Origin of the sequence: Streptomyces sp. NPDC057137, assembly GCF_042670825.1 — a bacterium.
Lineage (GTDB): Bacteria > Actinomycetota > Actinomycetes > Streptomycetales > Streptomycetaceae > Streptomyces.
The window spans coordinates 1-56,071 of the sequence record NZ_JBHUUW010000019.1; the positions used below are offsets into that span (position 1 = coordinate 1).

The 56,071-nt window shown below is 70.1% G+C and carries 51 protein-coding genes and 1 pseudogene (1 of these 52 cut by a window edge); 23 read left to right on the top strand and 29 right to left on the bottom strand.

The window, feature by feature from the left end; translation table 11 throughout:
* Positions 1–61 precede the first annotated feature (61 nt).
* The 6 genes from ACFT9I_RS17610 (at position 62) to ACFT9I_RS17635 (ending at position 6,080) form a co-directional block, all read left to right on the top strand.
* Positions 62–1,009: a hypothetical protein gene (locus ACFT9I_RS17610; RefSeq protein ID WP_382565136.1), complete on the top strand. Its 948-nt coding sequence runs from the start codon at positions 62–64 to the stop codon at positions 1,007–1,009.
* Between the two features lie 22 nt (positions 1,010–1,031).
* Positions 1,032–1,613 carry a hypothetical protein gene (locus ACFT9I_RS17615; RefSeq protein WP_382565138.1) on the top strand — a complete coding sequence of 194 codons (582 nt, stop codon included), beginning with the start codon at positions 1,032–1,034 and terminating at the stop codon, positions 1,611–1,613.
* A 26-nt stretch (positions 1,614–1,639) separates the two neighbouring features.
* Entirely contained in the window at positions 1,640–3,013 is a 1,374-nt protein-coding gene (locus ACFT9I_RS17620) for a peptidoglycan-binding protein (RefSeq protein ID WP_382565140.1), read from the top strand.
* Entirely contained in the window at positions 3,010–3,708 is a 699-nt protein-coding gene (locus ACFT9I_RS17625; RefSeq protein ID WP_382565142.1) for an ABC transporter ATP-binding protein, read from the top strand. The genes ACFT9I_RS17620 and ACFT9I_RS17625 overlap by 4 nt, the downstream gene beginning before the upstream one ends.
* Positions 3,702–5,000 carry an ABC transporter permease gene (locus ACFT9I_RS17630; protein WP_382565144.1) on the top strand — a complete coding sequence of 433 codons (1,299 nt, stop codon included), beginning with the start codon at positions 3,702–3,704 and terminating at the stop codon, positions 4,998–5,000. Before ACFT9I_RS17625 ends, ACFT9I_RS17630 begins: the two co-directional genes overlap by 7 nt.
* Before the next feature lie 93 nt (positions 5,001–5,093).
* A complete protein-coding gene (locus ACFT9I_RS17635) occupies positions 5,094–6,080 on the top strand; it encodes a sigma-70 family RNA polymerase sigma factor (RefSeq protein ID WP_382565145.1) in 987 nt (328 codons plus the stop codon).
* Positions 6,081–6,166: 86 nt separating this feature from the next.
* On the opposite strand, the pseudogene ACFT9I_RS17640 reads toward ACFT9I_RS17635, so the two are convergent.
* From ACFT9I_RS17640 to ACFT9I_RS17675, 8 genes and pseudogenes are all read right to left on the bottom strand, one after another.
* Positions 6,167–6,427: pseudogene (locus ACFT9I_RS17640) on the bottom strand (STAS domain-containing protein); the annotation flags it as partial.
* An 81-nt stretch (positions 6,428–6,508) separates the two neighbouring features.
* Positions 6,509–7,786 carry a thymidine phosphorylase gene (locus ACFT9I_RS17645; RefSeq protein WP_382565147.1) on the bottom strand — a complete coding sequence of 426 codons (1,278 nt, stop codon included), beginning with the start codon at positions 7,784–7,786 and terminating at the stop codon, positions 6,509–6,511.
* A 50-nt stretch (positions 7,787–7,836) separates the two neighbouring features.
* Positions 7,837–8,247 (bottom strand): cytidine deaminase, encoded by a 411-nt coding sequence (locus ACFT9I_RS17650; RefSeq protein WP_382565149.1) that lies wholly within the window; start codon positions 8,245–8,247, stop codon positions 7,837–7,839.
* Positions 8,244–9,509 (bottom strand): ABC transporter permease, encoded by a 1,266-nt coding sequence (locus ACFT9I_RS17655; RefSeq protein ID WP_382565151.1) that lies wholly within the window; start codon positions 9,507–9,509, stop codon positions 8,244–8,246. The genes ACFT9I_RS17650 and ACFT9I_RS17655 overlap by 4 nt, the downstream gene beginning before the upstream one ends.
* A complete protein-coding gene (locus ACFT9I_RS17660) occupies positions 9,506–10,648 on the bottom strand; it encodes an ABC transporter permease (protein ID WP_382565153.1) in 1,143 nt (380 codons plus the stop codon). Before ACFT9I_RS17660 ends, ACFT9I_RS17655 begins: the two co-directional genes overlap by 4 nt.
* Complete coding sequence (locus ACFT9I_RS17665) at positions 10,645–12,174, bottom strand: ABC transporter ATP-binding protein (RefSeq protein WP_382565315.1); 1,530 nt, start codon at positions 12,172–12,174, stop codon at positions 10,645–10,647. The genes ACFT9I_RS17660 and ACFT9I_RS17665 overlap by 4 nt, the downstream gene beginning before the upstream one ends.
* A 226-nt stretch (positions 12,175–12,400) precedes the next feature.
* Positions 12,401–13,456, bottom strand: coding sequence for a BMP family protein (locus ACFT9I_RS17670; protein ID WP_382565155.1), 1,056 nt, complete (start codon positions 13,454–13,456; stop codon positions 12,401–12,403).
* 160 nt (positions 13,457–13,616) lie between these two features.
* Positions 13,617–14,858, bottom strand: coding sequence for an amidohydrolase (locus ACFT9I_RS17675; RefSeq protein ID WP_382565317.1), 1,242 nt, complete (start codon positions 14,856–14,858; stop codon positions 13,617–13,619).
* A gap of 450 nt (positions 14,859–15,308) precedes the next feature.
* Between ACFT9I_RS17675 and ACFT9I_RS17680 the strand changes: the two genes are divergently transcribed.
* The 4 genes from ACFT9I_RS17680 to ACFT9I_RS17695 all read left to right on the top strand — a co-directional run bounded on the left by ACFT9I_RS17680 (position 15,309) and on the right by ACFT9I_RS17695 (position 19,612).
* Positions 15,309–15,725 carry a hypothetical protein gene (locus ACFT9I_RS17680; RefSeq protein ID WP_382565157.1) on the top strand — a complete coding sequence of 139 codons (417 nt, stop codon included), beginning with the start codon at positions 15,309–15,311 and terminating at the stop codon, positions 15,723–15,725.
* Between the two features lie 41 nt (positions 15,726–15,766).
* Positions 15,767–18,085, top strand: a complete 2,319-nt coding sequence (locus ACFT9I_RS17685; RefSeq protein ID WP_382565159.1) for a hypothetical protein — start codon at positions 15,767–15,769, stop codon at positions 18,083–18,085.
* Positions 18,085–18,744 carry a hypothetical protein gene (locus ACFT9I_RS17690; RefSeq protein ID WP_382565161.1) on the top strand — a complete coding sequence of 220 codons (660 nt, stop codon included), beginning with the start codon at positions 18,085–18,087 and terminating at the stop codon, positions 18,742–18,744. Before ACFT9I_RS17685 ends, ACFT9I_RS17690 begins: the two co-directional genes overlap by 1 nt.
* Before the next feature lie 307 nt (positions 18,745–19,051).
* Positions 19,052–19,612, top strand: coding sequence for a hypothetical protein (locus ACFT9I_RS17695; protein ID WP_382565162.1), 561 nt, complete (start codon positions 19,052–19,054; stop codon positions 19,610–19,612).
* Between the two features lie 38 nt (positions 19,613–19,650).
* Here ACFT9I_RS17695 and ACFT9I_RS17700 read toward each other — a convergent pair whose 3' ends face one another.
* The 4 genes from ACFT9I_RS17700 to ACFT9I_RS17715 form a co-directional block, all read right to left on the bottom strand.
* Positions 19,651–20,730: a hypothetical protein gene (locus tag ACFT9I_RS17700; protein ID WP_382565164.1), complete on the bottom strand. Its 1,080-nt coding sequence runs from the start codon at positions 20,728–20,730 to the stop codon at positions 19,651–19,653.
* Positions 20,731–20,735: 5 nt separating this feature from the next.
* Positions 20,736–21,665 carry an N-acetylneuraminate synthase family protein gene (locus tag ACFT9I_RS17705; protein ID WP_382565165.1) on the bottom strand — a complete coding sequence of 310 codons (930 nt, stop codon included), beginning with the start codon at positions 21,663–21,665 and terminating at the stop codon, positions 20,736–20,738.
* 10 nt (positions 21,666–21,675) lie between these two features.
* Positions 21,676–22,896, bottom strand: coding sequence for a cytidylyltransferase domain-containing protein (locus ACFT9I_RS17710; RefSeq protein ID WP_382565319.1), 1,221 nt, complete (start codon positions 22,894–22,896; stop codon positions 21,676–21,678).
* Between the two features lie 350 nt (positions 22,897–23,246).
* Positions 23,247–24,572: a DUF6716 putative glycosyltransferase gene (locus ACFT9I_RS17715; RefSeq protein WP_382565166.1), complete on the bottom strand. Its 1,326-nt coding sequence runs from the start codon at positions 24,570–24,572 to the stop codon at positions 23,247–23,249.
* A 198-nt stretch (positions 24,573–24,770) separates the two neighbouring features.
* On the opposite strand from ACFT9I_RS17715, the gene ACFT9I_RS17720 reads away from it, so the two are divergent.
* The 3 genes from ACFT9I_RS17720 to ACFT9I_RS17730 all read left to right on the top strand — a co-directional run bounded on the left by ACFT9I_RS17720 (position 24,771) and on the right by ACFT9I_RS17730 (position 28,077).
* Positions 24,771–25,751: a glycosyltransferase family 2 protein gene (locus ACFT9I_RS17720; RefSeq protein ID WP_382565168.1), complete on the top strand. Its 981-nt coding sequence runs from the start codon at positions 24,771–24,773 to the stop codon at positions 25,749–25,751.
* Positions 25,751–27,124, top strand: a complete 1,374-nt coding sequence (locus tag ACFT9I_RS17725) for a polysialyltransferase family glycosyltransferase (protein ID WP_382565169.1) — start codon at positions 25,751–25,753, stop codon at positions 27,122–27,124. Before ACFT9I_RS17720 ends, ACFT9I_RS17725 begins: the two co-directional genes overlap by 1 nt.
* Before the next feature lie 170 nt (positions 27,125–27,294).
* Positions 27,295–28,077, top strand: a complete 783-nt coding sequence (locus tag ACFT9I_RS17730; RefSeq protein ID WP_382565171.1) for a hypothetical protein — start codon at positions 27,295–27,297, stop codon at positions 28,075–28,077.
* 28 nt (positions 28,078–28,105) lie between these two features.
* On the opposite strand, the gene ACFT9I_RS17735 is transcribed toward ACFT9I_RS17730, so the two are convergent.
* From ACFT9I_RS17735 to ACFT9I_RS17745, 3 genes are all read right to left on the bottom strand, one after another.
* On the bottom strand, positions 28,106–30,481 hold the full coding sequence (locus tag ACFT9I_RS17735; protein ID WP_382565173.1) for a glycosyltransferase: 2,376 nt from the start codon (positions 30,479–30,481) through the stop codon (positions 28,106–28,108).
* A complete protein-coding gene (locus ACFT9I_RS17740; RefSeq protein ID WP_382565174.1) occupies positions 30,478–31,887 on the bottom strand; it encodes a hypothetical protein in 1,410 nt (469 codons plus the stop codon). The genes ACFT9I_RS17735 and ACFT9I_RS17740 overlap by 4 nt, the downstream gene beginning before the upstream one ends.
* A 448-nt stretch (positions 31,888–32,335) precedes the next feature.
* Positions 32,336–34,606, bottom strand: coding sequence for an MMPL family transporter (locus ACFT9I_RS17745; RefSeq protein ID WP_382565176.1), 2,271 nt, complete (start codon positions 34,604–34,606; stop codon positions 32,336–32,338).
* A 291-nt stretch (positions 34,607–34,897) separates the two neighbouring features.
* On the opposite strand from ACFT9I_RS17745, the gene ACFT9I_RS17750 reads away from it, so the two are divergent.
* Positions 34,898–35,623, top strand: a complete 726-nt coding sequence (locus ACFT9I_RS17750) for a TetR/AcrR family transcriptional regulator (protein WP_382565178.1) — start codon at positions 34,898–34,900, stop codon at positions 35,621–35,623.
* Here the strand turns inward: ACFT9I_RS17750 and ACFT9I_RS17755 are convergent.
* Both ACFT9I_RS17755 and ACFT9I_RS17760 read right to left on the bottom strand, forming a co-directional pair.
* Positions 35,620–36,195 carry an O-methyltransferase gene (locus ACFT9I_RS17755; protein WP_382565180.1) on the bottom strand — a complete coding sequence of 192 codons (576 nt, stop codon included), beginning with the start codon at positions 36,193–36,195 and terminating at the stop codon, positions 35,620–35,622. The two genes, ACFT9I_RS17750 and ACFT9I_RS17755, sit on opposite strands and share 4 nt — an antisense overlap.
* A gap of 36 nt (positions 36,196–36,231) precedes the next feature.
* A complete protein-coding gene (locus ACFT9I_RS17760) occupies positions 36,232–36,459 on the bottom strand; it encodes a hypothetical protein (protein ID WP_382565182.1) in 228 nt (75 codons plus the stop codon).
* Positions 36,460–36,553: 94 nt separating this feature from the next.
* On the opposite strand from ACFT9I_RS17760, the gene ACFT9I_RS17765 reads away from it, so the two are divergent.
* Entirely contained in the window at positions 36,554–37,636 is a 1,083-nt protein-coding gene (locus ACFT9I_RS17765) for a LysR family transcriptional regulator (RefSeq protein ID WP_382565320.1), read from the top strand.
* Positions 37,637–37,710: 74 nt separating this feature from the next.
* Complete coding sequence (locus ACFT9I_RS17770) at positions 37,711–38,550, top strand: phosphotransferase enzyme family protein (protein WP_382565184.1); 840 nt, start codon at positions 37,711–37,713, stop codon at positions 38,548–38,550.
* Between the two features lie 65 nt (positions 38,551–38,615).
* Here the strand turns inward: ACFT9I_RS17770 and ACFT9I_RS17775 are convergent, their stop codons facing one another.
* Positions 38,616–39,086: a hypothetical protein gene (locus ACFT9I_RS17775; RefSeq protein ID WP_382565186.1), complete on the bottom strand. Its 471-nt coding sequence runs from the start codon at positions 39,084–39,086 to the stop codon at positions 38,616–38,618.
* Between the two features lie 303 nt (positions 39,087–39,389).
* Here ACFT9I_RS17775 and ACFT9I_RS17780 point away from each other — a divergent pair, with 303 nt between their 5' ends.
* The gene (locus tag ACFT9I_RS17780) at positions 39,390–40,190 is read left to right on the top strand and encodes a peptidoglycan-binding protein (RefSeq protein ID WP_382565188.1); all 801 of its coding nucleotides are present in this window, start codon (positions 39,390–39,392) and stop codon (positions 40,188–40,190) included.
* A complete protein-coding gene (locus ACFT9I_RS17785; RefSeq protein WP_382565190.1) occupies positions 40,187–41,062 on the top strand; it encodes a DUF2690 domain-containing protein in 876 nt (291 codons plus the stop codon). The genes ACFT9I_RS17780 and ACFT9I_RS17785 overlap by 4 nt, the downstream gene beginning before the upstream one ends.
* Here the strand turns inward: ACFT9I_RS17785 and ACFT9I_RS17790 are convergent.
* The 3 genes from ACFT9I_RS17790 to ACFT9I_RS17800 form a co-directional block, all read right to left on the bottom strand.
* The gene (locus ACFT9I_RS17790; protein ID WP_382565192.1) at positions 41,052–41,930 is read right to left on the bottom strand and encodes a hypothetical protein; all 879 of its coding nucleotides are present in this window, start codon (positions 41,928–41,930) and stop codon (positions 41,052–41,054) included. The two genes, ACFT9I_RS17785 and ACFT9I_RS17790, sit on opposite strands and share 11 nt — an antisense overlap.
* Before the next feature lie 397 nt (positions 41,931–42,327).
* Complete coding sequence (locus ACFT9I_RS17795) at positions 42,328–42,615, bottom strand: DUF397 domain-containing protein (protein WP_382565194.1); 288 nt, start codon at positions 42,613–42,615, stop codon at positions 42,328–42,330.
* Positions 42,602–43,426 carry a Scr1 family TA system antitoxin-like transcriptional regulator gene (locus ACFT9I_RS17800; RefSeq protein WP_382565195.1) on the bottom strand — a complete coding sequence of 275 codons (825 nt, stop codon included), beginning with the start codon at positions 43,424–43,426 and terminating at the stop codon, positions 42,602–42,604. The genes ACFT9I_RS17795 and ACFT9I_RS17800 overlap by 14 nt, the downstream gene beginning before the upstream one ends.
* A 118-nt stretch (positions 43,427–43,544) precedes the next feature.
* Between ACFT9I_RS17800 and ACFT9I_RS17805 the strand changes: the two genes are divergently transcribed.
* The gene (locus ACFT9I_RS17805; RefSeq protein ID WP_382565197.1) at positions 43,545–43,949 is read left to right on the top strand and encodes an ATP-binding protein; all 405 of its coding nucleotides are present in this window, start codon (positions 43,545–43,547) and stop codon (positions 43,947–43,949) included.
* On the opposite strand, the gene ACFT9I_RS17810 is transcribed toward ACFT9I_RS17805, so the two are convergent.
* Positions 43,935–44,600: a TetR/AcrR family transcriptional regulator C-terminal domain-containing protein gene (locus ACFT9I_RS17810; RefSeq protein ID WP_382565322.1), complete on the bottom strand. Its 666-nt coding sequence runs from the start codon at positions 44,598–44,600 to the stop codon at positions 43,935–43,937. The two genes, ACFT9I_RS17805 and ACFT9I_RS17810, sit on opposite strands and share 15 nt — an antisense overlap.
* A gap of 60 nt (positions 44,601–44,660) precedes the next feature.
* Here ACFT9I_RS17810 and ACFT9I_RS17815 point away from each other — a divergent pair, with 60 nt between their 5' ends.
* Positions 44,661–46,070, top strand: coding sequence for an FAD-dependent monooxygenase (locus ACFT9I_RS17815; RefSeq protein WP_382565199.1), 1,410 nt, complete (start codon positions 44,661–44,663; stop codon positions 46,068–46,070).
* 9 nt (positions 46,071–46,079) lie between these two features.
* Positions 46,080–46,994, top strand: coding sequence for a hypothetical protein (locus ACFT9I_RS17820; RefSeq protein ID WP_382565200.1), 915 nt, complete (start codon positions 46,080–46,082; stop codon positions 46,992–46,994).
* Positions 46,995–47,025: 31 nt separating this feature from the next.
* Here ACFT9I_RS17820 and ACFT9I_RS17825 read toward each other — a convergent pair whose 3' ends face one another.
* Positions 47,026–47,853: a MerR family transcriptional regulator gene (locus tag ACFT9I_RS17825; RefSeq protein WP_382565202.1), complete on the bottom strand. Its 828-nt coding sequence runs from the start codon at positions 47,851–47,853 to the stop codon at positions 47,026–47,028.
* Positions 47,846–48,394, bottom strand: coding sequence for a VOC family protein (locus ACFT9I_RS17830; RefSeq protein ID WP_382565204.1), 549 nt, complete (start codon positions 48,392–48,394; stop codon positions 47,846–47,848). The genes ACFT9I_RS17825 and ACFT9I_RS17830 overlap by 8 nt, the downstream gene beginning before the upstream one ends.
* 145 nt (positions 48,395–48,539) lie before the next feature.
* Between ACFT9I_RS17830 and ACFT9I_RS17835 the strand changes: the two genes are divergently transcribed.
* Complete coding sequence (locus ACFT9I_RS17835; protein WP_382565207.1) at positions 48,540–49,103, top strand: hypothetical protein; 564 nt, start codon at positions 48,540–48,542, stop codon at positions 49,101–49,103.
* Positions 49,104–49,125: 22 nt separating this feature from the next.
* Here the strand turns inward: ACFT9I_RS17835 and leuE are convergent, their stop codons facing one another.
* A complete protein-coding gene (gene leuE / locus ACFT9I_RS17840) occupies positions 49,126–49,791 on the bottom strand; it encodes a leucine efflux protein LeuE (protein ID WP_382565209.1) in 666 nt (221 codons plus the stop codon).
* Between the two features lie 87 nt (positions 49,792–49,878).
* Complete coding sequence (locus ACFT9I_RS17845; RefSeq protein ID WP_382565211.1) at positions 49,879–51,489, bottom strand: methylmalonyl-CoA mutase; 1,611 nt, start codon at positions 51,487–51,489, stop codon at positions 49,879–49,881.
* A 435-nt stretch (positions 51,490–51,924) separates the two neighbouring features.
* Here ACFT9I_RS17845 and ACFT9I_RS17850 point away from each other — a divergent pair, with 435 nt between their 5' ends.
* Positions 51,925–52,860, top strand: coding sequence for a L,D-transpeptidase family protein (locus ACFT9I_RS17850; protein WP_382565213.1), 936 nt, complete (start codon positions 51,925–51,927; stop codon positions 52,858–52,860).
* A 233-nt stretch (positions 52,861–53,093) separates the two neighbouring features.
* Here ACFT9I_RS17850 and ACFT9I_RS17855 read toward each other — a convergent pair whose 3' ends face one another.
* From ACFT9I_RS17855 to ACFT9I_RS17865, 3 genes are all read right to left on the bottom strand, one after another.
* The gene (locus tag ACFT9I_RS17855) at positions 53,094–54,371 is read right to left on the bottom strand and encodes a hypothetical protein (protein ID WP_382565214.1); all 1,278 of its coding nucleotides are present in this window, start codon (positions 54,369–54,371) and stop codon (positions 53,094–53,096) included.
* On the bottom strand, positions 54,371–55,093 hold the full coding sequence (locus ACFT9I_RS17860) for an RNA polymerase sigma factor (protein WP_382565216.1): 723 nt from the start codon (positions 55,091–55,093) through the stop codon (positions 54,371–54,373). Before ACFT9I_RS17860 ends, ACFT9I_RS17855 begins: the two co-directional genes overlap by 1 nt.
* Positions 55,094–55,474: 381 nt before the next feature.
* On the bottom strand, positions 55,475–56,071 hold the 3' portion of the coding sequence (locus ACFT9I_RS17865; protein WP_382565218.1) for a hypothetical protein. It continues 27 nt past the right edge of the window; only the last 597 of its 624 coding nucleotides appear in the window; its start codon lies off the right edge, out of view; the stop codon is at positions 55,475–55,477.

The window sequence follows — 56,071 nt, forward strand, 5'->3', positions numbered from 1 at the left end:
ATTCCTGGAATCGCGCGCCGGGGCCGATTCCGAACACCCTGGGAAAGGTCGGGTTCCGATCATGAAGTACAGCAAGTTCGTGCGTGTTTCCTCCGCCCTCGTCTGCGCGGTGCTGCTGGCCGGCTGCGGAGCGTCGGAGGACGACGGGGGCAACCCGCGTTCCGAAGAAGAGGCGTTGGCGGTTCCCGACCGGCTGACGGTGGCGGATCCGGCGGTGGTCGCGGCTTCCGACATTCCCGTGTTCCCGATAGAGAAGTACCTCCCGAAGGTGGGCGAGGACGCCCGGATCGTCGCCGCCTCGGGTGAGCTGATCAGGGAGTGCATGGCCGGGTTCGGATTCCGGTACGAGCCGCCCGCGCCCAGCCAGGAGACGCTGGACTCCGGGGAGAACGGGGCGAACAGGGCCCGCCGGTACGGGGTTTCCAGTGCTTCGTCCGCGGCTGTGAACGGCTTCCACCTGCCGCAGGACGGTGGCGGTGGCCCGCAGCCGCCCCCTGAGATTCCGCCGATGTCGGAGGCGGAGAACAAGGTCTTCATCGGCGATCAGGACCCCGCCACCGGTGTCCGGCCGGGTGACAAGGTGGCCGGCAAGGAGATACCGCCCGGCGGGTGTTCGGGGGAGGCTCAGCGCCGGCTGAAGATCGAGCCCCGCCAGCGGATGGCTGAGAAGATCAACAACGTCAGTTTCGCGCGTTCGCAGGAGAACGCTCAGGTGAGGAAGGCGCTCCAGGAGTGGTCCGCGTGCATGGGACGCGCCGGACACACCTACAAGACCCCGCTGGACGCACTCGACCGACTCACGGGCGAGGCCCCTTCACCCGCCGAACTGTCCGCCGCCAAGGCGGATGTGAAGTGCAAGGACTCGGTGAATCTCGTCGGGATCTGGTTCGCCGTCGAGTCCGAGATCCAGGAGACGCTCATCGCGCGTAACGAGGAAGTCCTGGCTCAGGACGGGACGTCGTTCGACGCACTCGTGCGCAGAGCCTCGGAAGAAATAGCGAAGTCGTAAGAGCGAAGTCGTAAGGGTAGGAATGGGTAAAGTCATCAAATTCGGTCAGCTCTCCCACCGGCGGACCGCGCCGGCGTGGATCGTCGCCGCGGCGCTCTGCCTCTCGCTCACCTCGGGCTGCACCGAGGCCGACGAGCCCGGCGACCGGCCCGCCGCCGGGGCCACGGACCGGACCCGGCCGAATACCGCGGCACCTTCACCCGCCGAGAGCCCGAACGACGGTCAGGTGGAGGCGGAGCGGGTGAAGGACCTCGTGAGCGAGCAGCTCGACGTCCATCTCGCCACGTACGGGGAGGGCACGACGTCGCCCTGCCGGCCGAACGCGGCCGAGTTGTTCACCGAGACCTGTCTCGACGCGGCGCGATCGATCGGTTCCGTCGCCCGGACGGCTCTCGACGAGATCGACGGCGACAAGGGGTTCGGAACCCTGCGCCGCGTCTCACAGGCGACCGCGGACGCGTCCCGTGGATATACGGAGTCGGGCTGTTCCGCGAATCCTCAGGAGGCCTCGGTCCGGCAGCAGTGCGTGAGCCGTGGGGCGTTGCTCTCGCAGGCACCGGCGGATCTGCGTGACGGACTGCGTCTGGGACTCGCGGGCCAGTGACGCCAACAGCCGGAACGGGTGGAGAAATGACGGAAACAGCCGCTGAACCGGCGCCCCGGGGAGCCGTGTTCATCCGCAGACGCAGATGGGTGATGGGTACGGCCGCGGCGGCGGCGCTGCTGACGGCGGCCGGAGTCCTGGCCGCCGGGACGATCCGCTCGCCCGCCCAGGCGGTGGCCGACGCGGCGCCGCCGCCGGCGAGTCTGCTGACCGCCCCGGTGGAGTACCGGGTCCTCAAGGACTCCGTGATCCTTCGCGGCACGGTCACGGCCGAGCAGTCGGTCGAGGTGTCGGCCGAAGGCGGGCCGGAGGGGACCGCGGTCGTCACCCGGCTCCCGGTGAAGGCGGGCCGGCCGGTCAAGGCCGGGCAGGTGCTGCTGGAGGTGTCGGGCCGTCCCGTCATCGCACTGGAGGGTTCACTCCCCATGTACCGGGACCTCAAGCCCGGCGGCAAGGGCGACGACGTGGCCCAACTCCAGTCCGCGCTCGCCTCCTTGGGCCACAGCACGGCCGGCGACGAGGCGGGGTACTTCGGCCCGCGCACCAAGACGGCGGTATCGGCGCTGTACGAATCCGTCGGCCACACACCCCTGGCGGCCCGGCCCGACAGCGGACTCACCGTGGAACAGGCGGGCGACGAGGTGACCGCGGCCCGCAGGGCGCTGGAGGACCTTCCGGACACGGCCCCTTCCGTACGACGCACACGTGCCACGGAGGATCTCGCCAAGGCCCAGGAGCGCCGCGACGAGATCGAGACCGCGTCCGGCCCCATGGTTCCCGCGTCCGAACTGGTCTTCCTCAAGAGCTTTCCGGGCCGGGTGGCCGGCGTGAACACGCGTGTCGGGGCCAAGGCCTCCGGGGCGGCGATGGTCCTGTCAGCGGGACGACTGGTCGTCAACGGCATGCTCCAGCCGCACCAGAAGGGCCTGGTCCAGACGGAGCAGCCGGTCGAGATCCTGTCCGAGTCCACCGGTGCGGTGGCGTCCGGGACGGTGACCTCGGTCGCGGACGTCATGGAGACGGAGAGCACGGAGGCCCCGGGTGACGGCGCCGCCGACGCGGCCACGGGTGAGCGCGGCTACCCGGTCGTCGTGAAGCCCGCCAAGGCCCTGCGCTCCGACTTCGCCGGACAGGACGTCCGGCTGACGATCGAGGCCGCGTCCACCGGAAGCAAGGCGCTGGTCGTGCCCGTGTCCGCCGTCTCGGCGGGGGCGGACGGCAGGACCACCGTCACCGTGGTCACGCCCGGCGAGGGTCAGCGACGCGTACGGGTGACCACCGGCACGTCGGGCGACGGTTACGTGGAGGTGCGCCCGGCGCCGGGACAGCGTCTCGCCGAGGGGTGGCGTGTCGTCGTCGGAGTCCGGGGCGCCGCCGACCCGGGGACGCGTGATCGATGAGTGAGCACCCGCCACCACCGGTGGTCGAACTGCGCGGCGTCGGCCTCACGTACCCCGGACCGCCCCCGGTCGAGGCCCTTCATCCCTGCGATCTCACCGTGCGCCGCGGCGACTTCGTGACGGTCACCGGTCCGTCGGGCGCCGGGAAGTCCACCTTCCTCAACCTGGTGGGTCTGCTGGACACGCGGACGTGCGGTACGTATCTGCTCGACGGACTGGACACGGGCGTCCTCGGTGACGTGGACCGTACGGCTCTTCGCGGGCGGCGCATCGGTTTCGTCTTCCAATCCTTCCACCTGCTGAACTACCGGACGGCGGTGGAGAACGTGGCGCTGGCGCTCGTCTACCGGAAGAAGAAGCGCGCGGAACGGGTGGCGAGCGCGCGGGAGGCACTCGCGCGCGTCGGCCTGGAACACCGGATGGACGCGCTGCCCACCACTCTGTCCGGCGGGGAGAAACAGCGCGTGGCCATAGCGCGCGCACTGGTCGGCGAGCCGTCCCTGCTGCTGTGCGACGAGCCGACCGGGAACCTGGACACCGCCACCGCTTCATCGATTCTCTCCCTCCTCGACGAGTTGAACGGGGCCGGTCTGACGCTGGTGGTCATCACGCACGACGCGGCGGTCGCGCGGCGGGGCGGTCGCACCCTGGAGATCCGGGACGGACGCATGACCGAGCAGGCGGTCACATGCTGAGGCGGACACGCGCGGCACGGCTGTCCTTCCGGCGCGCCGGGCTGTTCCGGCGCGCACGGCTGTTCCGGCGTGCCGACCGCGTGGTGGAGCCCTCGCGGTTGTCCTTCGTCGATGTGGTGGGCGAGAGCCTGGCCGGCATCACACAGCGCCCCGCCCGTTCCGTTCTCACCTCGGTGGGTACGGTCCTGGGAGTCGGCACGTTCGTGGCCGTGCTCGGCATCACCGCGACCGCGTCGTCCCAGATCGACAGCCGGTTCAACTCGCTGATGGCCACCGAGGTCTCGGTCGAGGACGTGTCCCGCGAGAGAACGGAGTTCGTGGAGCTCGCGTTTCCGCCGGACGCCGGCCGGCGCGTCGAAGGGCTGAACGGAGTCCGGGACGCGGGGGTGTACTGGACCGTCCAACTGCCCGCGCGGGACACCGTTCGTACGGCACCGGTCCACGCCGCGGACAACGGCGGACGGATCCAGGTGGTCGCCGCCTCACCGGGAGTCCTGGAGGCGGCCCGTCCCTCCGTCGCGGAGGGGCGCCTCTTCGACGACTGGCACGACTCGTCGGGCCAGCGGGTCGCGGTACTCGGGTCGGCGACGGCGGCACGGCTGGGCATCACCACGCTCGAAACACGGCCGGCGGTCTTCCTGGGCGACGAGGCGTTCAGCGTCGTGGGCATCATCGACGACGTACAGCGTGAGCCGGAGCTGCTGTTGTCGGTCGTGGTGCCCCCGAAGGCGTCCCTCGACATCTGGGGTCCGCCCAGAGGCAGCGCGAAGATGCTGGTCGCCACCGACCTCGGGGCCGCGAATCAGGTCGCGTCGGAGATCCCACTCGCTCTCGACCCGGCCCACCCCGACTACTTCGAGGCCGTACCGCCTCCGGACCCGAGATCGCTGCGCACCGAGGTGACGAACGACCTGGACGACCTCTTCCTGCTGCTCGCCGGTGTCTGTCTGGTGATCGGTGCCGTGGGGATCGCCAACACCACGCTGGTGTCGGTGATGGAGCGCACCGGGGAGATAGGGCTGCGCCGGACTCTCGGCGCGAGAGCGCGGCACATCAGCGTCCAGTTCCTCTGTGAGTCCTCGGTGTTGGGGACCCTGGGCGGGCTCGTCGGCTCGGCGCTCGGGGTGCTGGGCGTCGTCGTCGTCGCCGTTCTCCGGGACTGGACACCGGTCATCCACCCGGGCACCGTGACCTCCGCCCCCGGCGTGGGCCTCGCCACCGGGCTGCTGGCCGGTCTCTACCCGGCCTGGCGGGCGAGCCGTGTCCAGCCCGTCGCAGCGCTGCGTCGTTGACCAGGCAGTTTTCCCCGGAGCGCGCCGATTGTCAGTGGGCTGCGGTAGCTTCCGAAGGACTGGGTTCCAAGGGGGCTACTGGGGTGACCATCGATGAGTGATACAGCTACGACGCAGGATCTTGACTCCCGGCTGGAGAAACACCGGACGGAGCTGACCGGCTACTGCTACCGGATGCTGGGCTCCGCCTTCGAGGCCGAGGACGCCGTGCAGGACACGATGGTCCGTGCCTGGCGGAGCTTCGAGAAGTTCGAGGGCCGGTCGTCGCTGCGCTCGTGGCTCTACCGCATCGCGACGAACGTGTGCCTCGACATGCTGAACGCGGGCAATCGACGGGCCCGGCCGATGGATCTCACGGAGGCGACCCCGGTGTCCCAGGCGAAGCTGAACTCACGTCCGGAGGTCACCTGGCTGGAGCCGGTCCCCGACGGCCGCGTGCTGCCTTCGGTGGTCGACCCGGCGGAGACGGCGGTGGAGCGGGAGACGATCCGGCTCGCCTTCGTCGCCGCGCTCCAGCATCTGCCGCCGAAGCAGCGCGCGGTGCTGATCCTGCGCGAGGTGCTGGCGTGGAAGGCGAGCGAGGTCGCCGAGCTGCTGGAGACGACGGTCGCGTCGGTCAACAGCGCGCTCCAGCGGGCCCGCGCGACGATCGCCGAGTCGGAACCGGCTTCGACCGACGCGTCGGACCCGCTCGACGAGGAGCAGAAGGCGCTCCTGGAGCGGTATGTGGCCGCGTTCGAGGGCTATGACATGAAGGCGCTGACCGCGCTCCTCCATGAGGACGCGACGCTCTCCATGCCCCCGTACGACCTGTGGCTGCGCGGGCACGACGACATCGTGGGCTGGATGCTCGGTGTCGGCGAGGTCTGCCGCGGTTCCCGGCTGGTGCCGACGGTCGCCAACGGCACGCCCGCGTTCGCGCACTACCACCCGAGCCCGGACGGCGACGGGTATGTGCCGTGGGCGCTCATGGTCATCGAGATCGAGGAGGGCAAGGTCACGGGCATCACCTCGTTCCTCGACACGGAACGGTGGTTCCCGCTGTTCGACCTCCCGGCCCGCCTGGAGAAGGACGCGTAGGAAGGACGCCTGGGAGGATCGGGGCCCGTTTCGACCGGGCCGCCGCGGGCCTCGTCGGGCCGGACGATGTCCGTCAGGCCGACGAGGTCCAGCAGCAGAAGCAGCTCGGGCCCCGCGCCCCGCAGCCGGATCCGGCATCCGCGTCTGCGGGCGACGAGTTGCAGTCTGGCGAGGGCGTTCACGGTGGCCACGGTCGGCCGGCCGAGTGCGCCGACGTCGCAGATCGCGTCGGTGGCGTCGCTGGCCCTCAGCCGTGCGGCCAACTGGTCGCAGAGCTGAGGGACATCGGCCGCGGTGATCGGTCCGCGCAGGGCGAGGAGGATCGTCTTGGTGGCTTCCACACCCATTGAGACCGGCGCGCGCGCCGGAACTCATCGGGGTCCCCCGAACACGGTCCGTCGGTGACCGGTCGGTGGGCGACCGGTCCGTCAGCCGATGCGGTCCAGCACGATCGGGGGCGCCGTGAACGCCGTCCCGGCCGGAGCGATGTCGTACGCCGCCGTCAGCGGCTCCAGCGCGTAGTCGAACTTCTCCGGGGTGTCTGTGTGCAGCGTGAGCAGCGGCTGCCCCGCCGTCACGGTGTCCCCCGGCTTGGCGTGCAGTTCGACGCCCGCGCCCGCCTGCACCACGTCCTCCTTGCGGGCGCGGCCCGCGCCCAGGCGCCAGGCGGCGACGCCGATGTCGTACGCGTCGAGCCGGGTCAGCACCCCGGAGGACGGCGCGGTGATCACCTGGCGCTCGCGCGCCACCGGGAGCGCCGCGTCCGGGTCGCCGCCCTGCGCCGCGATCATCCGGCGCCAGACGTCCATGGCCGAGCCGTCGGCCAGCGCCTTGGCCGGGTCGGTGTCCGGCAGACCCGCCGCGTCGAGCATCTCGCGGGCCAGGGCCAGCGTCAGCTCGACCACGTCGGCCGGGCCGCCGCCCGCGAGGACCTCGACCGACTCGCGTACCTCCAGGGCGTTGCCCGCGGTGAGACCGAGCGGGGTGGCCATGTCGGTGAGCAGCGCCACGGTGCGTACACCGTGGTCGGTGCCGAGGCCGACCATCGTGGCGGCCAGTTCGCGCGCGTCCTCGACGGTCTTCATGAAGGCGCCGGAGCCGACCTTGACGTCCAGGACCAGTGAGCCGGTGCCCTCGGCGATCTTCTTGGACATGATCGAGGAGGCGATGAGCGGGATCGCCTCGACGGTGCCGGTGACGTCGCGGAGCGCGTACAGCTTCTTGTCGGCCGGAGCCAGCCCGTCACCGGCGGCGCAGATCACGGCGCCGGTGGACTCCAGGACGTCCAGCATCTCCGTGTTGGAGATCCGGGCCCGCCAGCCGGGGATGGACTCCAGCTTGTCGAGCGTGCCGCCGGTGTGGCCGAGGCCGCGCCCGCTGAGCTGCGGAACGGCCGCGCCGCACGCGGCGACCAGCGGGGCGAGCGGCAGTGTGATCTTGTCGCCGACGCCGCCCGTGGAGTGCTTGTCGGCGGTGGGGCGGGAGAGCGACGAGAAGTCCATGCGCTCGCCGGAGGCGATCATGGCGGCGGTCCAGCGGGCGATCTCCGTGCGGTTCATGCCGTTCAGCAGGATCGCCATGGCGAGGGCCGACATCTGCTCGTCGGCGACGTCACCGCGCGTGTAGGCGTCGATGACCCAGTCGATCTGCTCGGGGCTCAGCTCACCGCGGTCCCGCTTGGTGCGGATGACGGAGATGACGTCCATGGGGTTCCTCACAGCCGTGCGAGTGGGTGTTACGTGTGACGAGTTACGTGCTACGCGAGGTGCTGCGGGCCGAAGGCCTGGGGCAGCATCTCGGAGAGCGGGAGAACCCCCGCCGGGGTGTCGAGAAGCAGCCCGGGGCCGCCGAACTCGTACAGCAGCTGACGGCACCGGCCGCACGGCACCAGGAGCACGCCCGCGCCGTCCACGCAGGTGAAGTGCGTGAGCCGGCCGCCGCCCGTGGCGTGCAGCGTGGAGACGAGCCCGCACTCGGCGCACAGGCCGAGGCCGTACGAGGCGTTCTCCACGTTGCAGCCGGTGACGGTGCGGCCGTCGTCCGCCAGGGCGGCGGCGCCGACCGGGTACCCCGAATACGGCGCGTACGCACGGGACATGGCGTCCCGGGCCGCCGAGCGCAGGGTCTCCCAGTCGACGTCGCCGCCTCCGGCGTCGGGGTCCGTCATGTGCCCTGGCCTCTTCGATAGGTCATGCCGTTCGCCTTGGGCATCCGTAGCCGTTGCGCGGACAGTGCGAGGACGAGCAGCGTCGTCACGTACGGGGCGGCGTCCACGAACTGGCTGGGGACCTGGTCCGTCAGGGCGTACCAGGTGAACAGCAGCGCGGAGACGGCCGCCGAGATCGCGGCGGTGAGGTACTTGCGCTTGTAGAGCTGCCAGCCCACGACGAGCACCAGCAGGATCGCCAGCAGAAGCAGCATCGCGTGCACGTTCTCGGCGCCGCCGCGCAGCTTGAGGCTGTCGGTGAAGCCGAACAGACCGGCGCCCATCGCCATGCCGCCCGGCATCCAGTTGCCGAAGATCATCGCGGCGAGGCCGATGTAGCCGCGTCCGCCGGTCTGGTTCTCCTGGTAGATGCCGGTGGCGACGATCGCCAGGAAGGCGCCGCCGAGTCCCGCGAGTCCGCCGGAGACGGTGACGGCGATGTACTTGTACTTGTAGACGTTCACGCCGAGCGTCTCGGCGGCGATCGGGTTCTCGCCGCAGGAGCGCAGCCGCAGTCCGAAGGACGTACGCCACAGCACCCACCAGGTGCCCGGAATCAGCAGCAGGGCGACGATCGTCAGCAGGGACAGGCCCGTCACCAGACCGCCGAGCACTCCGGCGATGTCGGAGATCAGGAACCAGTGTTTCTGTTGGAGATCTGCCAGCCCGTCGGCGAGTCCTGGAATGGTGATCTCGGTGATCGAGTCGATGCGTGGGGACTGCTTGGAGGAGCCGCCCGGTTCGTTGGCGAAGGTGAAGTTGGAGAGGTAGCGGGTGACGCCGACGGCGAGGATGTTGATGGCCACACCGGAGACGATGTGGTTGACGCCGAAGGTGACGGTGACGATCGCGTGCAGCAGGCCGCCGAGCGCCCCGCCCAGTATGCCGAACAGCACACCGACCCAGGGGCCCCACTGGAATCCGGCCCAGGCGCCGAACCAGGTGCCGAGGACCATCATCCCTTCGAGCCCGATGTTGATGACACCCGCCCGTTCGGCCCACAGGCCGCCGAGTCCGGCGAGCCCGATGGGTACGGCGAGTTCGAGCGCGCCGGCCACCTGTCCCACGGAGGTGATGTCCTCGGCGCCGCTGATCAGCCGGACCAGCGAGATCAGGGCCAGTCCGCCGGCGATGATCAGCAGAATGACGGGCAGGGTGAGCTTGCGCCGGCCGCCGCCCTTCTTGGGAGCCGCACTCGCTGCGGTAACGGTGCTGGTACTCACAGGGCAGCCCCCTTGTCACTCGTGGAATCGGCATCGGCGTCGGTCTGGATCGCGCCGCCGGCCGCGAGTTCTTCGCCGACCTTGCGCTGTTGGCGGCGGAGCCCGTAGCGGCGGACCAGTTCGTAACTGACCACGACCGAGATCACGATCAGGCCCTGCATGATCGTCGCGATCTCCTTCTCGTACCCGAACTGGTCGAGGGAGGCGGACGACTTGTCGAGGAAGGCGATCAGCAGCGCGCTGAACGCGATGCCGAGCGGATGGTTGCGGCCCAGCAGCGCGATCGTGATACCGGTGAAGCCGAGGCCGGTCGGGAAGTCGAGGCTGTAGGTGTGGCTGTCGCCCAGCAGGGTCGGCATACCGACCAGGCCCGCGACCGCGCCGGAGATCAGCATCGAGGTGAGGATCATCTTCTTGGCGTCGACGCCGGACGCCTGCGCGGCGCTCTCGCTGGCGCCGGTGGCGCGCAGGTCGAAGCCGAAGCGGGTGCGGCCGAGGACGAACCAGTAGATGACACCGCAGAGCGCGGCGACGAAGGTGAAGCCGTAGATCTCACCGGCCTCGGCGCCCATGGACAGTCCGGGGAACCAGCCGGACTCCGGGATCTCGCCGGTCGTCAGGTTGTTGGAGCCGGGGGGCTGCTCACCGAAGTTCTTCGGCAGGATCAGCCAGGCGACGAGGCTGGTGGCGATCGAGTTGAGCATGATCGTGGAGACGACCTCGCTCACCCCGCGTGTGGTCTTGAGGATGCCCGCGATGCCGGACCAGAGGGCGCCGACGAGCATCGCCGTGATGACGATGAGGGCGATCTGGAACGGTCCGGGCAGATTCACGCTGGCACCGACGAGCGCCGCCATCATCGCGGCGAGGCGGTACTGGCCGTCGACCCCGATGTTGAAGAGGTTCATCCGGAAGCCGACGGCGACGGCGAGTGCGGCGAGATAGTACGTACCGGCCTGGTTGACGATCAGGACCTGAACGTCGACGTAGCTCGCCGACTCGAACATGATCCGGTACGGCTCCCACGGGTTGGTGCCCGAGGCGAGCAGCACCACCGTGGTGAGGACGATGGCGACGACCAGGGCGAGCACCGGGCCGGCCAGGCCCAGGATCAGCCGGTCCTTGTCGAACTTCTTCATCGGTCCTCGTCCTCCGGGGCTGCCTCAAGATGGCCGGTCGCGGCGCCGGTCATGGCGGTGCCCAGCTCCTCCGGGGTGATGGTGGCGGGATCCGCGTCGGCGACGAGCCTGCCGCGGTACATCACGCGCAGGGTGTCGGAGAGCCCGATCAGCTCGTCCAGGTCGGCGGAGATCAGCAGCACCGCGAGCCCGTCGCTGCGCGCGGCCTTGATCTGGTCCCAGATCTGGGCCTGCGCGCCGACGTCGACGCCGCGTGTGGGGTGGGCGGCGATCAGCAGCTTCGGGAGGTGGCTCATCTCGCGGCCGACGATCAGCTTCTGCTGGTTGCCGCCGGAGAGGGACGAGGCCGTGACGTCGATGCCGGGCGTACGGACGTCGTACTCGACCACGATGCGCCGGGTGTCGGCGCGGGCGGCCTTGGGGTCGAGGAGTCCGCGCCGGCTGTTGGGGCGCTCGGTGACATGGCCGAGGATGCGGTTCTCCCACAGCGGCGACTCCAGCAGCAGTCCGTGCCGGTGCCGGTCCTCGGGGATGTAGCCGATGCCGCTCTCGCGGCGCTCACGGGTGGGCGCGTGCGAGATGTCGGCGGTGTCGAGGGTGACCACGCCGCCGTCCGGGTCGCGCAGACCCATCAGCGTCTCGATCAGCTCGGTCTGGCCGTTGCCCTCGACGCCCGCGATGCCCAGGACCTCGCCGCGGTGGATGGTGAAGCCGATCTCGGACAGGACCTCGCGTACGACACCGTCGGAGTCGGTGGCGGTCAGCCGCAGGTCCGCGACGTCAAGAACCGGCACGTCGGTGACGGTCGACTCGCGGGTCTGGGGCGAGGGGAGTTCGCTGCCGACCATCAGCTCGGCGAGCTGTTTGGTGCTGGTGTCGGCGGGGTCGGCCGTGCCCACGGTCGTACCGCGCCGGATGACGGTGATGTCGTCGGCGACGGACAGCACCTCACCCAGCTTGTGCGAGATGAAGATGACGGTGAGGCCCTCGGCCTTGAGCTCACGCAGGTTGTCGAAGAGCGCGTCGACCTCCTGCGGGACGAGGACCGCGGTGGGCTCGTCGAGGATGAGGATGCGGGCGCCCCGGTAGAGGACCTTGAGGATCTCCACGCGCTGGCGGTCGGCGACACCGAGGTCTTCGACGTAGGCGTCGGGGCGGACTCCGAGGCCGTACGCCTCCGAGATCTCGTTGATCTTGTTACGCGCCCCCTGCCCGATCCCGTACAGCTTCTCGCCCCCGAGGACGACGTTCTCCAGGACGGTCAGATTGTCGGCCAGCATGAAGTGCTGGTGCACCATGCCGATGCCGCGCGCGATGGCGTCGGCCGGGCTGTTGAAGGTGACCTGGTGGCCGTCGATGGTGATGGTCCCCTCGTCCGGCTTCTGCATGCCGTAAAGGATCTTCATCAGGGTCGACTTGCCGGCACCGTTCTCGCCGACGAGGGCGTGCACGGTGCCCTTGGTGATGGTGATGCCGATGTCGTGGTTGGCGACGACGCCGGGGAACCGCTTGGTGATGCCGTGCAGTTCTACGGCGGGCGGACTGCTGGACGCGTTGATGACGCACTCTCCTTGGCCGGAAAGGACCGGAGGCGGGGCGGAGGGCAGGGCGGGGGTGAAGCTATCGCGCCGGAGGGGCGTCTACACGCGTAGCGCTGCCGAATCGTGAGCGTAGATCTTGGGGAGAAGGGGGCCGGTTCCGGTGACCGGAGCCCGGAGCGGCGGCTCGCGCCGTCGCTCCGGGCCCTCGGTGCTACGGAGCGGTCTTGACGGTGATCTTGCCGTCGATGATGTCCTGCCGGGCCTTGTCCACGGCGGCGGTCACGTCGGTCATCTTGACGTAGGCCGGGTTGGTGTCGGTGAGGCCGACACCTTCCTTGTCCAGGCCGTACCGGATCTCACCGTTCTGCGGCTTGCCGTCGGCGACCGACTTGATCAGGTTGTACACCGCGTCGGAGACATCCTTGGTGGCCGAGGTCAGGATGCTGTCCTTGTACTGGGCGAGACCGGCCTGCTGGTACTGGTCGGAGTCGACGCCGATGCTCCACTTTCCGGCGCCCGCGGCCGAGACCGCCTCGATCGAGCCGGAGCCGGCCAGACCGGCCGCCGCGTAGATCACGTCGGCCTTCTTGTCGAGCTGGCCCTGGGCGGCGGCCTTGCCCAGGTCGGGCTTGGAGAAGCCTTCGAAGTTCGGCGGCTGGGTCAGATACTGCGAGAGCACCTTCACCGACGGGTCGGTGTCCTTGACGCCCTGCGCGTAGCCCGCCTCGAACTTCTTGATCAGCGGGGTCTCGACGCCACCGATGAAACCGACGGTCTTGGACTTGGTGGTCTTGGCCGCGGCGACACCGGCGAGGTAGGAGCCCTGCTCCTCGTTGAAGACCATGTTGGCGATGTTCTTACCGGTCACCGACGAGTCGTCGATGATGCCGAAGGTCGTCTTCGGGAACTTCGGGGCGACCTTCTTGATGGCCGGCGCGTAGGCGAAGCCCACACCGATCACCGGGTTGTTGCCCGAGCGGGCCAGCTCGGTCAGACGCTGGATCTTGTCCGCGTCGGCCTCGCCGTCGGACGGCTCGGCGTCGTTGCCCTTGACCTTGAGGTCCTTCTCGGCCTTCACCAGACCCGCGTACGCGGCGTCGTTGAAGGACTGGTCACCGCGGCCACCGATGTCGTACGCGATGGCGACGCTCTTCTCCTTCGAGTCGGACGCGGCGTCCGATGAGGAGGTGTTGCCACACGCGGTGGCGGTGAGCGCAAGCGCCGCGGATGCGACGCCTACGGTTGCGATCCTGGTGATCCGGCGCAAGGGAGGCTCCTTCAAAAGCGACCTAGGGCGCCTCTTCCGGCGCTGGTTTCGCGGCGATCGTAACGCGCGTAGATGTCAGTTAAAGACCCGTACGGAAGCTGTTATCGGATCGTCGCGAACAGGACCCGCCACGTCCGATTACGAGAAGGGGCACGGCCGGTTACGAACGGTCGCCGTCGATCAGCGCGGCGGCGGTGAAAAGCTCCACACCGACCTGAATCGCCCGTTCGTCCGCGTCGAAGTCTCCCCGGTGCAGATCACGCCGGGAGGTGTCCCCCGGAGTCCGTACGCCCAGCCGCGCCATCGCGCCGGGGACCTGCTCCAGATACCAGGAGAAGTCCTCGCCGCCGAGGCTCTGCTCGGTGTCCTCGATCGACTGGGCGCCGCGGCGCGCGGTCTGCGCGTCGCGCAGCAGCTCGGCCGTCACCAGGTCGTTGACGACCGGCGGCACCCCGCGCACATAGTTGATCTGCGACTTGGCGTGGTAGAGCGCGGAGATCTCGTCGATCGCGGCGTGCACCAGGTCCGGTGCCTCGCGCCAGGACTTCAGGTCCAGGCAGCGGACGGTGCCGGACAGTTCGGCATGCTGCGGGATGACGTTGCAGGCGTGGCCGGCGGCGATACGGCCCCAGGTGAGCGCGAGCCCGGACCGGGCGTCGACGCGGCGGGCCAGGAGCGCGGGCACCTCGGTGGCGACCTTCGCGGCGGCGGTGACCAGGTCGGTGGTCAGGTGCGGGCGGGCGGTGTGGCCGCCGGGGCCGTCGAGGGAGACCTCCAGCCGGTCGCAGGCGGAGGTGATCGGGCCGGTGCGCAGGCCGATGGTGCCGACGTCCACGCGCGGGTCGCAGTGCACCGCGATGATCCGGCCGACGCCCTCCAGGACACCGGACTCGATCGCGTCGAGCGCGCCGCCGGGCAGCACCTCCTCGGCGGGCTGGAAGATCAGCCGGACCGGGTTGGGCAGCAGCCCCTCGCGGGCGAGTTCGGCCAGGACCAGGCCGGCGCCGAGGACGGCGGTGGTGTGCACGTCGTGGCCGCAGGCGTGCGCGCGGTCGGGCACGGTGGAGCGGTAGGCCACACCGGCCTTGGTGTCCGGGATGGGCAGGGCGTCGATGTCCGCGCGCAGGGCGAGCATGGGCCGGGCGGGCGCGGCCCCCTCGGAAACGCCGATGTCGCAGAAGAGTCCGGTGCCGGTGTTGAGTACCTGCGGCGCGAGGCCGGCCGCCTCCAGGCGGTGCTTGAGCGCGGCGGTGGTACGGAACTCCTGGTTGCCCAGCTCCGGGTGCATGTGCATGTCTCTGCGGAAGGCGATCAGCTCGGTACGCAGCGTTTCGGGCAGCGTGCCGGGCAGCGCGGCCGCGCTGGGCTCACCGGAGAGGTCGGCTTCGGACTCGCGGGACATCAACTGGTTCACCTGTTGAAGGGTAGGCCCCCGGAGGGGGCAACTGCCCGACGATCAACAAATCTTCAGCCCGAAAGGCGTAAGAAAGTGGGCCGGTAGGCGAGTGACGCAACGCCGTGGCGGGTAAGCTCGCCCATCCGTCGCGGGATGGTGACGGAGAGTGTTGAATCCGTCCAGAATCCGGACACCTCTCGCCTGGCGGGCGTACGCCTCTGTGTGGCCGGTCCGCGCCGCGTACGGGCCTGGCTCCCCCGAGGTCGTACGGAGCGGGCTCCCCCCTCCGGTGTGCACCCCGGCCCCCCACACACGGAGCACCGCGCACCCGCCGACCGGGCGCCGATGCCAACTGCCGCCCAACCCAAGGCACTTGTCGGTGACGGGGCCGATACACTGTGTGGGCGCGTGGCCGGTCCGGTTCGAGGGGCGGTCGATACGGGAACGGGGGATTTCATGTCGTTCGACGAGGAATGGGCCCAGCTCCGTGACGCGGCGGCCCAGCGTCACTCGATGCAGCTCAACAGCCTTCCGGCCGAGGGAGGCGGCGGAAATATCGTCGTCAACCGGGATGATCTCGGCCGTATCGGGAACGACGCGTACGAGCTGCGAGTCCGGCTCTCCAAGGACGGCGACCACGCGCGTCCCGCCACTCACGACGCGGCGATCGCGCTGACCAACGGGCAGTTCACCAGTGGTTCCGCGCTGCTCAAGGTGAACGACCGGTGGCAGACCCACCTCAAGACACTGTTGGACGCCTGCGCGCGGATCTCGAACCATCTGGACTTCACCAAGGCGCAGCATGCCAAGGACGAGGTGACGATCGAGGGTGACATCGCCCCCATCTCGGCACTGACGGACTACATGAAGTAACACACCACACGCGAGGAACGACGGGGGGGGGGACGTTCGGCATGCTGACGTACGAGGACATCATCAACGCCCCGGTAGCGAAGCTGAAGGCCGCCGCCGACGGTTGGACGAAGATGACGGCCAGGCTGGACCGGCTGGCGCCGGACGCCTGGGACGGCATGAGGGCCAGGGCGGACAAGGCCGCGTGGGAGGGCGTGAACGCGGGCGTCACCAAAGAGTTCATCGCCAAGACGGCCAAGGAGTTCAAGGACGCGGCGGCCGAGGCCAGGGGCGTGATGCAGATCCTTGACGACGGATACGCGGCCATCAAGAAGGCCAGGGACGACCTGCTGAGCATCCGCGATCACGAAGGGCCGGCGGCCGGTATCCACGTGGACGCCAAGGGCAAGGTCACCGCCCGGAACTCGATCCAGGAGCTCACGCCGTATCAGCGCGCCCATGACCCGGGCTACCAGGAGACTCTCCAGCGGGAGAAGCAGAACATCGCCGCCTGGCAGGCGAAGATCGACCGCATTGTCGACAACTGCGACGACACCGACGTGGCGTTCAAGAACGCCCTTGAGGCCAACGTCACCGACCGCAAGGACTTCAGCGGGCCGACGTACAGGAAGCTGGACCAGGAAGAGGCCGCGCGGGCCGCCGCCCTGGCCGGCAAGGGCCGTGACCTCACCCACACCGAACTCCAGGCTCTCAACGAACTGCTGGCGGACAACAGCAGGTCCGTGGAGTTCTCGAAGAACTTCTACGAAAAGCTCGGCCCGGAGAAGTCCCTCTCGTTCTTCGGCCAGCTCTCCACGGACACCTACCGCTCCGGCCGGGTCGACAAGGGTCGGCTCAAGGACATCCAGGAACTCCAGAAGAACCTGGGGCTCAACCTGGCCACCGCCTCCCACGACAAGGCTTTCACCGCGGAGTGGGGCCCGGAGCTCCGCAAGATGGGTACGGAACGCATTCCGCTGGCCAAGTACGACAACAGCGGGCCGTACGGCTACCAACTGCTCGGCGGGATCATGCGGTACGGGAACTACGACCCCAAGTTCCTCAACCCCATCGCCGAGCACGTGATCCAGCTGCGGCAGAAGGACCACGGCTTCTTCTACGGGTCGAAGGGGCTGCCCGGCGGGCCCGAGAATCCGCTGAACCCCTCGGGTGTCAACGGTTCGGGCTACGACCCGGTGATCAGCATGATGGAGGCCCTGGGGCACAGCCCGGAGGCCGCGAAGGAGTTCTTCTCCGCCGATCCCACCGCCTACAACGAGGACGGCACCCCGAAGGGTGGCACCGCCGACCTGGGCAAGAACAAGGACGGGGAGACGATCACCAACTACCTGGACTTCTTCCAGAATGAGGACTACGACCCGTTCTTCGACATCGTGGGTCATGACCGCGATGACCAGGAGAGGTCCATGAAGTACATGCCTGACGCGCTCGGGAAGGCCCTGGAGGCAGCGACCACCGGACATGCCTGGGACGATCCCTCGCCCACCCTGAAGCGGGACGAGGTCACGGCGGGCATCATGAAGGAGGTCATCGACAGCTACGGCGGGGACTCCGAACTGCGTGACCGGCACGAGCCGATGAAGGACAGCCTCGCGCGCATGGGCGCCGCCTACATCGACGACCTGAACTACTCGACTTACAACTTCGGCGGTTACGGAGACGAAGCGGGGCGTGACGGTCTGTTCGCGACGAGCAGTGACGGATCCGCAAGGACCGATTTCGGAGGGGATGCGGCACTCAGGTTCATGGCCTCGGTCGCCGCGGACGACGAGGGCTACCGGACGCTGAGCTCCGCTCAGCAGATGTACGAGGCCAGCGGACTCCGGTCGTTCGGGGACAACAAGGACGATGCGCTGACGTTCGGTGGAAACGCGACCAAGGTGCACGGCATCCTCGACGAGTCGCGCAGCATCGGAATCGCTGAGGAGTTCAAAGGCGACGCGGACGCGAAGAACCTGGAGATGGAGAAGAGCGGGGAATGGCGTAAGTACGGGGTCAGCGGCGCCGTGGCGGGCGTGGTGGGAGTCGGATCGGCGGTTGTGCTCGGGCCTGCCGCGGGTATCGTCGCCGCGACCGCGGTGCCGCTGGTGATGGAGACGGTGGGCGGCGCCGTGAGCACGCAGTACGGCACCGACACGCTGCAGTACCTCAAGGACGCCGAGTACAACAACAACGACGAAGCACTCGCCAGCATTGATGCGAACGGCTCGCAGGGCAAGGTCAGTGCCACCGGCGCCATGTTCCACTACGCCGACTCCGTGGGAATGACGCAGCAGGAGAAGCGCTATCTCTTGGCCGATACCGAGACGTACTACAACAACGGTGTAGCAGCGGCACGCCAGCCGATGAAGGTCAAATGATGACGAAGCGCGTACTCCCGGCGTCCATGATGTCCGGCGTCGTTCTGGGTGCCCTGGTGCTGGCCGGGTGCTCGGACGGTTCCGGGACCGAGAAGGAGGCGCCTGTTTCCAAGAGCCTCCAGGTGTGTGAGCAGTTCCTGGGCGCGGAGAACGTCCGCAAGGCGGTCGACTCCGTGGGCGGAGGTGAGGAGGCCGCCCTCGCACGGCACGCCCCCGGGGACCTGGCGGCGGCACTGAGCCGTGAGGCCGAGGAGTGGTCCGAGGGCGATCTGCTGCACAACGCAAACAGTGCCTGCCGCATCGACATCCCGGCCGAGGGCGATGGCGCGTTTGTGATCGAGGCGTCGGTCGCGTGGTCCGTACTCACGGACGATTTGATGAGCGAGCCGAAGTACGCCAAGACTTGGCGACGGTTGAACGACCACGTCTTCGTCGAGTCGGGGACGGGACAGCCGATCATGAGGCTCCTCGTCGCGTGCGGTGTGCCCGGCGCTCCGTCAGGGCAGCAGGCGGGGCTGCCCCTCCAGATGACGGTGATCGATTCCGGGCTGCCGGTCGAGCAGCGCGAGGCCTTGCTGTCCACGTTCGCGCGCACCCTGGTGGACGAACTGGCCTGCACCGACAACCCGACTGTGCCCGCACAACTCCTCAGCGGATAAGGCTGCAGGCGAGGGAGACAACGACGTCGTGGAGTTCGGTGCGGCGTTCCCGGCGGACGGCGGGGCGTTTGAAGTGGTGGAGCGGGGCGAAGGTCTGCTCCACCACTTACCGGGGCTTGCCCATGCCCTTGGTTGGGTGGTCGGGGCGATTTTGTTGCCTGGGCATGGCGGGGCCCCGGACCCCGAAACGTCCTGAGACTGTCCCCCGACCGAATCGACACAGAAGGAACCTGATGGTGATCACCCGCACGAGGACGCACAGGCTCCTGTGCGCGGCAGTGGCCGGCTCTATGACGCTGACGTCTCCGTGACGGCCGACAAACTGTGCGCCGTGGGAGCCGTGAACAAGGCCGCGGTCGGAGCACTCGACGTCATCACCGGTGCGGCCTTGTTCGCTCCCACCGGCGGGGAATCCGCCGTCGCCGCCGCAGCCGGGGAGTTGACCGGAGTGGCCGCACCCATGGGCTCCGGAACCGGAGAGGTTTGCAGCATTTTTCCGCGTCCCGAATCCAGTGGCCCGGCCGCTGAGATTCGCATCGTCTGGAGACTGAGCAGCACCCCTCCGAAGGAAGACACCGCCCGGAAGTTCACCAGGCTTCCCATGAGCGAGAAAGCCGGTGCGGCTCACGACTCCGCGTTCGTCACGTTCCCTTGCTCGCCGAAGGACAAGCCTCTCGCATCGCCCGACCGTGTCAGTGTCTGGGCGCAATCATGGGCACTGCCCACGGAGGCCGAGGGGGATGTGCGACCGCTCAAGAACGCCTACGCCACCCTCGCCCACTCCTTCGCCCTGGCTATGGCAAAGCAGCTCGACTGCGACAACAACGCCGGACTGAAACCCAAGCCGTCGCTCATCCCGGCGTCATAGCCACAGCGGGCGGCCCGCAGGGCCGCCCGCCCGTCTCGTCACGCGGGGGCGGACAGCCTCGGCAGCCTGTGGACGTCCCTGGCCGTACCCGTGACACCGGACAGGAAGCCGTGCGCGCGCGGCGAGGCGTTGTCCTTCAGCCACTCCGGGGCGATGTCCCACACGGCCACCCGCACGCCCGTACCGGCGAGCGCGAGCGGCAGGGTGTGCACGACCGTCGACGGGAAGCTGAGGACGGTCGACCCGATCGGGCCGCGCCGGGCGATCAGCTCCAGCGGGAGATCGGGCCGTACGATCTCCAGACCCGTCTCCGTGGCGAGCCGGTGCAGCTTCTCCACGCTCTCCCTGCGGTGCGCGAAGTACCGCGTCGCGCCGTGGCTGCGGGCGAGCGAGCCGACCGCCGTCACGTACTGCTCCAGGTCGACCACGCCCGTCTCGACGAGCGAGGTGCCCACCATGTCGGCGCCCTTGGAGATCCGGGGCGGCCCGAAGGTGGCCTTGGTCCACTCGAACGTGTTGGCCGTGACCGTGATGCCCGGCGGCGCCTCCACGGGCATCGAGGTGAAGACCTCGACGCTGCGGGTGCGCGAGGGCGTGAGCCGGCGCCGCGCGACGGCGGAGACCGGCGCGAGCACCAGCTCGCGCGGCCCGCGCCTGCCGCCGCGCCGGTGCCAGCGCACCAGCGGTTCACCGTGCACGAGTTGCGCGATGAACTCCATCGTCGCCGTCCCGTCGTCCACGACGGTCAGCTCCTTGCTGCTGACGAGGGTCAGCAACAGCTGTACGTAGCGGGAGAACGGGTCGCCGATGACGATCCGCTCCGCCTTGCGCAGCAGCGGAGCCAGCTCCCGTATCGTCCGCAGCGGCGCGCTCGCGCCGCCGCGGGCCTCCTGCCAGCGCACGGTGAAGCCCGCGTCGCGGGCCAGCTCGGCCATCCGCCGGAGCTGGCCGCGTGACATGGGATCGGTGGGCGACAGGACGACGACGGTGAGTTCCTCACCGGTCACGCTCGCCCGCGCCCACTCCAGCACGTTCAGGAGTTGGACCGGGCTCTCCACGAACGCGATGGCACGAGGCGACCCGGCTGCTGGGCCGCGCACTCCGGAGGGACGGCTCATGGCTGTCAGACCGCCACGGGCTGTGCGCCGTCCGCGGCCTCGGCGACGACACCGGTGACACGGCGGAGCTTCTTCATCGGGCCCAGCTCCGACTCGTACACCTTCTTGACGCCGTCACCGAGGGAGGCCTCGATGGTGCGGATGTCGCGGACGAGGCGGGTGAGGCCCTGCGGCTCGACGGAGGCGGCCTGGTCGGAGCCCCACATGGCGCGGTCGAGGGTGATGTGACGCTCGACGAAGGCGGCGCCGAGGGCGACGGCGGCGAGGGTGGTCTGGAGACCGGTCTCGTGGCCGCTGTAGCCGATCGGCACGTTCGGGAACTCGGCCTGGAGGGTGTTGATGACCCGCAGGTTCAGCTCCTCGGCCTTGGCCGGGTACGTCGAAGTGGCGTGGCAGAGAAGGATGTTCTCGCTGCCCAGCACCTCGACCGCGTGGCGGATCTGCTTCGGCGTCGACATGCCCGTGGAGAGGATGACGGTACGGCCGGTGGCGCGCAGGGAGCGCAGCAGCTCGTCGTCGGTGAGGGACGCGGAGGCCACCTTGTGGGCGGGCACGTCGAACTTCTCCAGGAACGCGACGGCCTCGGTGTCCCACGGGGAGGCGAACCAGTCGATGCCGCGCTTCTTGCAGTGCGCGTCGATCGTGGCGTACTCGGCCTCGCCGAACTCCACGCGGTGGCGGTAGTCGATGTACGTCATGCGGCCCCAGGGGGTGTCCCGCTCGATGTCCCACTGGTCGCGCGGGGTGCAGATCTCCGGGGTGCGCTTCTGGAACTTGACGGCGTCGCAGCCGGCCTCGGCGGCGGCGTCGATCAGCGCGAGCGCGTTGTCGATGTCGCCGTTGTGGTTGATGCCGATCTCACCGGTCACGTAGACGGGGCGGCCGGGTCCGGCGGTACGGGTACCGAGCGTGCGCAGACGGGAGTTGGTGCTCATCAGGAGGTCCTTAGCTGGTCGAGATATCAGTGGGGGCGCTGTCGTGGGGATTCGCGGGGGTGTTGACGTCCAGACCTGGACCGAGGAGCCAGGTGGCGATCTCGCGGATCGCGCCGGCGCCGCCGGGGGTCGTCGTGACGGCGCGCGCCGCCGCGCGCACCGCGTCGTGTGCGCTCGCGACGGCCACCGGCCAGCCCGCGAGCGCGAAGCACGGAAGGTCGTTGACGTCGTTGCCGACGTACAGCACCCGCTCGGGTGTGACTCCGTGCTCGTCGCACCACTGCTTCAGTGCGAGGTCCTTGCGGTCGATGCCGTGGAGCACCGGCACGCGCAGCTTGCGGGCGCGTGCGGCGACGACCGGGTTCTGCTCGGTGGAGAGGATGAGCAGTTCCAGGCCGGCGCGGCGGAGGGCGGCGATACCGAGGCCGTCACCGCGGTGTACGGCGACGGTCTCGCGGCCCTCCGAGTCGACGAGCACCCGGTCGTCGGTCTGGGTGCCGTCGAAGTCCAGGACGACCGCGTCGATGTCGGCGCGGCCGGGGAGCGCGGGGGTGTCCAGGAGCGGCGCGAGGGCGCGGGCCCGCTCCAGGTCGTGCGGGTCGTCGATCTCCAGCACGCGCTCGGGGTCGGTGCTCACCAGTTCGGTGCGCCCGAAGAATCGGTGTCCGGCCTCGCGGAAGCCGTCGGCGCGCATCGCGTAGGCGGCGCCGGTCTCCAGGAACTCCTGGGGGCGGTCCTGCCTGCGGGGCCGGTTCGACTTGTCGTGGTTGACGCCGAAGCCGTCGTTCTCGGAGCGCCAGATGAAGCCGTGGGTCGGCGCGACGGTCAGCGCGCTGTCGGCGCCGCCCTCGGTGACGGCGGACACGACGCCGTCGAGGTCGCCGGGGGTGATGAAGGGGCTGGTGCACTGCACGAGCAGGACCACGTCGGTGCGGTGCGCGGTGCCGCGCATCGCGCCGTAGGCGTCCATCGCGTGCAGGACGGCGGCCTCGCTGGTCGCGGTGTCGCCCGCGATGGCGGCCGGGCGCAGGACGACCTCGGCGCCGGCGGCGCGGGCGGCGTCGGCGATGGCCGAGTCGTCCGTGGAGACGACGACGTCGGTCACCTGCCGGGCGGCCCGGCAGGCGAGCACGGCGCGTACGACGAGCGGGACACCGCCGACCTGGGCGAGGTTCTTGGCGGGGACGCCCTTGGATCCACCGCGGGCGGGGATCACGGCGAGGACGGTCATGGACGGGTCTCCTTGGTTCACTGCGTGCTGTTGCTGCGCCGGGTGACCGGCCGCCGCGCCGGGCGGCGTGTGCTCGGCCCAGCCGGACCAGCCGTAACCGGCGAGTACGTCGGCCGGGAGGGGCCGACGGCGTACGCGAGGGCCGGGGTTGGGTACGGAGGTCGCGCGGTCGGCGGACACCGACCTGTCGGCCGCCGACGAGGGCTCGCCGCTCGCGGCAGTCCCGGCTGCCTGCGCGTCGTGCGGCCCGGGCGCGGAGCCCGCAGGCACGCCGCCCGCTGCCGCCGCAGCGGCGGAGACGCCGGTCGCCGACTCGCCGCTCGCCGCGCTCGTGCCCGGCGGGGGCGGCGTCACAGGTCGCCCATCCGGCGGATCACCGGGGCCACGCGCTGGACGCCGTGGCGGTAGGCGCCGCGGGCCGCCGCGCGGACGGTGTCGCGGACCACGCGGCGGACGCCGGTCGCGCCGGCCGCCGTGGTGCGGCTGGACGCCGTCAGCGGGTGGCCGTCGGGCGCCAGGTGGTAGCGGGCGAGGAGGCCCGGCAGATAGCCGGGCGCGGTGGTCGCCGTGTAGTACGGGGTGATCGGCGGCAGTTGGCCGTCGGCGAGCAGCTTCGCGACACGCTCGCGGGCCGAGTCGAACGCGGAGGCGTAGCTGCCGTCGGCGGCGACGCCCTGCCGGTCCGCCCAGACGGCGTCGGCCTTCGGCCGCTGCCCGCCGTCGAGTTGGTCCCAGGAGGCGAGGCAGCCGGAGCCGATGAAGTGGTGGTTGCCGAGCGGTTCGCGGATCCCGAGGTCGGTGAGGATCGCGGTGGGGATCCGCCGGTGCAGGGACTCCAGCGCGGCGGTGGAGGAGACGGTGACGAGCAGGTCGGTGCCGTCCAGGACCTCGCCCATGTTCCCGTACACCAGGCGGAAGTTGGGCGGCAGGCCGCCGGGTACCTTCTCGGCGAGGCGCTGGTACGGGAACTCCTCGACGTGCGTGGTCTGCTCCCCCACGCGGCTGCGCAGCTTGAGCAGGACCTCGCGGCGCGGGTGCAGTCTCGCGTGCTCGATCAGCCGCCGCAGCAGGTACGCGCGGTCGGCGCGGGTCAGCGGGACGGACGGCTGGGCCGCGAAGACGACCGTGTCCCTGCCCTCTTCGGGGGTGTAGCGCGCACCGCCGAGGAAGGGCAGCGCGGCCTCGGTCACGGAGTCGGACCCGGCGCCCACGCCCTCGTACACCGCGCGGAAACGCTGGGCGTCGTGGCGGGAGTTGGCGAGGACGATGTCCGCGCCGTGGCGCAGCAGGAGTCCGTCGGACAGCTTCTCGTAGACGACGCCGACGTAGCCGGTGACGAGGGCCGGCCGGTCGGGCAGGTCCAGCGCGGATATCCCGTGCAGCATCGCCTGGACGGCGCCGCCGACCAGGGCGAGGACGACGACGTCGTACGTCTCCTCGCGCAGGACGTCCAGGAACTCCGTCCCGGTCATCTCGCGCAGCGCGTCGGCCTCGGCTCCCACCTCCTCCAGCTGACGGGCGGTGGGCGTCGCTCGTCCGCGCAGCAGGAAGCCGCTGAGCTCGATGTCGCGGTCGTCGGGTGCGATGCGGCGCGCGGTCAGCGCGCCCCACTTCCACCGTGTGTCGGAGTCGGCGAGCACGGCGACCCGGACCGCTTTGCTGGTACGTGATGGCACGTGTTGGACGTTAGGAAGGCATTCCGATTGGCGGCCCAACGCAACAGCAATAAAGGGTTAACAGAGGGTCGACAGCGAGCGAAATGGCCCAGGAACGGCCCGGGAACGGCCCTGGTTAACCATTCCGCCATCCGTCGTTCACCTCGCATCCTCGCGGATGTCGGAACGAATGCCGGGCCGCCGCCTAGCGTCACCGGGGTGGTCAAGCTCTCTGTTGTCGTGCCGTTCTACAACGTGCAGACATACGTCCCCGAAACCCTTCGAAGCCTCGCCGCGAACACCAGGGAGGATTTCGAGTTCCTGCTCGTCGACGACTGTTCGACCGACGGGACCCTGGAACTTCTGCGGCGGGCGGAGCGCGAGCTGCCCGGCGCGGTCCTGCTGAGACACCAGAAGAACGGCGGACTGGCCACCGCGCGCAACACCGGTCTCGACGCCGCACGCGGTGAATACATCACCTATCTCGACGGCGACGACTGGGCGGTGCCGGGCTACTACGAGCAGCTGCTGGCCACCGTCGAGGCGCTGGGCTGCGACTTCGTCCGTACCGACCATGTCCAGTTCACGGGCCGGGCCCGCACGGTGCACCGTGTCCCGGTGGGCCCCCGCGGCGTGGTCCTGAAGCCGCGCGAGACGATCCTGCCGGCCGACAAGACCACGTCGGTGGATTACGCGTACGCCTGGGCCGGCATCTACCACCGGCGGCTCGCCGACCGGGGCCTGCTGCACTTCACGGACGGGCTGCGGACCGCCGAGGACCGGCCGTGGATCTGGCGGCTGCACCGCGAGGCGGAGTCCTTCGCGGCCGTGGGGCTGCTCGGGATCTTCTACCGGCGCGGCGTCGCCTCGTCGCTCACGCAGATCGGCGACGTACGCCAGCTGGACTTCATCCGCGCATTCGACCAGGTGATCGAGGAAACAGCGGCGGACCCCGAGGGCGAGCGTTTTCTCCTGAAGGCCGTACGAACATATCTGGCCATCATTTCGCACCACTTGGGGGCGAAGGAACGGTTCGAACCGGCCGTGGCACGGAAATTGCGCACGATGAGCGCCGCCGCCATGAAACGGCTGCCGCAGGACGTACTGAGAGAAGCGCTGAACTCGATGGACCTGGACCGTTCGACCCAATTGCGCAGGCTGCGCAGGCGCCAGGGCACGACCGGGAAGGCGGCGGCCTGATGAGCACCCTCTCCCCCGCTCGTACGACGCGTGTCTTCTACGCCTCCACCCTGTACGGCGCCGCCACCCTGGCCGCCGCGCTCGACGCCGGGCTGTTTCCGGCCGTCGACCGGACCGTCCTGGTCGTGAGCAACAACGCCGGTACGCCCGAACTGACCCCGGCCGTGCATGAGATGCCCGGATTCGAGGGGCTGCGCCACCGCTTCGACGACGTGCTGTCGTGGAACGAGACCATCGCGCCGTTCCATCCCGGCGGCTGGGTGCCCCGGGAGGACGACCTGCCGATCTGGGAGCGCCATCTGCGCCTCGCCTGGGGCCTGGGCGACGACGCGGTCGAGCTGGTCCTCGAATCGATCCAGGTCAGCCCGGCGCTCACGCTCGCGGAGATCTTCACGGCCGCCCGGATCGAGGTGTACGCGGACGGGCTGATGAGCTACGGCCCCACCCGCAACCGGCTCGACCTCCAGGTCGGCGCGCGCATACGCAGGCTGCTGCACCTCGATCTCGTACCGGGTCTGGTGCCGCTGCTGCTCACCGAGTTCGGGGTCCCGTCCGAGACGGTGCCGACCGCGGACTTCCTGCGGGTACTCGACCAACTCGCCCACAGCGCCGACAGCTCCGACAGCGACAGCGACGGGGACTTCTGGACTCCCGACGTACCGCCCGCCCTGCTGCTCGGACAGTACCTGTCCACGCTCGGCCTCATCACCGAGCGCGAGGAGGAGGAGCTGCACATCCGGATGCTGCGGGGTGTGGTCGAACTCGGCCATACGCAGGTGGTGTTCAAGCCGCACCCCACCGCTCCGGCCGTCTGGTCGCGGCGGCTGGAGGAGGAGGCGGCGAAGCTCGGCGCCCGGTTGACCGTGCTGGACAGCCCGGTACTCGCCGAGGTGCTGTACCGGCGGCTGAAGCCGGCCCTGGTCGTCGGCTGCTTCTCGACGGCGCTGTTCACAGCGTCGGCGTTCTTCGGCATCCCGGTGGCTCGCACCGGCACGGACATGCTGCTCGACCGGCTCACCCCGTACCAGAACAGCAACCGCGTACCGGTCACGCTCGTGGACGCGCTCGTCCCGCCGCTGGACGACGACGGTACGTACCGGCCCGAGCCGCACCCCGCCGAGCTGGTCGCGGCCGTCGGTTTCGTGATGCAGCCGCAGCTGCACCCGGGGCTGCGGGCGGCGACGGAGACCTTCCTGGCCGGGCGCCTGGACCCGCACACGCTGCGGTACTTCAAGCGGCGCCGGCTGACCACGCTCGGGCTGCCGGGCGCGGTCGGCCCGCAGCTCGTCCGTATCCCGCAGAACGCGGCGGCGCAGCGCGTGGTGCGCCGCGCGAGGCGGCTGCGCCGGGCGGTACTACGGCTGCGCGCGTAGTCAAGGCCCTGAGACGGCGCGCGTAGTCAAGACCTTGCGACGGCGCGCCTAGGTGCAGCAGCCCGATATCACGCCCATCACCCTTTTGGACGATAGTGAACTTTTGATCCATTTGGTGGTACTTCGCAGAAAGTTGCGTTCTCAACCGCTTCTGCCGCGTTGATAGCCACGTGGAACCACGTGAACTCTGGGATCGGAACAGCGTCCTCGCCGAGGCCTTCTGCGCCAGCGACGAGCAGGTGCGGCAGGCCCAGGCCGTACTGGACGAGGCGCAGGCGGAGCGGAGCCGTACGCTCGCCGCTTTCGCGGTCACCGTCGGCAACGACGGGGCCGTCGCGGATCTGATGGGTCTGCACGAGCGCGAGGTGCGGATCGCGCGGCGCACGGTGGGCAAGAGCGACGCGCGCAGCGTCGCCGAGGAGCTGCTGGACCGCTACCCGCAGGCCCACACGCAGCCGATTCCGCAGGCGCAGGCGCCTGCGGCCGCCGCGACGCCGCCCGTACAGCAGCCGTCGGAGGAACCTTTCTCCGAGCAGGCGTACCAGCAGCAGGTCCCCCGGGGCACTCCGGCGGAGGTGCACCTGCCGCACCCCCGTACCGAGAGCGGCGGCCCGCTCCAGGAGATGGCCCAGCACCAGGACTTCGCCTCCCCCGTGCTCCACGCGTCCGAGGCCGAGACCAACCCGGTCGTCTGGTCGGCCAGCATGGACTCGGTGCTGCTCTGGAGCTGGCAGTCCGGCCTCGACCTCCAGACGGTGGCGGGCGAACTAGGCCTGGACATCCGGGCGTTGCTGCTGCGCGTCCAGGCACTGGCCGACAACGGGATGCTGACGCCGTCGGCCACCCAGACCGCCGAGGCGAACCGGGCGGGCCGACACCGCAGACACCACGAGGAGGCGTACGCGGCGCTGTTCAGCCCCACCGCCACGTTCCCCACCCCGGTGCACTACTGACGGGGCGTCAGCCCGGCCCGGAGGGGGGTCAGTACCCCAGGATCCCCCGCAGGTCCGCCGCGTTGGACTGCGTCACCTTCCACAGCTCCTGCTGCCTGCCGTGCACATCGGCCACCGACCCCGCGTGGTCGTCCAGCAGCCCCAGGGCCCGCTCCGTGAGCAGCGCCCCGAGGTTCTTGTCATGGACCGAGACACCCCACTCGGGACGGTCGATGTCGGCCAGGAAGTACGCCATCTTCGGGTGCGAGATCAGCGAGATGATCGGCGTGCCGCAGCCGAACGGGATCATCCCCGCGTGGCCGCGCATCCCGATGACCAGCTTCGTACGGGCGTAGGTGTCCCTGATCGCGTCGTTGTCGAAGTCGTACATCGGGATGACCGGCAGCGAGACGTTGTGCTCGCGCCGCAGGTCGAACGCGATCTTCTCGTCGTCCAGCGAGTGCGCCACGCACTGGACCTCGGTGTGCGCGCCCAGCGCCCGTACCGCCTTCGCCATCTCGGCGAGGAAGTGGTCGTAGTCGTGGCCGAAGCGCAGCCCCGCCCGGTCGTACGCGGCGTTGATCATGACGGTGTTCTCGCGCTGCCCGGGGGCGGGGTCGGTCCAGCCGTCGATCAGCTGCCGGGTGACCGTGGTCGGGCAGGGCTGGAAGCGCACCTTGTCGTGGAGCGAGGTGGGCAGCAGGGAGCGGACCTTCTCGATCGAGCCGTGGTTGCGGAGCGCGAAGAAGGCGCTGCGCTCGACGAGTTGGCGCAGGGAGGAGTTGAAGCGCCCGGCGCGGTAGGACTGGCCGTCGAAGGCGTTGAAGCCGACCGCGTACACGACGATCGGTACGTCGATGCCGTTCAGGTGCTCGTCGGGGACGTTCCACTGCCAGGCGCTGTTGCCGTTCGGCGCGGTGTCCGGGATGAAGAGTCCGCCGCCGCCGATGACCAGGCCGCGCCGCTCGTTGACGCGCTTCAGCGCGGCCTTGTCGAAGAGACGGTGGGCGTGGATCGAGTGCCAGCGGGCCGGCCCCGTCTCGGTGTCGGCGCCGCCGTTCGCGCCGGTGCTGGTGCCGACCGAGAGGCGTACGGACTCGGGCAGCAGCTTGTCGCCCGCGTTGCCCTGCTGCGGCATGTAGAAGGCCACATGGGCGAGTTGGTCCTCGGGCGCGCCCTCACGCGGGGCCGGCAGGTCGTGGCCCTGGGTCCGCAGCCGCATCAGCCGGTTGGACCGGTGCGTGGGGTCGACGGCCAGGCCCCGCATCGCGTACTCGTGCGCCGCCGTGTCGTCGCCGTGGATCCAGGCGATCTGCGCGAGCCGCCCGAAGGACGTCGCGGCGCGGACGGGCGAGCCCGCCGCGAGGTGCAGCTGGACCTTGGCCTCCTCGTACCGGGAGACGCTCATCAGGGCGTGTCCCAGCACCTCGTGCGGCCAGGTGTCGTCTACCGGGATGTGCACGCTGCCGAGGATGTCGGCGGCCTCCTGGAACCCGCCCGCGTTGATGTGCGCGTGGGCGACCTTGCGGGCGCTCTCGACGTCCCCGGTGAGCGCGACGTGCTCGGTGCCGTACTTGACGACGAGATCGTGGTGCATGGTGCCGGACACGGCCATGTACGCGGCGTAGAACTCCGCGTCCGTCAGGTCGAATTCGCGCCAGCGGTCCTCCGCCTGCGTGTATCCGGCCTCGCCGCCCTGCCACGGCTTGTGGCGGCCGGTGAAGTGCAGGATCGCGGTGTCGTCGGGGACGGGCTTGTCGCCGGAGAGCCGCCGCTTGACGAAGTTGTAGCGCGAGTCGAGCTGGACGAAGTCGCCGTCGAGCACGGAGTTGAGGATGCCCTGGTCGTGCTTGTCCAGCTCGTAGTCGCCGCTGCGTCCCGTGGCGTCGATCCGCGCGCAGAACTCGTCGCTCAGGTACTCGCGCTGGATGACCAGCAGTCCGCTGTTGAGCTTGTGCTGCCCGTAGAAGAACTGCGGTACGGCGGCGAGTCCCTCGCGCAGCTGGAGCAGCTCGCCGAGGTCACCGAGGACCACCATGTCGGTGTCGAGGGTGATGATGGTGTCGTAGTCGCGCAGCCGGAAGACGTCGAGGATGAAGTACGCCTTGCGGACCAGGTAGTTCTCCTGGTCGCCCTTCTCGTAGCCGTCGTAGCGCGCGGCGTCGACGCGGTGGAAGCGCACCCGCGGGTGCAGCGCCCGGATCGAGGCGACCGACTGGGGCCGCAGGTCGTCGTGGAGGACGATGAAGTCCTCGCACACACCGGGGTTGGACAGCGCGAGGCTGCGCAGCAGCGCCAGGAAGCCGTCCAGATAGTTCTCGTCGACGAAGGACGCGAAGGCCAGACGTCGTTTGCCGGTGAGGGCGTTGGCGGACAGCGGCGCGCTCACGGCGGGCCCGGCCGGGGCGTGGGGGGTGGCGGTCATCGCAGGGAGATCCTCGTGTCGGTCACGCTCTGGGCGCGTTCCATGACCCACGCCTTTTCGCTGGTGTACTCGTGCACGGACGTGATGGGCATCCGCATCGCTTCCTTGAGGCGGTAGGCGCCGCTCTCGTAGAAGTCGAAGCCGATCAGGTCGAGCTTCGGGCTGGCGTCCAGGAAGTCCAGCAGCCAGAGCATGTTGAAGCCGCTGGTCGGGATGGCGGGCCACGCGTCGTTGCCGACGCGGCCGATGTTGCGCAGCGGCCAGCGCAGCGACTCGTCGTTGACGTAGGTCTGGGCGCCGGGCACGAGGCGGTTGCGCAGCGAGTTCTTCCAGTCGCCGCTGAGGCCGCCGAAGACCAGCCGGGTGGTGACCTTCTGGTCCCAGTTGAAGCCGTGCTTGTGGATCGAGGCGTGGATGTCGGTCCGCCTGCCGGTGGCCGGCGCGTCGATCTTGTACGAGTTGAAGCGGACCACCAGGTCGTACGCGTCGATCTCGGCCCCGAGCGAACCGCGCCCGACGCTCTGCGAGTTGGCGATCAGGCAGATGGACTTGCCCGCGATCTGGTTGCGGAACTCGCCCAGGGTGAGCCACTGGACGTCGCCGAAGGTCGGGTCGGGGACCGGGCCGCGCTGCCGGTTGCGGCGCATCTCGCCGTAGAGGGCGGCGAGTTGGCGGGTCTCCTCGATGGGCCCGCCGTGGGCGAGGCGCAGGTCGAGGTACTGCCCGATGGACACCTGAAGGTCCGTCACCGGGCTGCCGTCGCCGCGCATCGCGAGCAGCGCGCCGATCAGCCGCGCCTCGGCGCCGGCGCGGTCGCCCGCGTCGTGCAGCGCGACGCCGTCGGCCCAGATGTCGGTGGCGGGGCCGTCCGCGTACACCGACGCCTGCGGGCAGCCGCGTTCGAGCAGCCGCAGCAGCTCGTCCTGCTGCTCACCGGCGCTGTGCAGACCGGCGATCCGGGGAGCGACGCCGAAGCCGTCCTCCTCGGTCAGGGCGAGATAGCGCTCGTACGCGGCGATGGTCGCGGGCTCGTCGCCCATGGCCTCCAGCGTGCGGGCGCGCAGCCGCCAGCCGGCCCGCGAGTTCTTGCGCTGGGTCAGCACGGCGTCGCTGATCAGCAGCGACAGCTTCAGCTCGTCGCCGTACCCGCACTCCAGGGCCTTGTTGCCGACGGCCAGCAGCGCGTCCAGCAGCTCACCGCTCAGCGACCCGGTCGGCCCTGCGACCACTTTCTTGGCCGCACGCCGGATGAGCGGCGTGGTGGCGGGCGCGGCCTGGGCGCTCTCGGCGGAACCGGAGGCGTGGGCGGCGAGCACGAGGCGCAGCTTCTCGGCGAGTTCACCGCGCTTGCGGTCGAGGCTGCCGACCATCTTCCCGCTGTGCACGGCGCAGGCGCGCAGACACACGTCAAGCTCTGTCGGCGTGATCCGGTCCCCCCGACCCGGGACTTGCCCGGCTCCGTCGGGCGGCCCGGCAGGGCTGTCCCCGTCGCGCGGCCTGAGCCATCGGTTGCGGACCTTCGTCATGGTGCTCCCAGCGTCTGTCTGCCCGCGATCAGGTTGCGGGTCGGCGACAGGCTAGGAAACCCGCGCGACGGGAAGGTGAACTGACTGCGTCGGCAGGAGGAACGAGTGGAGCCTGAAAAATGGGCGCGCGGGATTGGACGGGATTGCGCGGGATATGAACCGCTGGGTACGGGTTCGGGCCCACCGCGCGGCGCGGGGCGAGGTCCGGCTGGGGCCGGAGTCGTACCTCGCGATTCCGGCACCGGCAGCGGGGTAGCCGTAGCGCGACCGTGCCCGCCTCTTCGGAGGGAGAGGCGGGCACGGTGCGGTGCGGCGGTCGTACCGCGGGCTAGCTCTTCACGTACGGCGACTCCGACTCCGCCGCGGGCTGCTCGGGCTCGGGCTCGGCTCCGGCCGCGGCGGCGGGCGCCGGCGCGGGGCCGCCCTCGCTGAGGCCGTACCGCCCGTGGAACTTCCGCAGCAGGGGCGGCGCGTACCAGGCCGAGCGGCCGAGCAGGCGCATAGCAGCGGGGACGAGCACACCGCGTACGGCGACGGCGTCGATGAGGATCGCCAGTCCGCTGCCCAGGCCGAACATCTGCATGAAGCTGACCTTGGCCGTGCCGAAGGCGAAGAAGCTCACCGCGAGCAGGCACGCCGCCGCGGTGACGATACGTCCCGTGTGGCCCAGGCCGTTGGTCACGGCGGACTCGTTGTCCTCGCCCTCGTCGTGGAGTTCCTTGATCCGGCTGGTGACGAACACCTCGTAGTCCATCGAGAGGCCGAAGGCGATGACGAACATCAGCACCGTCATCGACGCTTCCATCGGCTGCGGTGTGACGCCGAGCAGGGAGGCGAGGTTGCCGTCCTGGAAGATCCACGTCATGGCGCCGAGGGTCGCGCCGAGGCTGATCACGTTGAGGACCAGTGCGCGCAGCGGCTGCACGACGCTGCCGGTGAAGAGGAAGAGCAGGATGAAGGTGGTGACGGCGACCAGGGCCAGGGCGATCGGGATCTGGCCGCTGATGGAGTCCTTGGAGTCGACCAGTTCGGCGTCGGTACCGCCCACCAGGGGCTCCGCACCGGCGGGGGCCTCGACCGTCCGCACGTCCTTGACCAGGCTCTGGGCGTCGTCGGACTTGGGTTCCAGGTCGCTCACCACGTTGAGCCGCTGCGCGTCGGGACGGCTGAGGGCGGCGTTGCCGGGGGCGGCGCCGGGGCCGGGCGCCGCGGGCTTTCCGTCGACGTAGGTCCCGGTACCGGCCTCGACGCGTACGACACCGTCCAGCCCGGACAGTTCCGCGGCGTACGACTCCAGCGGGGCCTTGGCCACGGCCTTGTCGAGCACGACATGGATGGCCGCGTCGTCGTTGCCGTTGAACTTCTCCCGCAGCACCGACGAGACCTGGCGGCTCTCGGCGTCCTCGGGCAGCACCCGTTCGTCCGGTGTGCCGAGGGTGATGCCCAGCAGCGGGCTCGCCGCCAGCAGCAGCACCGCGAGCACGGGCAGCGCGGTGATCGCGGGGCGCCGCATGACGGTGCGGGCCAGCCGTCCCCACAGGGGTGTACGGGTGTCGACGCGCGCCTTCTTGGCCCACGGCAGCCGCCCGTTGTTGACCTTGTGGCCGAGGACGACGAACAGCGCCGGCATCACGAACAGGGTGCTGACGGCCGCGATGGCGACGACACCGACCCCGGCGTAGCCGAACGAGCGGAGGAAGTACTGCGGGAACACCAGGAGCGCGGCGAGCGCGACCGCCACCGTGGCGGCGGAGAACGCGACGGTACGGCCCGCGGTGCGCACCGTGTGCCGTACGGCGTCGTCGACGCTCGACCCCGTCGCGAGCTGCTCCCGGAACCGGCTGATCATCAACAGGGCGTAGTCGATGCCCAGTCCGAGGCCCAGCGCGGTGGTCAGGTTGGTCGCGGAGTTGGAGACGTCGGTGGCGCTGCCGAGGAGGGCGAGTTCGGCGAACGTACCCGCGATGGCGATCGTGCCGATGACCAGCGGCAGCAGGGCCGCGACGACGCTGCCGAAGACGACGAGAAGCAGGATGAGCGTCAGCGGGACGGCGATGGCCTCGGCCAGCAGGAGGTCCTTGGGCACCTGCGTCGACATGTCGGCGCCGACCGCGGTGCCGCCGCCGGCCTGGATGGTGAGCCCGCCCTCGTACTCGCCCTTGTACTTGTCGATGATGGTCTTGGCGCGCTTCTCCTGCTCGGTGGTGTCGCCCTTCACATGGGCGAGCACCATGGCCTCGCGGCCGTCCTCGGAGCGGAGGTCGGGGCTGTCCGTCTCCCAGTAGGAGATGAGGTTGTCGAGATCCTTCTCCGCCTTGAGGTCGGCCATGAGTGCCTGGCCGCTCTTGTCGGCGGCCGGACTGTCGACACGGCCTTCCCCGGCGCGGACCAGCAGGATCAGGTTGGTCTCCCCGCCGAACTTCTCCTCGATGACCTTCCCGGCTCGGCTGGACTGGGAGGCCGGGTCGTCGTAGCCGCCCCCCTTCAGCACACTGAACGCGCCGGCGCCGACGGCGCCCATGAGGGCCACGGCCACGGCGGCGACGACGAGTACAAGCCGGGCCCGGCGAATGGCCAGTTCGGCTATGCGTTCAAACACGCGCACGTTCTCCTTCTGGATGTTCACGATGAAAAGGGGTGAAAACGGCATGGCGCAGCCGAGGTTGGGATGGGGGTGACCGGCGCGCCGCTCCAGCGGGGCTCTTGGCCCCGGTGAGGAGGTGGGTGCGATGTCGGTGCCGGTGTCGGTGTCGGTGTCGGTGTCGGTGTCGCACTCTTCGTCGCCGCGGGAGACGTTAGCGAGGCGAGGAAAGATTTGGCAGTGTTAGATTTTCCTCACACCTGGCGACTTCTTGGTGCCCTGCGAGGGCCGGCGTCGTACGGTCGCCGTATGCCCACAGACGAACCCGCGCCGACACTTTCCCTGCGCGAGCGGCGCAGGGCCGCCGCCACCCAGGAGATCCTGGACGCCGCCGAGTCCCAGATCACCGAACACGGCCCCACGGCCCTGTCCCTGCGCGCGGTCGCCCGTAGCCTCGGCATGACCGTGCAGGCGCTCTACCACTACTTCCCGAGCCGGGACGCGCTGATCACCGCGCTCATCACCAAGGCGTACGACGACCTGGCCGACGCCGTCCAGGCCGCCGTCGACACCGCGCCGGACGGCTCGGACACGCCGCGCCTGGTGACCGCGGCCGAGGGTTACCGCCGCTGGGCCATCGACCACCCCGAGCTGTTCCAGCTCCTCTACGGAACACCGCTGCGGCACTACGAGGCGCCCCTCGACGGCCCGACCACCCTGGCCATGGTCCGGATGGGCACGATCTTCGAGCGCGAGCTGTTCGCCGGCTTCACGGAGCCCCAACTCGCAGCGGCGGACGCCGCCACGTCCCACCCCGACGGCCTCCCCCCGGCCGGCACGGGAGCCTTGCCGCCCCCCGCGACGGCGCTGCTCATGAGCGCGTGGGGCCACATGCACGGCCTGGTCATCCTGGAGGTGTTCGGCCACACCGCCTTCCTCGGCGCCCACCAGGCCGGGATCTTCCACATGGCGATGCGCAACCTGCTCCAGGACGTCCACGGCCGGATCCCGGCGGTGGGGGACGTTCCCGACTAGGTCGCGTCGGGGCGGCGTGCCGCGACGACCGCTGAGCTGGTGGGTGTGGTGAGTACTTCGGTGGCGTTCAGGGCCGGATGCGTGAGGTAGAACAGCCGAAGCTCGTCCACCTCGCCCTCGAAGCGCGGCGGCCAGTGCGGCGAGGGCGTGAAGTCGTCCAGGATGAGAAGGCCGCCGGGAGCGAGCAGTTCCACGACCCGCTGGGCGTCGTCGCGCTTGCCACCGCCGTCGCAGAAGAAGACGTCGAAGGGGGCGTGCCGCTCAAGCAGCCGCCAGTCGCCGGTGAGAACGCCGACGCGCTCGTCGTCCGCGAAGACGGCGGCCGCCCGGCGGGCCAGCTCCTCGTCGCGCTCCACGGTGAGCAGGCGCGCGCCGGCGCCGAGGCCGCTGTGCAGCCAGGCGGTGCCGACTCCCGTGCCGGTGCCGCTCTCCGCGACGACTCCGTGGGGCTTCGAAGCGGCGGCCAGCCGGAGCAGCCTGCCCACCTCGGGGATGCAGCTCTTCTTGAATCCCGCCTCGGAGGCGATACGCTCCGCGGCCAACACACGTGCCGGAACAACACGTTCAGCCATGCTCACACCCCACACTCCTGTCAACTTCACCTGAGCCTAGGGCTTCTCGCGCTTCTCGCGCTTACGGGAGGGGAATCCGGTGACGAGCAGGCGGCGGAGCCAGGAACGCCGTCCCGAGTGGTCGGAGTCGTTGTCGGGGTCCTTGTCGGAGTCGTATCCGCAGGGCGGCACCGCGGCGGCGACGAGCATCTGTCCGCTGACCGCCAGCAGCAGCGGGGCCGGCTCCAAGGAGGCAGCGGGTCGGACGAGTTCGTAGTGGGGCATGGCCTCTACGCTCGCCGCGGCGCCCCTCTGCGGTCCAACACCTGTCCCATCCGCATTCACGCACCTGTGTTGTCAGTTCCGTACGCGCCGGTAGATTGCCCGGGTGTCCCGCGACTTCGATCCCCGCCTCCTGCGCGCCTTCGTCACCACCGCCGAGGAACTCCACTTCACGCGCGCCGCCACCCGCCTGTACGTGGCTCAGCAGGCACTGAGCCGGGACATCCGCCGTCTTGAACGCGAGCTGGGCGCCGAGTTGTTCGTACGCACCACCCGTCACGTCCGCCTCACCGCCGAAGGCCTACGGCTGCTGCCGTACGCCCGGCGCGTGCTCGCCGCGCACAAGGCGTTCTCCGCCGCGGCCTCGGCGCGCGAGCAACGGCCGCTGCTCGTCGACGTCGGGGACCGGGCGGCCACCGGGCACGAAGTGCTGGAGGAGACACGGCGCGCCCACCCCGAACTCGAACTCGTCGCCCGCTTCCACAGCGGCCTCACCGGCGCCGCCCAGGAGATCCTCGACGGCCGTCTCGACGCCTCCTTCGGGCGGGTCGCCGGACTCGCCCCCGTCGTGACCGCGCGGCTCGCCCATCTCCCGGTCCGTTACGAGCGGATGGCCGTGCTCCTGCCCGAGGACCACGCCCTGTGCGCGAGCGACCGCGTCCCGCTGAAGGCCCTGGCCGGCCGGACTCTCTACGCGGCGGCGGGCAACCAGTCCGCCGCCGAGTGGACCGACCTCGCCACCCGGCTGTTCGCCGGCCACGGCATCCACCTGGCGGAACCCTTCCCGGAGATCGAGGGCCCGGAAGAGTTCATGCGCGTCGTACGGAAACGGGGCTGGTGGGTGCTGGCGAGCACGGAGTTCATCGACGTACCCGGCATGGCCCTGCGCCTGCTGAGCGACCCCGTCCCCCTGTCACCCCTCTCCCTGGTCTGGCGCACCGGCCTCGACCACCCGGCCCTCGACGCCCTCGCCGACACCGCACGGCGCCTCGCGCGAGAACACCACTGGCTCGACCTGCCTCCGGACGCATGGCTGCCACCGGAGGACAGGACGGCGATGCGGGAGGTCGGCCCGGTCGACCCAGCCGACCCGGTCAGCGCGGTCGGCCCCGTCGGCCCCGTCGGCCGGATCCGCTCCTCGGACCACGCCGGGTGGCCATCAGGACGATCCCGCTCATGACGCGTCGTCCCGCGCGGGAGCGCCGGGGTAGGGTGCGCGGGTTGCAGCGCTCAGGCGAGAGGGGCAGGGCGACGATGCAGGCGTCGGAAGTTCCGCGTGCGGTGGCCGCAGCCAGGTCGATCGCCTCATCACTCGGCCTGACCGCCGACGACGCGATCGTTCTCCAGGACTCGAACAGGCTCACTCTGCGGCTGCTGCCGTGCGACGTCCTGGCCCGGGTGGCGCCTGTGGCGCATCAGGCCGCGCGTTTCGAAGTCGACCTCGCGCAGCGGCTCGTCGAAGCCGGGTGCCCGGTCGCCGCTCTCGATCCCCGGGTGGAGCCACGCGTCCACGAGCGTGACGGCTACGTGGTCACGCTGTGGACCTACTACGAACCCCCGACGCCTCAACCTCATGCGCTCCCACCGGCCGACTACGCCGACGCGCTCGCGCGGCTGCACACCGGCATGCGCACCCTCGATGTCCCGACGCCGCGATTCACCGATCGGGTCGAGCAAGCTCAACAACTCTTGGCGAACCGCGACCGGACTCCCGCCCTCGCCGACGCGGACCGGGAACTGCTCGGCGACACGCTACGAAACCTGAGCCGGGCGATCGGCGAGCGCCGCGCCCCCGAGCAACTGCTGCACGGCGAACCGCACCCGGGCAACGTGCTCAGCACGAAGAGCGGGCCGCTGTTCATCGACCTTGAGACGTGTTGCCGTGGGCCCGTCGAGTTCGACCTCGCCCACGCGCCCGAAGAGGTCGGCGAGCACAGTCCGGGTATCGATCAGGACTTGCTGCGCGAGTGCCGGATCCTCGTACTCGCGATGATCACCACGTGGCGCTGGGACCGGGACGACCAGCTCCCGAACGGGCGGCAGTTGGGCACGGAGTGGCTCGGCCAGATCCGCGCGGCGCTCGGTCGCGGCTGACCTCCGAAGATCCGCGCGCTAACGGCCGTCCCCGGGGCTGAAGCGCCCGGGGACGGCCGGGTGTGTCAGGAGGGAGGACGCCAGCCGTCCTTGACGGTGCCCTGCTGCACGTCGTTGGTGCCGCTGCACTTCCCGTCATCGGGTTCGGGCCAGATCAGGATGGTGTCGACGTCGTTCGCCCAGGTGGTGCCGTTGGGGTGGGCGTAGTTGCCGAGGTTCACGGCTTTGTTCTTCGGGATGCAGAGGTACGCGTCCGGGGAGTGCCCGGTGTCGAGCAGCCAGACGGAGTCGTCGTTACGGGTGTTGACGACCGCGTCCGGATCGTTCCGGATGGACGTCGGCAGGTTCTGGTAGTACGTGTCCTGGTACCAGCCGATGACGCTGCCGCCGGAGTAGGCGCCGGAGTACAGACACACGCGCGGGTACGTGCAGCCGTGCATGCTGTCGGCGGAGGCGGGCGACGCGGTCAGCGGCGTCAAGGTCGCGGCCAGTCCGACGGCGAGCAGGGGCGCCGCCAGCTTTCTGTTCAGTTTCATTCGGAACGCTCCAGGTGAGGTGGTACGGGCGGAGCCGACCGCACCGGCCGGGCTCCGCAACGAGACTGGGGGTTCAGCGCGATGCCCCGCGACAGTTGCCGTGGAAGTGACGTCATCCCGGGACGTCCCGGGCACTGACCTGCTGGGACATCGCCCGCCGAGTCAGTGCGGCGGGACGACCGCGCGAGGGGAACGGCGACACGACGAGGGTCGCTGCTCCGTGTGTACGCCGTGACGGCTGATGCAGAATGAGGCCCGCACACGGGGGGCCGGGGTTACGGTCCATGACGCGAGTGGGGGGACATGTCGCGTTGGAAAGAGTTGCCCGCCGAACTGCATCCGGACGTCCGCCAGTTGATCGTGCGACTGCGCAGACTGAAGGACCGCGGCGAACTGAGTGCGCGGCAACTGGCCGCGAAGACCGGCTACAGCGCGAGGTCGTGGCAGCGGTATCTGAACGGCAGGTCGCTGCCGCCCCGGGAGGCCGTCGAGGCGATGGCCCGCATCGGCGGTGACGACCCGTCCCGGCTGCTGGTGCTGCACGAGATCGCCGCCGAACACTGGGCGGAGGGACGCGAAGCCGCGACCCCTGCCCCGGAGAGCGCCCCGGCCACGCCGGTACCCGCGCCGCCCACGGAACGGCAGCCGTACGGGCGTTACGCGCGCGCCCTCGTCGCGGTGGGAGCGGTGGCCCTCGTGCTGTCCGTCTCCACGTCCGTCCTGCTGGCCGTACGGCTCGCCGACGCCCGCACGGAGCTGGCGGACGAACGCGCCAGTACGGTCGTGGCGACCCCGTCCACCGCGTCGGAGTCCTTGGTACCGGTCGTCTACACCTGCCGGCTGGAGCAGCGTGACGGCCGCTGGTACGCGGGGCTCAGCCGCACCACGGACACCATCCTGGCGTACACCCACGTGGGGCCGATGGTGGCCGAGGCGCAGTGTCTGCTGCGCCGGGCGGGCATCCCGCCGGGAGACATCGACGGCGTCTTCGGCCCGAACACGCAGCGCGCGGTCCAGCGCATCCAGAAACGGGACGGGCTGGTCGTGGACGGTGTCATCGGCCGGCACACCTGGAAGGCCCTCCGGGAAGCGGCACCGAAATGACCGCAGGACGCGCGGGGCACGCGGGACACTCGGGGCACACCCGGCTGAGCGCGGCGTTGCGGGAGTTGCGGGCCCGCACGGGTCTGAGCCTGGTGGCGCTGTCGCAACGCACGGCGTACAGCAAGTCCACCTGGGAGCGTTACCTCAACGGCAAGAGCCTGCCCCCTCGTCAGGCCGTACAGGATTTGTGCCGGCTGGCGAACGAGCCGGACGGGCGGCTGCTGGCCCTGTGGGAGATCGCCGAGTCGGACTGGAGCGGACGCGCGGCGGCCTCGCCCCCTGCCGCCGAGGAGCCACCGCCACCCCCGGCGACCGGGCGGCCCCACGTCCGCAGGGGGAGCCTCATGGTGGTGCTGGCGTCGGCCTGCTCCGTGGTCGTCGGCGGTGTGGCACTGGCGCTCTTCCTGCTGGACCCGGAGGCCCCGCACGACGAACCGCTGTCGGCCTCCGCCCCGTACTCCCTCGCCCCCCAATGCAACGGCGCCGCCTGCGAGGGCCAGGACCCGATACGCCTGACCTGCGGCTTCGCCCCCGACACCCTCACCACCTACCGCACCACCACCGGCGCCCACATGGAGCTGCGCTACAGCGAGAAGTGCGGCGCGACTTGGGCCCTGGTGTGGGGGACCCGGATCGGCGACCGGGTGGAGGTCAAGGCGGCCGGCCCGACCCACGACGCACGCATCAAGGACACCACCGACACGGAGAACTACGTCTCCACCGAGATGACCGCGGCCCACCCCGGCAGCACAGTCCGGGCCTGCTTCCGGCCGGCGTCGAAGGACGGCGAACGGGAGTGCGTCGAGGCACGCGTGGGCGAGGCCAGCACCGCGCCCCGGCCGCAAGGATCCCGGAAATCGCTCACTGGATGAGGTCGGTGTGCGAATGGAACTCCGGGCAGCCGTAGAGCTGCAGGTTGTTGCCCCTGGAGATCTGGACCCGGGTGGGGTTCGACACCCGCTGACCCTTGTCGCGTTCGGCGAGGGCTTGATCCTCGTACGGGGCCCAGCCGACGTTGTCGGCGTGCCATTCGCCCGTAGGTACGGTCAGCAGCGGGTTCATCGCGGTGCCGCAGCCGACGCAGAACCGGGCGACGGGATCGGTGAGGCCCCACGGCGGCCAGCCACCGACCTTCCAGCCGGGGGCGACCGACACCTCGTTCATGTAGAACTCCTCCGGGTCGGTCTCATAGGAATCGTCCACCACACCGGTCGCCTGCCACACGCTCCAGTCCGTCAGCTGCTCTTGCAACTCCTCGCTCAAGGCGAGGAAGTTGGGGTACTCGGTGATCTGCTCCGGTGCGAGTACGCACGGCTCCGGCAGGTAGCAGTCGTACTCCACCTCGGACGGCTTGGGCGGCGCGGCAAGGACGTTGGTGACTTCGGCGGCGACTTGCCAGAACAGCGCGGTCGGCGGTTTGTACTCCGGCGGGTGCTCGGAGGGGCACCACAGCACCTGGAGCAGATCGGCCCGTCCGGGCATTCGCAGGAGGGGTACGTCGCGCGCGTACAGCTGGGCCACGGGCACAAGCGGCGAGACCGGACCCTCGTGCCACTTGTCGCAGGTCGGCCACGGCTGCCGTGCGGGCCAGAGCAGTGGCCCGCCGACGGAGCTGTCGTGCGGCGTGGGCGACCCGGGGCGGGGATGCAGGCGGGTCGCCGTGCGTGCCAGCGGGGCCAGTTGAGGGAAGAGCGCGGTGACGTCGAGTGGCCGTGGCGGGGTGGTGGGAATGGCGTTCATGGCGGCGATGCTGCCAGCAGCCTCTGACACCGGGCGGTCCCGACCAGGTCGCCCAGCCCTCGCCGCCTGATCAAACTGCCGGATCCGAACCCTTCTCCGCGAGGCTGATCGCTGCCTCTCGTCTCAGAGCGCGCCGCAACTCCCGAAGCTGGTCTTCCGTACCCGCAGCGCCTCGCAACACCTGCTGCAACGTGCGCTCCGACTCTTCAAGGGACCTCTGAAGCCTGGCAGCTTCCTCTCGGACGACAGCACTCCAATCCCTGACGGGACCACTGGTTCTGACGAAGTCGGCCAGCGCAATCCGCTCCCGGTAGACCGATACCTGAAGAACCACGAGAGCATCCGACACCTGCATGGCGACATCGTGACACGAGCCAGGACCTATGCGATCACCGCACTAGCCAACGGGCGCGCGGAACGTCCCGGTCTTCACGGCTGCGACGAAGGAGGACCAGCCGGCGGCGGGGAATACGAGCGCGGGGCCGTGCGCGAGCTTGGAGTCCCGGACGGGGACGACGGGGTGGCCGTCAGCGACTTCGAGGCACTCCCCACCGGCGCCGCCGCTGTAGCTCGACTTGCGCCACGCCGTGAAGCGGTACCCGTCGGCGACTTCGAGGCAGTTGCCGTTGCCGCCGCCGCTGTAGCTCGACTTGCGCCACCCCGTGAAGCGCTCACTGCTGACCATGTTCGTGTTCCTCCGCTACGGCCCGGACCAGGGCCAGTGATTCCTTCTGCGCCCACGCGTCACTCAGCGCCAGATCGTACGCCGCCTGACAATGGCTCACCAGAGCCGGATCGTCCATCAAATTTCCGGTGTTCAGACCCTCGACGTACGCGACCGGTGCGGCGTCCTCGAAGCTCATCAGGTCGAGCGAGCTCTCCATCAAGGCGTGCTCCCCCGCCCCGAAGGGCAGCACATGCAGCCGCAGCCGTCCCGTCTCGGCCATTCCGACGATCTTGCGCAGTTGAGTGGCCATCGCGGGCGCCCCTCCGACTTGGCGTCGGATTACGGCTTCGTCCAGCAGCGTCCACAGTACGGGCCCCGACATCCCTTCAAGGATCTGAGCCCTCTCCATCCGGTTGACCACCTTCCGATCAACCTCGTCCGTGCGGTAATTCGCGTGGTACGAGCGGAACAGCGCCCGCGCGTACGCCTCGGTCTGCAACAGGCCGGGCACGAGGGTGAGGCCCCACTGACGGATCTCGACCGCCTGCTTCTCCAACTCCGCCGCAGCCGCGAAGTGTTCGGCGAACTTCGCGTCCAAGTCCTCCAGCCACCGAGAAAAGAACCCATCCGTCCCCAACGCCTGATCGATCCGCTTCGCGTCCGACGGGCTCGGCAGACGCCTGCCCGCCTCGAAGTGGCTGATCAGCGTCGGCGAGCACACCACCAACTGCGCCAACGCCTCCTGCGTCATCCCCGCCGCGATGCGTCGCAGCTTCAGCTCCTCCCCGTACTTCTCCCGAGGACTGCGCGGTACCCGCTGCACCGACATGCGATCAACTCCCGCCCTTGATGTGCGCGTTGTCAAGATCGAACCCCTTCCAGGCTAGCGGCCACCACCCCACTCTGTAAGTGAAATGTCACAGAGAGCAACTTGAGGAGGTGGCCGAATGAACCCCGGCCTCGGAGATTCGGTGGTGCTCCGCTGGAGCCGCCACCCGCGCTGTGTCGGCCTCGCGCGCTGGGAGTTGCGGAAGGCGCTCGCCGGGTGGGGGCTCGCGTCGTTGGAGGAGGCGGCCGTGCTCGTGTTGTCCGAGTTGCTGACCAACGCGGGGCGGCACGCTTGCGTCTCGCCGGGGCGGGAGATCGAGACCTGGTACGTACGGATGTCCGACACGCTCCGTATCGAGGTGCACGACGCCTCGCCCGAGTGGCCCGAGGTCCGCGAACCGGACCCGGAGTCGCCCGACGGCAGAGGGCTCGCGCTCGTCGCCGCGCTCGCGGACAGTTGGGGGGTCAAGGACCGCAACGGGCCCGGGAAATCCGTCTGGGCGGAGCTGTCACTTCATGAGTGACCCGATCCCCGCCACCACCGCCGCCAGCCCCGCCTCGAAGCCCGCGTCGTGGTCGCTGAACAGCTCGAAGCCGGCCGCCGCCGCCAGCGGGTGCTCGGCGAGGCGGTCCGCGCGGGCCGCCAGGTCGTAGCCCTCCACGCCTTCCGCGCCCTCCTCGCCCGAGGCCGGGTCGGGGCCCATCGACTGTTCCTCGATGACGTAACCGATGGTGTAGCTGTACGCGGTGAACCAGGCCCGCGCCGCCCCGGCGGGGGTGAAACCCCCGGCCGTCAGCATGCCCAGATGGCGCTCCATCGGGCCCGCGTACGCCGCGTGGTCGGTGAAGCGCGTGCCGCTGTAGACCTTCGCGCCGTCGCGGTAGCGCAGCAGGTGCTCGCGCAGCCCGCGCATGGCGGCCGCGAGCCCGTCGCGCCAGTCGGCGGGCAGCTCGGCGGGGAGGTCGGCGTTCATCCGGCGCAGCATCTCGGTCGCCATCTCGTCGAGCAGCGCCTGCTTGTCCTTGAAGTGCCAGTAGAGCGCGGGCGCCTTGACGTCGAGTTCCTTGGCGATGGCCCGCAGGGTGAGCCCCTGAAGGCCCGTCTCGTGCAGGAGACGCAGGGCGGTGCGGGCCACCAGGGCGCGGTCCAGTCGTGTCGTAGCCACCTTGACAATTTAACAGCGTTAAGCGCATCCTCCTGAACGAGCGCACTTAACAACGTTAAGGAGATCATGATGAACACGGATGTAGTGGACGTACTGGTCGTCGGTGCCGGACCCACCGGCCTCGCCCTCGCCTGCGACCTGCGTCGTCGCGGAGTCTCCGTACGCGTCATCGAGCAGGCCGACCACCTCTTCCCCGGCTCGCGCGGCAAGGGCATCCAGGCACGCACCCTGGAGGTCCTTGACGACCTCGGTGTCATCAACGCCGTCCTCGCGTCGGGCGGCCCCGCGCCGGTCGGCATGGTCTGGCAGGACGGGGAGCGGCAGGGCGAGCACCGGATGTTCGAGGAGGTCGCGCCGACCGTCTCGGAGCCGTACGCCGGACCCTGGCTGGTCCCGCAGTGGCGTACCCAGGAGATCCTGCTCGCGCGCCTGACCGAGCTGGGCGGGAGCGTCGACTTCGGTACGGCGCTGACCGGGCTGGCGCAGGACGCGGACGGGGTGACAGCGGCGCTGTCAAGTGACCGGCCGCCGATCCGCGCGCGGTACGCCGTGGCCGCCGACGGCGGGCGCAGCACCGTACGCGGTCTGCTCGGCGTCGCGATGACCGGCGAGAGTGTCGACCCGGCGCCGATGCTGGTCGCCGACGTCCGGATCCCGACCGCCCTGGACCGGTTGAACTGGCACTTCTTCGTCGGCGCCGACGGCTCCTACCTGTCGGTCTGCCCGCTGCCGGGTACGGAGGACTTCCAGCTCACCGCGCAGTTCAAGGACGGCTCCGCGCCGGACACCTCGGCGGCGGGCGTACGGTCCGTGGTCGCCGCCCGTACGCATCTCACCGAGGCGGACGTCAGCGAGGTCCGCTGGTCGTCGGACTTCCGGCCGCGCGCGGCGCTCGCGGACCGCTTCACCGTCGGCCGGGTCTTCCTCGCGGGCGACGCCGCCCATATCCACTCACCGGCGGGCGGCCAGGGGCTCAACACCAGCGTCCAGGACGCGTACAACCTGGGGTGGAAGCTCGGGCAGGTGATCCGGTACGGCGCGGATTCCGCGCTGCTCGACTCGTACGAGAGCGAACGCCGCCCGGTGGCCGCCGACATGCTCGGGCTCTCCACCCGTATCCACCGGGGCGAGGCCAAGCGGGGCGGGGCGACCCGTCAACTCGGCCTCGGCTACCGGGGCGGACCGCTCTCCGTCGGCGGCGCGGGGAATCTGCTCGCGGGCGACCGCGCGCCGGACGGGCCGCTGCCGGACGGGGGCACGATCTTCGACGCACTGCGGGGTCCGCACCTCACGCTGCTCGCCGTCGGCACGGACGCCGAACTGCCAGCCCTGGAAGGCGACTTGGTGCACGTACGGCACCTGGACGCGTACGAGCCGTACGGCAAGGGGCTGTTCCTCATCCGTCCCGACGGGTACATCGGCTGGGCGGGCGAGGACGCGACGGGGCTCGGCGAGTGGCTGGCGAAGCTCCGTAAATAGACTTGGCCCATGAGTTCTTCCGACACCCATCTGCCCTCGCTCACCACTGAACAGGCCGAGCGCCTGCGCGAGTTGGTGCGGGGATATCACGCCCGGCGGGGCAACTCCGTGACGGTCAGCGGTGACACGGTCCACTCGGACCGGGGCACCCAGGCGCTGTACAACCTCGCCGAGCTGTGCCGTCGCGCCGAGCCGGGCGCGTGGCCGGGGATCGTGGAGCACCACTTCAACGCCCTTGACGCCGCGACGCGTTCGGCAGAGGCGGGGGCTGGGGCGGTCGCGGGGCCCGGCGCCTGGGCCGAGGACATACGCCGGAGTGTGTATCTGCGGCTCGTGCCCGACGATGCCATCCCGGCGGAGGCCGCGTCGTCGTTCAGCTACACCCGCCCGGTGGCGACCGGGCTACTCGAAGCGCTCGCGCTGGACCTGCCCGACTCGGTGCGGCTGCTGGACGACCGGGACGTCGGCCGTGCGGGTCTTGAGGAACTGCGCTCCGCCGGGCGCGCCAACCTGGTGGACGAGCCCGTCGACTACGACCTGACGCGCACGGACAGCAGGGCGGTCGTGCATCTCGTGACGGGCGAGTCGATGTTCGTCGCGAGCAAGGCGCTGGTCCTCGATGATGTGGCGCGGTCCCTGATCGGGCGTGAACTCCCGCAGGACGGGGCCCTGTTCACCGTACCCAGCCGCCACTTCCTCGTCTTCCACCCGCTGGAGGACGCGAACGCGGTCGGCGCGATCAACGACCTGGCCGCGTTCGGCCTGGGCGCGCACCAGGACAATCCGGGGCCGCTCTCGCCCCGGATCTACTGGTGGCACAAGGGCGCTGTGACCTGCCTGACCGAGATCGACAACGCGACGATGAGCTTCTCGATCGTCCCACCGGACGAGCTGATGGTGATCCTGCGCCGCCTGAGCGCGTAACGCCCGCCGCGGCGCTAGGTCCCGTCCGGACCTACTGCCAGGTCGCGGTGTCGGGGTCGATGCCGTGGGCGCGCGCGGCGGCGTCGATGATGCGGCGGAACCACGTGGCGAGGCCGGCGCGGATGCCGTCGTAGTGGGCGGCGAAGCCCGGATCGGCCTCGTACTTGCGGCCGAGACAGACCTGCATCTGCCGGGTGAGGGGAAAGTACGAGGCGAAGACCTCGCGGTGCCTCTCCACGAGGTGATTCGCCTCCGGGCCACCAGGCGTGACACCGGCGTCCATCGCGTCCCCGAGGGCGCGGTCGAAGTCGGCGACGGTATCGGCGACGGCCTGCCATTCCTCCGGGCCGCGAGAGGCGGAGTTCTCGGCGTACCGCAGCCATTGCGTCGTGTTTCCGTAGCGCTGACGCGCTTCGGCGGACCAGTCAGGGTTCCACCGGGGGCCGAAGATCGCGGCCTGCTGCTCGACGGTCAGCAGCAGGCCGCGCTCATGGGCGTCGATCATCCGGTCCAGTCCGGCGCTGAGCTGCCGGAGGCGGTCGATCCGTTCGGCGACCTGGGTGCGCTGCGCGCGCAACGCGCCGGACACGTCGGCAGTCGCGTCGGCCGCCGAGCCCTCCGTCGAGCCGTCCAAGATGGTCCGGATCCTGTCCAGGCCGAGACCCAGTTCACGGTAGATGACGATGCGGTGCAGGCGTTCCAGATCACCGGTGGTGTAGAGCCGGTATCCGGCAGCCGTACGCAACGACGGTCGCGCCAGACCGATCTCGTCCCAGTGGTGCAGCGCGCGGACGGTCACGCCCAGACGTGTCGAGACCTGCCCGACGGTCAGCCCGTCGGCGTGAGTGGCATCAGGCATGCTCCTCATTGTCGCCGCGACCGACGCCCGGTGCGGTGATCCCGATGGCCGCGAGGTTCCGCGCCTCCGCACTGGCCGGATCGAAGGGCTTCGCCGCGGTGAGGACGATCCGCGCGTTCTCGGGGGTGATCACCTCCACATCGCGGGTGTTCCAGGGAGTGTCCCGTGGGCCGTCGACCGAGTCCGGGCGCAGCGCGCGACAGGCTTCGACCAGCGCATCGATCTGACTGAGCACGCACGCGAAACTGATGCTCATCGCCGGTGCCTGTTCCTGTTCCTGCTCCGGAACGCTCCCCTCCGTGACGAGAAGTACGTCCTGGAACGCCCACCGGCGCAGATGCACCAGCGTGCCGGGGATGCTGAACAGCTCGAAGAAGCCGAGTCCACGGCACCAGAAGTCCGCGGACGCCGCCAGGTCGCTCGTGGGGATCGTCACGAACGCGGGCATTCCGTAGATGCCACGGAACGGCTCCGGCGGAACCGCGTCCGGGCCGGGAGCGGGCACGGGACTTGTCTCGAACGCGTTGTAGTAGTCGCTCATGCGCCCACCCTCCAGCCTCACGCGACGTGAGGGTCAAGCAAGCCGGGTCCGTGAATCCCGGCCTCGGCCTGACAGTGGATCAACGGGCGGTCGGAGGAGCATGATGGAGCCGCCCGTCCCATCAGAAGCGAGGTGTCGCGTCCCGATGAAGCGCAGAAACAGAACCCTCCTGGCGGGGCTGGCCTCCGTGGGCGCCGTCGCCGGCGCGGGTCTGCTGTACAACCGTCGGCCGCATCCGACGGAGTGGCTCTACGTCACGGTCTTCAGCGAGCCCGGCTACCTGGGCCGCAACGAGACGCTGTCCTGGATCGGCGGCGAGCGCGAGGTCGTCCCGCTCGACCGGATACAACTGCCGCGCATCGGCTCGATCAGACTGGAGCGGCGCGTGTACCGCTTCCGGCCCGACGTGCGGCCACCGAACGTGTTCATCCTGTGGCACGCCCTCACCGAGCGCGCGGACCCCACGGACCCCGAAGAGGGCCTGAGCAGCTTCATCGCCATGAACGAGCTGGCCGGCATGTTCTCGCTGGGCCACTGGGAGTCGGTCCGCGAGTCCGAGGCGCGGTCGGGAGTACGGCTCTGGGCCGAACGCCCCGGCGAGGCCACCGCTCCCGGTGCGGCGCCCTGGCACGACGTCCTGGCCAACACGCCCGACCTCGGCTCCTGGAGCACCAGCACCCGCTACCTCGAACTCGGCTACCACAGCTGATCGAGAAAAAAGCCCGCAGCCCCTACGCGCCGCTGAGCGACAGCTTCGCCGCGAAGCCCAGGAACAGCGCGCCGACCGTCGAAGTCGCCGCGGCCGAAAGGCGCTTGCGGCGGCGGAAGGCGGTGGAGAGCCAGGTGCCTCCGAAGATCAGCGCCGTGAGGTAGAGGAGGCTGACCACCTGCGCGATCACGCCGAGGACCAGGAACGACAGCGCGGGATAGGCGTAGGTCGGGTCGACGAACTGCACGAAGAAGGAGATGAAGAAGAGGATCGCCTTCGGGTTGAACAGGCAGATCACGAAGGCGCGCCGGAACGGCCGCTCGTCCTCCGCCGAGACCATGGGCGCATCGGCCACCGGCTGCTCGTCCGGCTCGCTCTCGTGCCGCGACCGCCACATCGACCAGGCCGCGCGCATCATGCCGACGGCGAGATACGTCAGATAGCCCGCGCCCGCGTATTTCACTACGGAGAAGGCCAGTTCGTTGGCCTGGAGCAGCGAGGCGACGCCCGCCGCCGACAGCACCATCAGCACGGTGTCACCGCAGAAGACACCGGCGGCCCCTCGGTAGCCCTCGCGCACGCCGCGCCGGGCGGCCAGCGAGAGCACGTAGATCGAGTTCGGACCCGGCAACAGAATGATCATGACGACGCCGACGAGGTAGGTCGGCAGATCTATGGCACCCAGCATGCGGCGGAGTATGGCACGCCCCGGATGGGGGCAACCAGGCGATTTCGCCCCTCGGACAGAGCCGAGATCCAGCGGGCGCGCGAAGCGTCAGAACGTCCCCGTCGGCACATACGCGCCCCACACCTCCCGCAGCGTGTCGCACACCTCGCCCACCGTGGCCCGCGCCTTGAGCGCCCGCTTCATCGGGTGGAGCACGTTGCTCGTACTCCCCGCCGCCGCCGACCTCAGCTCCGCCAGCGCCGCGTCCACCTCGCCCTGGTCGCGCTCCGCGCGCAACGTCGCCAGCCGCGCCGCCTGTTGGGCCTCGATCGCCGGGTCGACGCGCAGCGGCTCGTACGGCTCCTCCTCGTCCAGCCGGTAGCGGTTGACACCGACCACCACGCGTTCCCCGCTGTCCGTCTCACGCGCGACGGCGTACGCGCTCCGCTCGATCTCGCCCTTCTGGAAGCCGCGTTCGATCGCCTCGACCGCGCCGCCCATGTCCTCGACGCGCGTCATCAGCGCGAGCGCGGCCTCCTCCACGTCGTCGGTCATCTTCTCGACGGCGTACGAACCGGCGAACGGGTCGACGGTCGCGGTGACATCGGTCTCGTACGCCAGCACCTGCTGTGTACGCAGCGCGAGGCGCGCCGACTTGTCCGTCGGGAGCGCGATCGCCTCGTCGAAGGAGTTGGTGTGCAGCGACTGAGTACCGCCGAGGACGGCGGCCAGCCCCTGCACCGCCACCCGTACGAGGTTTACCTCGGGCTGCTGCGCGGTGAGCTGCACACCCGCCGTCTGGGTGTGGAAGCGGAGCATCAGGGACTTGGGATTCCTCGCGCCGAATTCCTCGCGCATCACCCTGGCCCAAATGCGGCGCGCGGCACGGAATTTGGCCACTTCTTCGAGAATCGTCGTACGCGCGACGAAGAAGAAGGAGAGCCGCGGCGCGAAGTCGTCCACGTCCATTCCGGCGGAGATCGCGGTACGGACGTATTCGATGCCGTCCGCCAGCGTGAACGCGATCTCCTGCGCGGGCGTCGCCCCCGCCTCGGCCATGTGATAGCCGGAGATCGAGATCGTGTTCCAGCGTGGAATCTCCGTACGGCAGTACTGGAAAATGTCCGCGATCAGCCGCAGTGACGGTTTCGGCGGGAAAATGTAAGTACCGCGTGCGATGTACTCCTTGAGCACGTCGTTCTGCACCGTGCCCGTGAGCGCGGTGGCCGGTACGCCCTGTTCCTCGGCGACCAGTTGGTAGAGCAGCAGCAGGAGTGCGGCCGGTGCGTTGATCGTCATCGACGTGGAGACCTGGTCCAGCGGGATCCCGTCGAAGAGGATCCGCATGTCGTCGATGGAGTCGATGGCGACCCCGACCTTGCCGACCTCGCCGCTCGCGATCGGCGCGTCGCTGTCGTGCCCCATCTGGGTGGGCAGGTCGAAGGCGACGGAGAGCCCGGTCGTGCCATGGCCGATCAGCTGCCGGTAGCGGGCGTTGGACTCGACGGCGGTGCCGAAGCCCGCGTACTGGCGCATGGTCCACGGCCGGCCGGTGTACATCGACGGGTAGACCCCTCGGGTGTACGGGTACGCGCCCGGCTCGCCGAGCCGCTCGGCCGGGTCCCAGCCGGTCAGCGCGTCGGGGCCGTAGACCGGTTCGATCGGCACACCGCTCTCCGTCCGCCGCGTCGCTCCCTCGCCACCGGGCTCGTGCGCCATCCGCCCCGCCTCCGTCGCTCGCCGTGTCAACCTGTCAGCTCGTCCATCATGCGGGCGCCGCCGTCCTGGGGATATGAGCCGTCGGGAGTGTCGCGCCCGCTTCTGCCAGGGTTTCCGCTTGGGCCTTCCGGCTTCCGGTTTCGCGTTTCCGGTTTCGCGTGGTTGCGCACGACGGTGTCCGTCAGGAAGGCTCTCCCGTCGAGACGTGCTTTCCTTTCGCGGAGCCCCGAGGTGGAATTCGGCCTCGGTCAAGTTTTTACGCGAAGAAGGGGTCGTCCGGGCAACCGGAACGGGCTCTGAGCTGTCTCAGGAGATACCTGCCGGTTCCAACGGCCCGTTCAACAGCTCGTTCAACGGTTCGTTCAACGGCTCATGCATGCTCGGATACTCGGATACTCGCCATCGGACAGCTCAGTGGCAGACAGGGGGACGAAGTTGCCCAGAACATCAACGCGGACAGGAACGCGACAGTCGCGTACGGCCGCGCTCCGCGTCGCGCTCGCCACCGGTGCCGTGCTCGCCGTCACCGTCGGCTGCTCGGCGCAGGTGGTGACCGATCCGGCGGGTGCCGCCGACGACAAACCGGGCAGCGGCAGTGGCAGCGGCGTGCGGATCGACCCGGCCGGGCCCGCGTCGAGCAGCCCATCGGCCGAGCCCGCCGCCGCGTCGAAGCCGCCGGTCACACCCTCCGCGAAACCGTCGAAGAGCGCGACCGAGAAGCCCGCGCCGCCGAAGCCGAAGACGGTGCTGGCGAGCGGCGCCCAGGGCGACCAGGTACGTGAACTCCAGGCCAGGCTCAGGCAGATCGCCCACTTCAACCGCGCCCCCACCGGCTACTACGGCTCGGTCACGGCCACGGCCGTCTCGTCGTTCCAGGCCAAGCGCGGACTGCCGCAGACCGGGACGACCGACACCGTCACCTGGCAGAAGCTGCTCGGGATGACGAAGAAGCCGACCGCCGCCCAACTGCGCCCGCCGGCCGCCGTCAAGCCGGCACCGAAGCCGGACAAGCGGTGCATGACGGGCCGGGTGCTGTGCATCAGCAAGAACAGCCGGTCGCTGTCCTGGATGATCGACGGCAAGGTGATGTCGACGATGGACGTCCGATTCGGCTCGCAGTACACGCCGACCCGCGAGGGCACGTTCAAGGTGGGCTGGAAGTCCCGGCACCATGTCTCGACGCTGTACGACACCCCGATGCCGTACGCGATGTTCTTCAGCGGCGGCCAGGCGGTGCACTACTCGGCGGACTTCGCGGCGAGGGGCTACAGCGGGGCGTCGCACGGCTGCGTCAACGTACGGGACGAGAAGAAGATCGCGTCGCTGTTCGACCAGGTGCGGACCGGCGACAAGGTCGTCGTCTACAAGTAGCGACGAGCCGATGCGGGACGAGACGACGAGTTGAGAGGCGCGGGCGGGACCGGGGGAACGTATCCCGCCCGCGCCAATTGTGCGTCGAGCCGAAGGTACGGGGGGAACCCCGGCTCAGACGCGGCCGATGACCAGTCGGCTCACTCTTTACTGCGTCACAGGGCGAAAAAACGTCACACCCGGATCCCGGGCGCCGATCGTGGCCGAAAATCGCGCCAATGGCGGGGGCGGCGCTACGACGCGGAGGGCTCGGGGTCGGGCGCCGGAGGAGCGGCCGGCTCGTCCGTGCCGGAGTCGTCCGGAGCGGAGTCGTCCGGGGCGGGGCCCGAGCTGGAGCCCGAGCCCGTGTCGGAGCCGGGCGTCGCCGGGAGTTGGGGCGGCAGGGCCGGCTCGTCGGACTCCGGCGGGTTCATCCCGATGGTCTCGCCGTAGTCGCCACCCGGCCAATCACTCGGCGGCCCCTCGGACCCACCACCGGTGCCACCGTCCGTACCGCCGCTGGAGCCACCGTCCGTGCCGCCGCCCGTGTCGCCGGGGGTACCGCCCTCCGCCGGGCCGCCCTCGATCGGGCCGCCGCTCTGCGGGCCGTCGCCGCCGCCACCGCCCGTACTGCCGCCGTCACCACCGCCGTTGCCGTTGCCGCCGTTGCCTTGAGCACCGTCGTGATGACCGTCGCCGTCCGGGTCGCCGCTCAGCAACTGGTTGCAGAGGCGGGTCACACCCTGCGGCCCCTTGGCCGCGTCCTCCAACAGCTCCTTCTTGCTGGGGGCGATCTTGCCGCTCCGGTACTCGTTGCACGCCTGAACGAGCTTGACGTACCACTTCTCGCCGTCGCCGCTCCGCCAGCCGTTGCCCGTCGCCTGGCTCTTCTTCGTGTTCTTCGGACCGCCGGCCCCCGTGTCGGCGCCGGAGGCCCCGGGCGCGACCGAATCCGCGCCGCCCTCCGTGTCGGCCGGGAGGGGCGGCGGGTCGAGGCTGCTGCTCGGCGATTCGGACACCAGGGGCTCCGGTGTCAGCGCGTCCGAGAGGGAGTTCGCCGGCCGTGGCGGGCTCTCCCCCGCCGACGGCGCGTACAGGAAACCGGCTCCGGCGGCCACACCGCTGAGCGCGCATCCGGCCACGGCGGCGGCCAGGCCCAGCCGCAGCGGGCGCCCGAAGCTCGGCAGACGTACCCCACCGCGCTCGGGATCGAGACGTACGGTCCCGATCCCGTCGCCGCCCGCGCGCGCGTCGGCGTCCCAGCTCCGCGAAGCGGTTCGTCCCGGCGTCCCGACCGTTGTCCCTGCCGTCGTTCCGACCGACTGCCGGAACGCGGCGAGCGCCGCGGCCTCGCCGGGCAGCTCGGCCGAGCCCGCGTACACGTCGTACGCGTCGTCCGCGGCTTCCTCAAGAACCCTGGCGAGCCGATCGGCCTGCGCCTGGGCGTGTACGTCGGCGGTCTCGACCGGCCTCCCGCGCAGCAGAAGCTCCGCGACTCCGCGGTCGAGCCACGTCTCACGCTCGTGCGCCATCACATGTCCTTCTGCGTCCCGGGCGGCGAATGCGTCACACCGGCCGGCTCGGGTACCTCCTGGTGACGGACGCGCTGCGGCGGTACGGTTCCCAGCTCCAGCCCGTTCGGACCGCCTTTCGCCGCGCGGTCGGCACCATCCATGTCCTCCAGGCCCTCCACGGGTTCCGGGTCTTCGGCCCCCAGCAGCTCGGCCAGCCGCTTGAGCCCGCGGTGCGCCGCCGTCCGTACGGCGCCGGGCCGCTTGCCGAGCGTCCTCGCCGCGCTCTTCGCGTCGAGTCCGACCACGACGCGCAGCACGACGGCCTCCGCCTGGTCCTGCGGCAGTTGCGCGATCAATGCCATCGTCGTGCCGGTGGACAGGGCCTCCATCGCCTCGACGGCGGTGTCCGAATCGGCTGCCTTGCCGGCCAGCTCGGTCTCGTCACTGCCTGCGGCCGGGCGCCTGCCGCGCATCCGTATGTAATCGAGGGCGCGGTTACGGGCTATCCGCGCGGTCCAGCCACGGAAGCGGTCGGCGTCGCCGCTGAAGCGTTCGAGGTCGCGGGCTATCTGGAGCCAGGCCTCAGAAGCCACGTCCTCGGCATCAGGCTCGCCGACGAGCGTTCGTATGTAAGCCAACAACCGCGGGTGCACGGCGCGGTACACAGTCCGGAACGCAGTCTCGTTCCCGTCCTGTGCCGCGAGCACCGCGGCGGTGAGCTCCGCGTCGTCCCCCAGCACTCCACACAACCTGTCTTGAATCACGGCTGGTCACTGCCGCGCGCCCCCACGCGCTCCTGCACGCTACGGCCTCTCTGATGCCCAAGTCCATAATTTGTACAACTCGCAACAACCTGCTGGCAGACCTCGGTGTGACAGAAAACGCTCTCCTGACGCTGACATGAGTACGGGGCCGCACAGCGTCCCCGCCGGATGACGACCGGGGCCTCTCCTGTGGGGGGTGGCGGCCCCGGTCGTCCTCTCCACCCCCCGCGCGCACAGCTGTGACCTGCACGTTCGTTGATTTCAGCCAGCGAGTTCAGGCAACGTACACAGGCAGTGGGGCGCGGCCCCGGAGCGCATCCCGACTCATACGGACGCCCGGCTCCTACGTGCCGCGCGTCAGTTCCCGGCCCTCGCCCGGCGCGAGACGACGGCACGCAGCACCCGCTGGCCCTCGGTCGAAAGATCCAGCGCCTGACGCAATCCCGCCGTGCCGGCGGTTTCGGACAGGATCTCCAGGATCTGGATCTGCCGGCGCAGCTCGCCGGAGACCATCGGCCCGGCGGTGAAGGGTCCGATGCCGGGTTTGCCCTCGGCGCCCTCGGCCACTCCCGTACGGCAGCGGGCCACCCAGTCGCTGTACGCGCCGCTCGCGACGGTGCCGGGCGCGCCGACGACCCGGTCGCCGACCACGTCGAACTGCTGGTGGATCTCCAGCGCCACGACCGAGCAGCTGTCGGACCAGACGCGCAGCGGCTCCGCCGCCCACTCGGAGGGCGCGGCGGCGAGCATCTTCCGTACGAGGACGGCCGTTTCGTCGTTGCTGACGGCCGCTTCCATGGCGTCCCTGGCCGCCGCGAGTCGCGGGGCCCAGGTTGTCTCGCCGTCGGCGATGCCCGACCAGAGCGGGCGCAGCACCTCGCCCTCGTCGGCCAGGAGGGGCAGGCAGCGTTCGAGGCAGGCGACCCCGCTCGCGGCGAGGCCCCGCTCATCCGC

What these genes read in the sequence shown, in the direction of transcription:
- ACFT9I_RS17610 (WP_382565136.1), top strand. Translation starts at nt 62, where the DNA reads ATGAAGTACAGCAAGTTCGTGCGTGTTTCCTCCGCCCTCGTCTGCGCG.
- ACFT9I_RS17615 (WP_382565138.1), top strand. Translation starts at nt 1,032, where the DNA reads ATGGGTAAAGTCATCAAATTCGGTCAGCTCTCCCACCGGCGGACCGCG.
- ACFT9I_RS17620 (WP_382565140.1), top strand. Translation starts at nt 1,640, where the DNA reads ATGACGGAAACAGCCGCTGAACCGGCGCCCCGGGGAGCCGTGTTCATC.
- ACFT9I_RS17625 (WP_382565142.1), top strand. Translation starts at nt 3,010, where the DNA reads ATGAGTGAGCACCCGCCACCACCGGTGGTCGAACTGCGCGGCGTCGGC.
- ACFT9I_RS17630 (WP_382565144.1), top strand. Translation starts at nt 3,702, where the DNA reads ATGCTGAGGCGGACACGCGCGGCACGGCTGTCCTTCCGGCGCGCCGGG.
- ACFT9I_RS17635 (WP_382565145.1), top strand. Translation starts at nt 5,094, where the DNA reads ATGAGTGATACAGCTACGACGCAGGATCTTGACTCCCGGCTGGAGAAA.
- ACFT9I_RS17645 (WP_382565147.1), bottom strand. Translation starts at nt 7,786, where the DNA reads ATGGACGTCATCTCCGTCATCCGCACCAAGCGGGACCGCGGTGAGCTG.
- ACFT9I_RS17650 (WP_382565149.1), bottom strand. Translation starts at nt 8,247, where the DNA reads ATGACGGACCCCGACGCCGGAGGCGGCGACGTCGACTGGGAGACCCTG.
- ACFT9I_RS17660 (WP_382565153.1), bottom strand. Translation starts at nt 10,648, where the DNA reads ATGAAGAAGTTCGACAAGGACCGGCTGATCCTGGGCCTGGCCGGCCCG.
- ACFT9I_RS17675 (WP_382565317.1), bottom strand. Translation starts at nt 14,858, where the DNA reads ATGTCCCGCGAGTCCGAAGCCGACCTCTCCGGTGAGCCCAGCGCGGCC.
- ACFT9I_RS17680 (WP_382565157.1), top strand. Translation starts at nt 15,309, where the DNA reads ATGTCGTTCGACGAGGAATGGGCCCAGCTCCGTGACGCGGCGGCCCAG.
- ACFT9I_RS17685 (WP_382565159.1), top strand. Translation starts at nt 15,767, where the DNA reads ATGCTGACGTACGAGGACATCATCAACGCCCCGGTAGCGAAGCTGAAG.
- ACFT9I_RS17690 (WP_382565161.1), top strand. Translation starts at nt 18,085, where the DNA reads ATGACGAAGCGCGTACTCCCGGCGTCCATGATGTCCGGCGTCGTTCTG.
- ACFT9I_RS17700 (WP_382565164.1), bottom strand. Translation starts at nt 20,730, where the DNA reads ATGAGCCGTCCCTCCGGAGTGCGCGGCCCAGCAGCCGGGTCGCCTCGT.
- ACFT9I_RS17705 (WP_382565165.1), bottom strand. Translation starts at nt 21,665, where the DNA reads ATGAGCACCAACTCCCGTCTGCGCACGCTCGGTACCCGTACCGCCGGA.
- ACFT9I_RS17710 (WP_382565319.1), bottom strand. Translation starts at nt 22,896, where the DNA reads ATGACCGTCCTCGCCGTGATCCCCGCCCGCGGTGGATCCAAGGGCGTC.
- ACFT9I_RS17725 (WP_382565169.1), top strand. Translation starts at nt 25,751, where the DNA reads ATGAGCACCCTCTCCCCCGCTCGTACGACGCGTGTCTTCTACGCCTCC.
- ACFT9I_RS17735 (WP_382565173.1), bottom strand. Translation starts at nt 30,481, where the DNA reads ATGACCGCCACCCCCCACGCCCCGGCCGGGCCCGCCGTGAGCGCGCCG.
- ACFT9I_RS17750 (WP_382565178.1), top strand. Translation starts at nt 34,898, where the DNA reads ATGCCCACAGACGAACCCGCGCCGACACTTTCCCTGCGCGAGCGGCGC.
- ACFT9I_RS17755 (WP_382565180.1), bottom strand. Translation starts at nt 36,195, where the DNA reads ATGGCTGAACGTGTTGTTCCGGCACGTGTGTTGGCCGCGGAGCGTATC.
- ACFT9I_RS17760 (WP_382565182.1), bottom strand. Translation starts at nt 36,459, where the DNA reads ATGCCCCACTACGAACTCGTCCGACCCGCTGCCTCCTTGGAGCCGGCC.
- ACFT9I_RS17770 (WP_382565184.1), top strand. Translation starts at nt 37,711, where the DNA reads ATGCAGGCGTCGGAAGTTCCGCGTGCGGTGGCCGCAGCCAGGTCGATC.
- ACFT9I_RS17775 (WP_382565186.1), bottom strand. Translation starts at nt 39,086, where the DNA reads ATGAAACTGAACAGAAAGCTGGCGGCGCCCCTGCTCGCCGTCGGACTG.
- ACFT9I_RS17780 (WP_382565188.1), top strand. Translation starts at nt 39,390, where the DNA reads ATGTCGCGTTGGAAAGAGTTGCCCGCCGAACTGCATCCGGACGTCCGC.
- ACFT9I_RS17785 (WP_382565190.1), top strand. Translation starts at nt 40,187, where the DNA reads ATGACCGCAGGACGCGCGGGGCACGCGGGACACTCGGGGCACACCCGG.
- ACFT9I_RS17790 (WP_382565192.1), bottom strand. Translation starts at nt 41,930, where the DNA reads ATGAACGCCATTCCCACCACCCCGCCACGGCCACTCGACGTCACCGCG.
- ACFT9I_RS17795 (WP_382565194.1), bottom strand. Translation starts at nt 42,615, where the DNA reads ATGGTCAGCAGTGAGCGCTTCACGGGGTGGCGCAAGTCGAGCTACAGC.
- ACFT9I_RS17800 (WP_382565195.1), bottom strand. Translation starts at nt 43,426, where the DNA reads ATGTCGGTGCAGCGGGTACCGCGCAGTCCTCGGGAGAAGTACGGGGAG.
- ACFT9I_RS17805 (WP_382565197.1), top strand. Translation starts at nt 43,545, where the DNA reads ATGAACCCCGGCCTCGGAGATTCGGTGGTGCTCCGCTGGAGCCGCCAC.
- ACFT9I_RS17815 (WP_382565199.1), top strand. Translation starts at nt 44,661, where the DNA reads ATGAACACGGATGTAGTGGACGTACTGGTCGTCGGTGCCGGACCCACC.
- ACFT9I_RS17820 (WP_382565200.1), top strand. Translation starts at nt 46,080, where the DNA reads ATGAGTTCTTCCGACACCCATCTGCCCTCGCTCACCACTGAACAGGCC.
- ACFT9I_RS17825 (WP_382565202.1), bottom strand. Translation starts at nt 47,853, where the DNA reads ATGCCTGATGCCACTCACGCCGACGGGCTGACCGTCGGGCAGGTCTCG.
- ACFT9I_RS17830 (WP_382565204.1), bottom strand. Translation starts at nt 48,394, where the DNA reads ATGAGCGACTACTACAACGCGTTCGAGACAAGTCCCGTGCCCGCTCCC.
- ACFT9I_RS17835 (WP_382565207.1), top strand. Translation starts at nt 48,540, where the DNA reads ATGAAGCGCAGAAACAGAACCCTCCTGGCGGGGCTGGCCTCCGTGGGC.
- leuE (WP_382565209.1), bottom strand. Translation starts at nt 49,791, where the DNA reads ATGCTGGGTGCCATAGATCTGCCGACCTACCTCGTCGGCGTCGTCATG.
- ACFT9I_RS17845 (WP_382565211.1), bottom strand. Translation starts at nt 51,489, where the DNA reads ATGGCGCACGAGCCCGGTGGCGAGGGAGCGACGCGGCGGACGGAGAGC.
- ACFT9I_RS17855 (WP_382565214.1), bottom strand. Translation starts at nt 54,371, where the DNA reads ATGGCGCACGAGCGTGAGACGTGGCTCGACCGCGGAGTCGCGGAGCTT.